Below are 57,671 nucleotides of genomic sequence, written 5' to 3'. Positions count from 1 at the left end.
ATGTATTTGAAGGCCAGTATGCACCCTTTGGTGTATCAAACTTAAGATATAAGGGTCAGCATCTTCTGGACCATTACGTTTCCATGGATGAGTTTAAGGCCAACAGGGAAGCGAACGAGAAATAAACGGCAGGTATATGCGCCGGGCCATTGGCGGTAAAGCTTATGGTCCGGCGGAAAAATACCGTCTGAAACGGATGTGCCGTAGGGCCCGTCTTGTTCAGAGAGTATTTTTAAAAGAAAACACAAAGGAGCCGAGAAACTGATGTTAAAGTATTTAGGTAAAAGAATCGCACGTTCATTTCTTACGCTGATCATCATTCTGACCGTGGTGTTCTGTTTGCTTCGCCTTATGCCCATTGAGGGATATTTCCAGAACTTTGACAAGATGACGCCTCAGCAGATCCAGGTGGGCTTAAAGGAAATGGGACTTACGGATCCTCTTCCGGTCCAGGTGATCCATTTTTTTAAAGACCTTCTTCACGGGGATTTAGGCGTGTCCAGGATTTATCGTTCCAATGTTCCCGTATCTGATATTCTGGCGGACAAGGTGCCTGTTTCCGTGAAGCTGGGTGCCTGGTCCATGGCCGTATCTCTTCTTGTGGGACTTCCTATGGGAGCCTTGATGGCGCGGTATAAATACAGGTGGTTCGACAGGATCGGAACCTTGTTCATTGTTTGTATCCAGGCAGTTCCTGCAGCGGTTTATTTTCTCTATATTCAGCTTTATGGAACCAGGTTGGTGGGAGTCGGGTTGCTTTTCCAGATCGATGATCCCAAATACTGGATTCTTCCGGTCGTGTCCATGTCCCTTGGAAATATGGCCTTTTACGGCATGTGGCTGAGACGGTATATGGTGGATGAAAGCAATAAGGATTATGTGAAGTTAGCCAAAGCAAAGGGGATGTCAGAGGGAGGAGTTATGTTCAAACATATCTTCCGCAATGCATTTGTTCCATTGGCTCAGTATATCCCCACCGCATTTTTAAACACAGTGATCGGCTCCATTTATATTGAATCCCTGTACAGCATCCCGGGAATGGGAGGGCTTCTGGTTACGGTGATCAAAAAGCATGATAATACCATGGTTCAGGGCATTGTTCTGCTCTATGCCTGTGTAGGCGTTCTGGGACTTTTGCTGGGTGACTTGCTGATGGTAATGCTGGATCCAAGGATCAGTCTGGGAAAGAAGGAAGGTGACAGATGATGAAACAGTTTTCTTACCGCCATACAAAGGAATCGGAATTCATGGAAAATATGGAGGAAGCAGAGCTGTTTTCCTTTGCAGGCTTTAACCAGGAGGAAGCGGAGAAAACCGGGTACAGCAATTATTCCTACTGGTACAGCACCTTCCGCGCCTTTTTAAAGAACAGGGGGGCCTTTGTCCTTCTGGTGCTTTTGATCCTTCTACTGGCATTCACCTTTTTACAGCCCTATCTGCCGGGGCAGTATGATCCAAACATGATCATCAACGATGCAAACGGGATGCAGTTTCGCAACATTCCTCCTGGAAAAGAATTTATTCTGGGGACCAATTCTATTGGACAGGATTTATGGGCGAGGATCTGGGCAGGGACAAGGACTTCTCTGATCATCGGATTGTCTGTGGCTCTTGCGGAAGCGGTCATAGGCATATCTGTTGGGGTGATCTGGGGATATGTGAGAAAAGCAGATTTCATCCTTACAGAAATTTACAATATCATTGACAACATTCCCAATACCATTGTTCTGATCCTTATTTCTTATATATTAAAGCCCAGTGTGAAAACTCTGGTATTTGCCATGTGCCTGACCGGATGGATCCAGATGGCCAGGTTTATCAGGAACCAGATTCTCATTATCAGGGACAGGGATTATAATGTTGCCAGCCGCTGTCTTGGTACACCTGTCAGCAGGATCATTGTAAAGAATCTTCTTCCTTATCTGGTGTCAGTGATCATGCTTCGCATGGCACTTACCATTCCGGCTGCCATCGGCAACGAGGTATTCATTACTTACATTGGTTTGGGGCTTCCGGTAAATATTCCAAGCTTAGGCAATTTAATCAACGAAGGGCGGGCGTTGATTACCAGCCCGGCTTTGCGCTATCAGCTGGTTTACCCCACAATCATCCTTTCCTTTGTTACCATATCGTTTTATATCATCGGCAATGCCTTTTCGGATGCCGCTGATCCCAAGAATCACATGTAAGGAGAGACAGCATGAACCAGGAAAAGATTTTAGAGGTAAACGATCTGGACATCAAATTTGAACTGAGGGGAAAAGTCCTTCATGCCATACGCGGGATTTCCCTTGATTTATATAAGGGAGAGATTCTGGCTATTGTAGGGGAATCGGGAAGCGGAAAGTCTGTTTTTACCAAATCCTTTATGGGACTTTTGGAGAAAAATGGGTATGTAGATGGCGGAAGTGTTGTTTATTCCGGGGCAGATGACCGGGAGAACGTTGAATTAACAGCCGTTAAGAGAGAGAAGGACTGGCTTAAGATACGGGGGCATGAGATTGCGATGATCATGCAGGATCCCATGACCAGCTTAAGCCCCTTAAAAACCATTGGAGTTCAGATCATGGAAGCAGTGCTGCTTCATCAGAAGGTGGGGCATTCAGAAGCAAAGAAGCGGACGCTAAAATATTTAATGGATGTGGGAATTCAGGATCCGGAAAAAAGGTTTGACCAGTATCCTCATGAGTTTTCCGGGGGGATGCGCCAACGGGTGGTGATCGCCATTGCCATAGCCTGTAATCCCCAGATCCTTATTTGTGATGAGCCGACTACGGCTCTTGATGTGACCATACAGGCCCAGATCCTGGACTTAATTAAGGAACTGCGGCATAAATACAGGCTTTCAGTAATTTTGATCACCCATGACTTAGGAGTGGTGGCTAACATCGCAGACAGGGTGGCGGTTATGTATGCAGGGGATATTGTGGAGATCGGCACCTGTGAAGATATTTTTTATGATGCAAGGCATCCTTATACCTGGGCTTTGCTTTCTTCCCTGCCTCAGGTGGGGGTAAAGGGGACGGATCTGTTTTCCATTCCAGGCACGCCTCCCAATCTTTATGCGGAGATAAAGGGGGATGCCTTTGCTCCCCGCAATCCTCAGGCTCTTAAAATCGATTTTGTGAAAAGACCTCCTTATTTTGAGGTATCGCCTACCCATAAAGCGAAGACCTGGCTGTTAGATCCCAGGGCACCTAAGGTGGACCCGCCGCCTGTGGTCAGCAAAATCAGGAATGGAGGGCTGCTTTGATGGAACGTGAAGTACTGTTAGATGTAAGAGATCTGGATGTGACCTTTGGAGAGCGCAGAAAGAAATATGAGGCGGTAAAGAAGGTAAGCTTTAAAATATACAAAGGAGAAACCTTTGGGCTGGTGGGGGAGTCCGGGTCAGGGAAAACCACCATTGGCCGTGCGATCATGAGGATCGTTCCTAGCTGCGGAGGAGATATTCTTTATAAAGGTGATAAGATCAATGGGAGAATCCCTGTGGAGCTGGACCGGAAGGTCATTAAGGAAATACAGATGATCTTTCAGGATCCCCAGGCTTCCTTAAATGAAAGGGCCAAGGTGGATTATATCATCAGCGAAGGACTGATGAACATGGAAAAGGGACTGGGGGAAAGGGAACGGAAAAAACGGGTAGACCAGGCCCTTCTTGATGTGGGACTTCTTCCGGAATTTGCAAGCCGTTTCCCTCATGAGTTTTCCGGGGGTCAGAGGCAGAGAATCGGAATTGCCAGATCCCTTATTATGAATCCGGATTTTATCATTGCCGATGAACCGATATCTGCTCTTGATGTGTCCGTCCGGGCCCAGGTACTAAATCTCCTTGGAGATATGAAGAAGAAACGACAGATCACTTATCTTTTTATTGCCCACGACTTATCGGTCATGAGATTTATCACGGACCGGATCGCTGTGATCCGTAAAGGTGAGATTGTGGAAATGGCGGAAACAGAGGAACTGATCACCCATGCCCTTCATCCCTATACAAGGGCGCTGCTCTCCGCAATACCCATGCCGGATCCAAAGCATGAAAAGGAGAAAAAGCTTTTGGTTTATGATCCTTCGGCCCACGATTATTCATGGGAAAAGCCTTCCTGGAGGGAAATAAGGCCAGAACATTTTGTATTGGCAAACCGGAAGGAAGCGGAAGAATATAAAAGATTGTATAAAGAGTGAGTGATAAAAGCTGCCTGTTAGCGGGCGGCGGCATAAGAAAAAACATCGGAAACTTCATTTTATTGAGGTGACGGTGTTTTTTTAATCAAAAGTGTAATAGCGAGCATAGGAAGTGTTTCTACATTTCCATAGAATTGTCAATTAGGAACCTCTGACTCTAGTTTCCTTTCTAAGATGCAGCTGCAAAAAGCCCGATTTTTCACTTCAATGGCTGGAAGAATGCTGCATGGACTTTGAGACCTTTATATCGGAACGCGTGGAGGGTGGACAAAAGCAGCTTGATCTTTTAGCGCCGATAAAGCACAAATGACACAGTATACAATATAAGTATAATATGCAGGAGCGGTGGAGCGAGTCTTCACCGCTCTATTTGCCTTCTTATGTCAGCAATCTTTACGGGTAGGAGTTTTAATTTTTTGGTATCATTGACATTCCGGATATCTGACCATATAATAATGAAAAATACAGTGTCCGGCGGTTTGATGAAAACAGGAAAACCGTTTGAATTGTCATGAAGCGGTATAAAAAGTGCCGGAAGGAATATAGCAGGAAGAACAGGAGGAGATGGCAATGGAATCTTATGGGATTATAAAGATACCGGTGGCTACTATTTGGGAAGGCAGGTCGGAGATAAAAGAGAACAGCCTTGGAGAGACAGTGTCGGCCATTTCGGATGAAGGGCTGTATGGAATGGGGCTTACGATAACCGGGGCGGAGGAGCGGGGATTTTACCCGGTGAGGACATTTTACGGCTATTTCGGCTTTATCAGGAAAGAGGAAATGGAGCTGGTGAGTCTGGATGAGCTGAAATGCTGGGAAGAGTGCGGACTTATGGTTACAGATGGAATTTACGTGGACATTCTTTCTCTCCCAATGGTTCAGGGAGTGCGCCTTTTAAGCCTGTTCCGTGGTTCTCTTATCAGGGTACTTTCCTTTGACTCAGAAACTGAAGGCTGGGCCAAGGTTGAGCTTCTCGATGGGCGAGTGGGCTATATGAGAAACCAGTTTTTAAGGAAAAAGGAATTTTCCCAGTCAGGTCTGTGGACGGGGAAGCTTCCACAAAAGGAAATTGTGGATGAAGCATCATTCCGTAAGTCGGTGGTAGAAACGGCAAAGCAGTATCTGGAGACCCAGTATCGCTGGGGAGGAAGATCTAGCGCAGGCATCGACTGTTCCGGGCTTACTTCGGAAAGCTATCTTTTAAACGGAATTTTTATCTACCGGGATGCCAGGATAGAACCGGGATTTCCGGTACATGAGATTCCAAAGGATGAGATGCTTCCCGGGGACCTTATGTATTTTCCGGGACATATCGGCATGTATATGGGAAATGGTGCTTATATCCATTCTACGGGAAAAATCGGCAGCGGCGGTGTGGTGATCAACAGCCTAAATCCTCAGGCAGAGGACTATCGGGCAGATCTTGCAGAAAGCTGGTATGCGTCAGGGAGTATTTTTGGCACAGCCACATTGATGTAAACTCATTATTTTATAAGTTAAGAGAAAGGCCGGATAAAATGGATTCCAGATTGACATTAGAGAAAAGAATTGAAGCGGAGATCATGAGCTATGACGGGAAAATGGGGATTTATCTGGATGATTTCCATGGTAATGTAATTGCCATTCACGCAGATGAGGCATTTGAGACAGCAAGCACCATAAAGACCTATATACTGGCATGTCTGTTTGATGAGGTGGAAAAGGGAAACAAAAGCCTTGAGGACATGATCGAGTACAAGGAAGAACATGTGGTGGACGGAAGCGGTGTGCTTCCGGCTCTGGAGCCGGGTGCAATGCTCAGGGTAAAGGATGCGGCAACCCTTATGATCATTGTAAGTGATAATATTGCGACCAATATGATGATAGACTACCTGGGGCTGGATAGGATTAACCAATGCATCAAAGCCCTTGGCTGCAAGGATACGGTGCTGTACAATCCCATTCACTTTGAGCAGTACGACAGGCTTGGGTCCAGTACGCCGGGAGATTATGCCAGCATTTTTATCCGGCTGGCAAAGGGAGAGCTTATCAGTCCTTGGGCGGATGAAAAGATGCTGGATATCTTAAAAAAGCAGCATTACAACAGCATGATCACTAAGGATTTCCCCCCGTTCTATATGGACAGCGATAATACGGATGACATCCTGATTTCCGTTGCCTCTAAAAGCGGAAGCATGGATGCCTGCAGAAATGACGGCGGCCTGGTGTTTACTCCCTATGGGCCTTATGCCATCGTCATGTTCCACAAGGAATTTTCTGATGCCATGTATTATCCGGCCCACCCGGCCACTGTGTTCGGGGCCAGGGTCAGCCGGATGATCCTGGATCAGTTTTTAGCGTTGGAAGGAAGATTTTTAAAATAAAGAATCAGTGTGTATTTTTACTAAAAAAGGTTTGGATAAGTTCAAAAATCACGACATTATTACTGATTTTTCGGTATCTGCTTTTGGATTTTTTTGTTAATATAAGGTAACAGAAAAAAACGGAGGGATATCTATTATGAAAAAAAGAACGGCATTTTTGCTGGCGCTTACAGCGGCTCTCAGTCTGACCGCATGCGGTTCCAAACAGGAGGCGGCAGCTACAAAAGCAGAGACAGCAGCGGAGACACAGACAACGGCTGAAGGAGCAACGGCTGCTGCAGGAGAAGAGAAAAAGGATTCAGGGGAAGATGGAGATTTATCGGAACTGATCAAGGCAGCTCAGGCGGAAGGGGAATTAACTGTCTATGGCTCCTGCGAAGAGGAGCATTTGGCTGCGGTATGCCAGTATTTTGAAAAGACCTATGGCATTAAGACAAAGTTCCAGAGACTTTCAACCTCAGAGGTTTATACCAAGGTTTCTGAGGAGGGAGGAAAGCCTTCTGCTGATGTATGGTTCGGCGGAACGACTGACCCCTATAATGAAGCGGTTGCAGCTGGGATTTTAATGCCTTATGATGCGATGAATGCCAAGAATCTTATAGGTGACCAGTATAAGGATCCTACGAATAGCTGGTATGGTATTTATAAGGGTATTCTGGGCTTCATGGTGAACACGGAAGAATTAAACAGACTTGGATTAGAGGCTCCCAAAACCTGGGATGATCTGACAAAAGAAGAGTATAAGGGACTTATCATGCTTTCCAATCCTAATACAGCAGGTACGGCTAAGCTGGTGATCAATACCATGGTACAGATGAAGGGCCATGATGCTGCTATGGAGTATTTTAAAAAGCTGGACAAGAACATTGCACAGTATACAAAATCAGGTTCCGGCCCATCTAAGATGGTTGGACCTGGGGAATGTGTCATTGGTGTCGGTTTCCTTCATGACGGGATTTATCAGATTCTTCAGGGATATGATAACATTCAGCTGATTGTTCCTGAGGACGGAACATCCTTTGAGGTAGGAGCAACTGCGATCTTTAAGGGTGCTTCCCATCCAAATGCAGCGAAGCTGTGGATCGAATATGCCCTGTCACCAGAGTGTGTGGATCTTGCAAAGGAAAACGGTGCTTACCAGTTCCTGGTATTAAAGAACGCAACACAGCCGGAAGAGGCTGTACGCTTTGGCCTGGATATGAACAATACCATTGATTATGATTTTGAAGATGCAAAAGAAAACAGTGCGAAATATGTGGAAGATTTCTTTGAAGCCTTGGGAAGCTCTGCGGACAAGGCAGATGCCGACCGTTTCCTGACACAGTAAGGAGACTGAGGCAGGAAATAAACGTCCGGCTGTAGGAAGGAAGATGCTGCGTAATGCGTAAAAGGCCATTACGCAGCATTTTTACATCATTGGAGTCAGGACTCCTGCCTGGAATGACGAAAGGAGGACTATTATGGCCAGCTTGCAGAGTAACCAGCTGGAGCGCAAAAAATTCTTTTCTGACCCGATTTTGGTCAGCATGATTGCAGTTTTGCTTATTTTTCTTGCGCTGTTTATTCTTTATCCTCTGTTTATGCTGTTGATAGACAGCTTTTATGCGGAGGGTTCTGTCACACTTCAAGTGTTTCGGAGGGTTTTAAATCTGGAACGTTTCCAGAATGCTTTTAAGAATACCCTGGTTCTTGGATTTATCACAGGGACCGCTTCTACGGCCATCGGATTGCTGTTTGCTTATGTCGAGGTCTATGTGAAGCTGAAAACTAAGGTCTTGGAAAAGCTCTTTGGGCTTGTTTCCATGCTTCCGGTGGTATCACCGCCATTTGTTCTGTCTTTGTCCATGATCATGCTTTTTGGAAGGAGCGGCCTGATCAGCAGGTCCCTGCTTCACATATATGATTCTAATGTCTATGGGCTTAAGGGAATTGCCATTGTCCAGACTCTGACCTTTTTTCCGGTATGCTACTTAATGCTAAAAGGGCTTTTGAAAAATATAGATCCTTCTCTGGAGGAGGCAACCAGGGATATGGGGGCCTCCAGGTGGAAGGTGTTTTCCAGTGTTACTTTTCCACTTTTGCTTCCGGGACTTGGCAATGCGTTTCTGGTGACCTTTATCGAGTCTGTAGCGGATTTTGCAAATCCCATGCTGATCGGCGGGTCTTATGATACTTTGGCTACCACCATTTACTTACAGGTGACAGGAGCTTATGACTCCACAGGCGCGGCAGCCATGTCAGTTGTTCTGTTGTCCCTGACGGTTGTGCTGTTCCTGATACAGAAGTATTATCTGGAAAAGAAAACAGCAGCTACTTTGACGGGAAAGGCTTCCCGCATGAGAATGCTCATTGAGGATAAGAGTGTGACCGTCCCTCTGACTTGTTTCTGCGGAATTGTTGCGGCTTTTGTCCTGCTGATGTACATCATGGTTCCCTTTGGAGCCCTGTTTACCCTCTGGGGAAGGGACTACAGTTTAAGCCTTAAGTGGTTTCAATATATGTTTAAAACCAGCGGAATCAAGGCATTTAAGGACTCCTTTGTGCTGTCTTTAATCGCTGCGCCTCTCACGGCATTTCTTTCCATGGTCATTTCTTATCTTGTGGTCAAGAAGCGGTTTAAGGCAAAGGGATTTATTGAGTTTGTTTCCATGCTTGCCATGGCTGTACCGGGAACGGTTCTTGGTATTGGATATATCAGGGGCTATGCAAACGGATTGTTCCGTTCCGGATTTATGAGCGGCCTTTATGGGACTGGGCTTATTCTGATCATTGTATTTATCGTCCGCAGCCTTCCCACCGGAACCAGAAGCGGGATATCTGCCCTGCGCCAGATTGATAAATCCATAGAGGAATCTGCTTATGACATGGGAGCCAATTCTGCCAGGGTGTTTATGTCCGTGACCCTTCCTCTTATCAAGGATTCTTTTTTCAGCGGTCTGGTAACGGCCTTTGTCCGCAGCATTACCGCCATTTCCGCCATTATCCTGCTGGTGACGCCAGATTTTCTGCTAATCACCTGCCAGATCAATGAGCAGGCGGAAAAGGGAAATTACGGTGTGGCCTGTGCTTATGCAACCGTATTGATTCTCATTACTTATGGTGCGGTTCTCATTATGAATGCTATGATGAAGTTCTTCGGTGTCAGCAGAGCCGTGAAAGAAGTACAGGATTAAGTTTTAATACCCTGCGGGTATACCTTTATGTCAAAAAGCGTGGGCAGGAAAGAAGAAACAGGAGGAATATAACATGGAAAAACAGAAAAAAGGCGTACGGTTGGAACGCATTTCAAAAATATACATGGATCCAAAGACAGGCAAGGAGTTTTATGCAGTAAAGGATACCTCTCTGGATATTGAGCCGGGAACCTTTGTTACCCTGTTGGGACCGTCGGGCTGCGGCAAGACGACGACCCTTCGTATGATCGCGGGCTTTGAAAGTCCGGATGAAGGGGAAATCTATCTGGGAGGAGAGGCAATCAACCATTTGACTCCCAATAAAAGGGATACGGCTATGGTGTTCCAGAGCTATGCCCTTCTGCCTCATTATAACGTGTTTGACAACGTGGCCTACGGTCTTAAGATCAGGAAGGTTCCAAAGGAGGAGATCAGGGAACGGGTCATGAATATATTAAAGTTGGTGGAAATGGAAGGGATGGAGACCCGCATGACAAACCAGCTCTCCGGCGGGCAGCAGCAGCGGGTGGCATTAGCCAGAGCCCTGGTCATTGAACCGGGAGTCCTTCTTTTTGACGAACCTTTAAGCAACTTAGATGCAAAGCTGAGGGTGACCATGAGGACTGAGATCCGAAAGATACAGCAGAAGGTGGGAATTACGGCAATCTATGTGACCCACGACCAGTCCGAGGCCATGAGCATTTCCGATAAGATCATCATCATGAGCAAAGGCAAGGTGGAGCAGATTGGAAGCCCAAGGGAGATCTATTATCATCCCGCCTCCAGGTTTGTGGCTGATTTTATCGGAGAAGCCAACTTCTTAAAGGCAAAGGTTTTGTCGGAAGAAGGAGAAAAAGCCATGATTTCGGTGGCAGGCAAAGAGTTTGAAGTAAACAATTTTGCAGGGGCCCATTCCGGAGATGAAGCGACTTTGGTGATCCGGCCGGAGGGAGCGATCCTGGCGGAGCAGGGGATTTTAGAGGGACTGGTCACCTTATCCACCTTCATGGGGTCTTATCAGTACTATCAGATCATGGTGGGAGACATGGAAATCCAGATTACGGATTATAATCCGGTCAACCGGAGAATCTATGAAGTGGGTGAAAAAGCTTATCTGGATTTTGATCCAAAGGGTGTTTACATCCTGTAGCACTGTGTTAGAATAATAATAATAAGTTTGAAGGGCAGGAAACAGGGACGATGAAAGGCTGGATGGTATGTGCTGCGGCCCTTCTGTGCATTGGCTGTCTGGCAGGCTGCGACCGCAGTTCCCGGATGGTGCCCGCAGAGTTTCATAAGGATGAGGAACTGGTGGTGTACTGTCCTCATCCGCTGGAATTTATCAATCCCATTGTATCGGAATTTGAGGAACAGACAGGGATTAAGGTGGAGGTATGTACGGGAGGGACAGGAGAACTGTTAAACATGGTGGAGAACAGGAAGGAACCCAGATGTGATATCTTCTGGGGGGGCTCCCTGTCTACCACCATGGCTAAAAGTGAGCTGTTTGAGCCTTATATCAGCAAAAATGAATCCATGATCCAGGAAGATTTCAGGAATAGGGAAGGAAACATGACCCGGTTTACTGATGTTCCAAGCCTTCTTATGGTGAATGCCAATCTGGCCGGAGATATTGCCATTGAAGGGTATGGGGACCTTCTTAAGCCTGAGCTTTTCGGAAAGATTGCCATGTGCGATCCTTCTACCTCTTCCTCAGCATTTGAGCATCTGATCAATATGCTTTATGCGATGGGAGGAGGAGAACCGGAGGCCGGCTGGGATTATGTGGAAGCCTTTTGTAAAAACCTGGATGGAAAGCTTCTGCAAAGCTCCTCTGAAGTATATCAGGGAGTGGCTGAGGGGCGCTATACAGTGGGACTTACCTTTGAAGAGGGGGCAGCCCACTACATTGCCTCCGGATATCCGGTCAGTGTGGTGTATATGAAGGAGGGTGTTATATCCAAGCCGGATGTGGTATGCATCATCAAGGGGTCCGGCCACATGGAGTCAGCAAAACAATTTGTGGATTTTGTAACGGGTAAGGATGCCCAGACGGTTATTTCTGAAAGTCTTGGAAGGCGTTCCGTGAGGACGGATGTAAATGAACCGGAGTATCTGCTGGATAAACAGGCGATCCACATCATTTATGACGAGGAAGGCGTGGTAAAGGAGAACAAAATAGAATGGCTGAGACGCTTTTCAGAGGTTTTTCAAAGCACCCTGAATTAGAATAGGGAGGGAGCATGAAAAAGGGACGATATTTCAAAGATGAGCTGCGCCGCCTGATCATGGGATATGCCATCATTCCGGCAGTAGGTTTTACCCTGATCTGTACCCTGGTTTTTCTTGCGGTCCTGCTCTATGGGAAAAAAAGCGGGAATGAGTCCCACAATGCTTTCGTGGCGGAGGAACTGGAAAAAGTTCTTACAGGGTATGAGGAGAAGCTTGATGTGCTTTCGGTTTCTGACCTGCTTTTTGACAGGGATTCCGGTGCAGCCGGACGGATGGCCGTGTTTGAGCAATTTTACGGGATGTCCGACCAGTTGGGATATAAGGCGGATCTGTATGTTTTTGACGGTGAGAAGCGGGTGCTGTTATCCACAAGAAAGGATATCCCGGATTACTTATCAGGCAGGGAGGATATCCGCTGGGGCTTGTTTGGAGCCATGGATGAGAATCCGGGGGAGACCAGAGTTCGCTTAATGGAAGCCTGGAAAGGCCCGGACCGGGATATTGCCATGGGCATGGCAGTGATGCGGGGAGATAAAAAGGCGGGATACTTAATCTTCACCATTAACAGCAGCCAGTTTAAGCCGGCGCTTGACCGGTCAGAAAGCCAAACCATCATTGCAGACCGGTTTGGCTGGGTTTATTTAAGCAGCAATTATTATTTGGTGAGCAGCAGCAGCCAGGTGTTAAAGGTGCTTGAGACGGCAGGTGAGTATCTGCCTTATGAAAAGAAGATGTTTCTCATATCCGTTCATCCGGCATACCGTAACATGTTTTTAATTTATTCTGTGACGGATATCCAGAATATCGTGTTTTCCCTGGGGCTTAGCAGTGCGCTCATCATTACGGCTCTTGTGCTGATGACCATATGGGTGCTGATCAGTACGAAGAAGGTGACGGAACGGAAGACCAGGGATTTTTACCGTCTTCTTCATGTCATGGAAAAAGCCAGAGATGGGAATTTAGACGCTTCCATAGAGATAGAAAGTGAAAATGAATTCCGGATCATAGCTGATGCCTACCGGGAAACCATTGCCAGTTTAAAGCTGCAGATGGAGAATAACAGAAAGATGACGGAGCTGGTGGCAGCTTCCCAGAATAAGCAGCTGGAAACCCAGTTTAATCCCCATTTTTTATTTAATACTCTGGAAAATATCCGGTATATGTGCATTATCCAGCCGGAGACAGCCGGGAAGATGGTGTTCAGCCTGTCTAACCTGCTTCGTTACAGCCTGGATGGCAGCAGGACGGAAGTTACCCTGGAAGAGGATTTAGAGCACCTGGAGAATTATTTAACAATCTTAAAATACCGGTTCAACCGCCGGTTTACCTATGTGATTGACGTGGAGGAAGAGGTTCTATCCTGCCGGATCCCCAGGCTGGTGCTGCAGCCCATGATCGAAAATTCCGTTAAATACGGGTTTGGCAACCAGGAAAATTTAAGGGTGGAGCTTAAGGCCTATATTCACGAAGACCGGCTGATCATGATCTGCAGGGATGACGGGATCGGGATGACTCCAGGGGTTTTAAGTGACATTCAGGCCTTATTGGAGCAGGAAGAAAACAACAAACGGCATTCCGGGCTTTATAATATCCACAGACGGTGCAGGATCCTTTACGGAAGGCCTTATGGAGTGGAGATACGCAGTGCAGAAGGGCTTGGCACAACGCTGGTGGTGACCCTTCCGGCACAAAGGGAGGAAGTATATAATGTTACGGGTGATGATAGCGGAAGATGAGGATATTATCCGCAAGGGACTGATCTATACCATGGATTGGATGGGTATGGACTGTGTGGTGGTGGCTGAGGCGGCAAATGGACAGGAGGGGCTTTTAAAGATCCTTGAGCACAAGCCGGATGTGGTCGTTGCAGATATCTGCATGCCGTTTATGGACGGGATTGAAATGATAAAGGAAGCCTCTAAGAGCGTGAAGTTTAAAAGCATCCTTCTGACAAGCTATGCGGAATTTGAATATGCAAGAAGGGCCATATCCGCCGGGGTCAGTGAATACCTGCTAAAGCCGGTGGATGAAGAAAAGCTTGCGGTCCTTATGAAAAGGCTGGGAGAGGAAATCGCAAACAGCCGCCAGGTGGAGTATGTGATGGAGCAGGCGGAATCAGACGCAGGGATCATGAACCTGGAATATTATATGCAGCTGGATCTTTCAGAAAACAAGTATGTATCAAAGGCGATCCAGGAGATCAAGTCAGGGTATGGGGATAAGCTGAGCGTGGAATCCATATCAGATAAGCTGGGAGTAAGCGCCAGCTATTTAAGCAGGAAGTTCAAAGAGGTGACCGGACAGACCTTCCTGGATTTTTTAAACAAGTACCGGATTTCCCAGGCCATTGTTCTGTTAAATACCGAGCAATACCGGATCGGCGAGGTTTCCGATGCAACGGGATTTACGGATTATAAACATTTTTGTGCGGTATTTAAGAAGTACACCTTGAAATCGCCGTCAAAGTTCATGAAAGGGATTTAGAATATCCGATTGACCAGAAAGCCCGGCAGCGGAAGCTGCCGGGCAATGATGGAATAGAAAAAGTTAAAAGTTTAACAATTCGGTAATATCATGAATGGTATGGGTTGCTGCTGTTGGCAGGGGCTCTGGGGAGGGGCTGAAAAGACAGGAATCAATGCTTGCACCTACTGCACCCTGAATGTCAGAGGATAAGCTGTCTCCTACCATGATGGTCTTATCCTTTTCAAAGTTTGGGATATTTTTAAAACAGTGCTGGAAAAAATGAAGGGATGGCTTTTCATAACCCACTTTTTCCGATATGAACATTCCTTCGAAAAGATGAAAGATGCCGGCGTTTTTAAGACGCTGGATCTGGGTGGAATAAACACCGTTTGATGCGGTGTATAAATGTTTCCCCCGCTCATTTAACTTGATCAGGGTTTCCTTGGCGCCAGGGATTAAATCGGAGTTGCTGCCAAGATGCCCACGGTAACGCCCTTCCGCCTCTTCTCCGTTAATTTCCATGTCATAAAGGCGGAAGAATTCATGAAAGCGGGTATTAAGAAGCTCTTCTCTTCCTATCTTTCCCTGCTCTAATAAATCCCATAAATGCCGGTTCATTTTCTTATAATGGGACAGCATTTCATCATGGTATTCCAAATCATAGGATTGGATCATCTTTATAAAGCCCTGCTTTTCGGCAGCATCAAAATCCAGCAGGGTATTGTCTATATCCAGTAAATAAATCTGGTACATGTATTTATTCCTCCTTAGTTAAATGTTTTTTGAAAAAATCATAACAGATCCCCAGCAGCGGTGCCAGGAGAAGAATGCTGATAACGGTTCCTTCCCTTATTTGCAGAGGGGTATGTGAAAATAAGGTCAGGCATAAAGTGATGATTAAGAATATCACATCAAAGCTCATACGGACAGCGGTGAACTTTTTTTTATATGCTTCACTAATGATAAGGCACATACTTTCCAGAGGGAATTTTACGATTCCGATTGCAAGAACGGCCCCCAGGCTGATGGAAGCAATTATAATACCGATTAAATAAAGCAGGACTCTGTAAAAATAGCTTTCCACGGTAAAAATAGAAAGTAAGTGATACAGAAACAGGTTGATGATGTATCCGTTTGCAATGGTTGCTATAATCTGTATCCCATCCTTGTAGTCTAAACGGGTACGTCTTAAAAGTAAATAGGAAATGAAGAACAGCGTATTGATCCCATTGAGTATGGTACCAACCTTCATTTGAATGGTGTAAGATAATGTTACTGCCAATGCATTTAAGACGCTTTGCCCGATAGCTGCCTTTAGCTGCAGCGATATCCCGAAGCCAAAAAACAAAAAGGATATCACGGTTATGGCCAGGTCGTTTATTTTTTTTCTGCTCATTGTTTTCACCTCGGGAATATGATACCATAAATATAGATTGATGACTATGAGAATTATCATTTAGGGAATAAAGGTTGATGGAAAAAATATGGAAAAAGACAATATGTATGAAATACCAGACAGCCTTGCTGCGGCCGGGAAGGAAAGGCTTTTTCCTGCGGGGAAGAATATCTTTCATGTGGATGAGAGGATCACCCATTGCTATCTGATTCTTTCGGGAATGGTGAAAATCTATATTGACCATGAAAACGGACGCCGGTCCATTCTCGATTTCGCGGGAAAGGGCGACTGGCTGGGGGAACTTTCCTTATTCCGCCAGGAAGATTATATCAAAGAAAATAAAGTAATAGAGGAGGTGATCTGTCTGGAATTTGAACTGGATCGGTTAAGGCAGATCTGCAAAGAGAAGGCAGAAGTATCCTTTTATTTTGCGTCCTCTATTTCCAATAAGCTGATGGTTAGGAGCTACCGGCTGAGTGAATACTTAAATTATTCATTGGAAAAGAGACTCGCTTCCTTTATTCTTAAATATCAGCAGAATGGAAAATACACCATATCTCATACGGATGTTTCGGAGTATATGAATATCAGTTACCGTCACGTACTCTTTGTCATGAAGAAATTTTGTGATGACGGAATTCTAAAAAAGGATAAGGGGTACCGGATTGCAGATCAAAAAAGACTGGAAGAAATCTCTGATGGTTTCATATCATAAGGAAAATGATATGTAGGAAGACAGTTATAAGGGAACCTGCCTGCCGGGTTCTCTTATTTTGCATTTCAGACCTTTAAGTTATGTATTGTTTCTTTTCCATTTATTCGATATAATTGGGAATACGAGTTTAAGCAGAGAAAAGAGAAAAGAGGAAGAAAAAGGGTTGGGAATCAGATATTTGGAAGCAAAAGGTCATGACAGCAGAGAAGAAACAGGTGTGATTTCCTTTGTTGATGGAAGCGCATGTTCTTACAGGATCATAAAATCGGACAGGCGTACCATGGCCCTGCAGGTCACGAAAGCGGGAGAGGTTTTCGTTAGGCTTCCCAGGCGCCTTCCCTTTAAGGCAGGGCATGAGCTGGTGCTAAAGAACAGAGACTGGGTCTTTGCGCAGGTGGAAAAGATCCGGATAGCGTCAGAGAAAAAGTCGGCTTTTCACTGGACGGAAGGGGCATCTGTGCTTCTTTACGGAGACTGCCGGCTCCTTCATATAAAGTCCGATCCTAAGAAGAAAGCTTTTTGTGTACAGGATACAAAGGAGGGGCTGGTGGTTTCCGGTCCGGTTTCGTCCTATGAGGAGAACGAACTGGAAGCAGCCGTTAAAGAGGCGGTGAAGCTTTGGTACAGGCGGGAAGCCAGAGGATATTTAGAGTCAAAAGCAGCCAGCTGGTCTGCATTCATGAAAGTGGACTATGGGAAAATTGCAATACGGGATCAGGCGACCCGGTGGGGAAGCTGCAGTGCCAGGGGGAATTTAAACTTCAACTGGAGGCTTGTGCTTCTTCCGGAAGAACTGGCTGATTATGTGGTGGTGCATGAACTGGCACACCGCCTTCAAATGAACCATTCCCCTGCATTTTGGGAGATTGTGGAAAGAGAATTACCGGATTACCGGTTAAGGAGGAGAGAACTAAGGCGTTATGAAGGTGAAGTTTATCAGAAATATTAAAATTAAAACCAAGCTCCTGTTTTTAGGTGGAATCAGCATAATGGGACTTATTTTTATGGGATCGGATTCTATAATAACAGCCAGGCGGATCAACGAAGCAAGTACTGAAATTTCCCAGTCCTGGGTACCTGCCATCATCATTGCCGAGGAACTGAATACCAGGACATCAGACTATCGCATTAAGGAATATAACCACGTTATCACAAGCGACAGCAGGGATATGGACCGGCTGGAGGAAGACATGGCTCAGATCCGGGAAGACATCGCCCGTGGTTTTACGGATTATGGTTTTTATATCGCCAATGAAACGGACCGGAAGCTCATAGAGGAGGCGGAAAGGGAATGGAATAAGTACCTGGAGTACAGCGGCCGCCTGCTTGTCATAAGCCGCCAAAACCATACACAGGAAGCGTTTGATATGATCATAGGGGATTCCGGACAGTTATTTGATAATGCCAGCAACGGACTATTAAAGGTGGCGGATTTTAACCGCAAAGGGTCCGAGGCGGCCAGCATTCAAGGTGATAATCTTTATGATCAGCTTACGAAAATAAAAATCATAACCATCTGCCTGATCAGCGGGATCGTTTCTCTCCTGATCATTTATATCATAATTGCCATTGATAAACCAGTGAAAGCCCTTGTAGAAGGGACCGGAAGAGTTGCCAACGGAGATCTGGAGGTATATCTTCCCTACCGTTCCAAAGACGAGATCGGAGTTCTGACCAATTCCGTCAACCAGCTGATCAAGCGGCTTAAACACATTATCGATGATGAGAAATATCTGTTCCAGGAGATTGGAAGTGAGAATTTTGAAGTGAAGTCTACCTGTGAGCATGCTTACCGCGGCGATTTTGCGCCCATCCTCTATTCCATTACCAGCTTAATGAGCCGGCTTGATGCGGCGAAAAAGCGAAAGGAAAGGGGAACAGAAGACTTACCAGCAGAAAACGAAAAGGAAGAACTGGCCAAAAGAGCCGTTTGCAGGGAGATAACGAAACATGGCAGAAGAGAAATGGATGCTTCAGACAAAAAGGGCTGATTTTGAAGAAATGGCAAGATGCTACCGCATCACCCCGGTGACTGCGAGAATCATAAGAAACCGGAATGTGATGGGGCATGAAGCGGTGGAGAAATACTTGTACGGCGGGTTAAAGGACCTCTATAGCCCTCACCTTCTTAAGGATATGGACCGGACCGTGGCGATCCTTAAGGAAAAGACAGAACAGTTAAAGCCTATAAGGATCGTAGGGGATTATGATATAGACGGAGTTTGCTCCACTTATCTTTTGTACCAGGCGCTGTCCCAGGTGGGAGCTGTGGTGGACTATGAGATCCCGGACCGGTTAAAGGATGGCTATGGAATCAATGAATCCATTATCCGGGCAGCAGCAGCAGATGGCATTGATACCATACTCACCTGTGACAACGGAATCGCCGCAGTGGGGCAGATCAGGCTTGCAAAGGAGCTGGGACTTACGGTTCTTATCACGGATCACCATGATATTATGAAGGAGGACGGCAAGGAGATTCTGCCTCCCGCAGACGCGGTGGTAAACCCAAAACAGGAGGAGTGCCAATATCCTTTTCCAGATATTTGCGGAGGATTGGTGGCCTATAAGCTGGTTCAGGCTCTTTATGAGGAATTTCATGTGCCTTTGGAGAAGTGGCTTGAGATGGTGGAGTTCGCTGCCATCGCAACTGTGGGCGATGTGATGAAGCTTCAGGATGAGAACCGGATCATTGTTAAGGAAGGGCTTAAAAGGATCGGGCAGACAAAGAGCCTGGGGCTCTTAAAGCTTATTGAGAGGAACGATCTGGACAAGGATCAGATCACTGCCTATCAGATCGGATTTGTAATCGGACCCTGCTTAAATGCGGGAGGCCGCCTTCAGACGGCCAAGCTGGCCTTATCCCTGCTTCTTTGCCGGGAGGAGGAGGAAGCGGATCAGATGGCTCTGGAATTAAAAGCGTTAAATGACCAGCGAAAGACCATGACAAAACAGGGGACCATCGAGGCCGTGGAACAGGTGGAAGCCCTCTATAGTGAGGATAAAGTTCTGGTGGTATATTTACCGGAGTGTCATGAATCCCTGGCAGGGATCATTGCGGGACGGCTGCGGGAGCAATTCCAGAAACCTGCTTTTGTCCTGACGGATGGGGAAGAGTGTGTCAAAGGCTCCGGCCGTTCCATTGAAACTTACCATATGTTTGACGCCCTGGTTGAGGTGAAAGATCTGCTGTTAAAATTCGGCGGTCATCCCATGGCAGCCGGCTTATCCCTTCTGAAAGAGCATGTGGATGAATTCAGGAAATGCCTAAATGAACAGGCAGGGCTGACGGAAGAGGATTTCATACGAAAGGTATGGATCGATGTTCCCATGCCCCTGGAGTACATAGATGAGCCTTTGATCGAAGAGCTGGAGCTTTTAGAGCCATTTGGCCAGGGCAATGAAAAGCCTTTGTTCGCCCAAAAGGGCCTTAATATCCGAAGTGTCCGCGTTTTGGGGAAAAACAGAAATGCCGTGAAGTTTTCTCTTGCCACGGACCAGGGGACGCCAATGGATGCCATGCTGTTTGCTGACGGAGACTCCTTTTTGGAAGAGCTGGGAGACAGCCGGGTCCTTGATGTAATCTATTATCCTGCTGTGAATGAGTATAATGGGAATAAGAATCTGCAGATTGTAATAAGGAATTATAAAATTCCAAAGAGTCTGTAACGAAGAAAGTATAGATGAAATACCTTGCAAAAAGATTCACTATGAATTAAACTTGTGACAGGAAGCGTAACATACAGCCGCAGTTTTCTAATATGAAACTGTGGTGATTAAATAAACATAAGGAAAGGCTAGGGAATGGACATGGTAAATGAGGTTATGAAATTTATCACCGGCTATGATAAGGAAGTGGGAGAAGCCATTGAAAAGGAGTGTGCAAGACAGAGAAGAAATCTGGAATTGATTGCATCGGAAAATATTGTTTCAGAACCGGTTATGATGGCAATGGGAACAGTGCTTACCAATAAGTATGCAGAAGGTTATCCGGGAAAGCGTTATTATGGCGGCTGCGAGGATGTGGATATTGTTGAGACCATTGCCATAGAGCGTGCAAAAAAGATATTCGGCTGTGATTATGCCAACGTCCAGCCTCATTCCGGGGCTCAGGCCAACATGGCGGTTTTTCTTGCCATGCTGCAGCCAGGAGATACGGTCATGGGCATGAATTTAAACCATGGCGGCCACTTAACTCATGGAAGCCCTGTTAATTTTTCCGGTTTGTATTTTAATATAATCCCTTACGGCGTAGATGATGATGGCTTTCTTGATTATGATGAGATGGAAAGGCTTGCCATTTTGCACAAACCGAAATTAATTGTTGCAGGTGCCAGTGCCTACGGAAGAGCCATTGACTTTAAGAGATTCCGGGAGGCTGCTGACAAAGCCGGCGCTTATCTTATGGTAGATATGGCACATATTGCAGGTCTTGTTGCGGCAGGAATTCATGAGAGTCCTATTCCTTATGCAGATGTAGTGACAACGACCACTCATAAGACTCTCCGTGGACCGAGAGGCGGAATGATTTTAGCAAACCAGGAAGCCGCGGATAAATTCAATTTCAATAAGGCTATTTTCCCCGGAACCCAGGGTGGTCCTTTGGAGCATGTAATCGCCGGTAAGGCCGTCTGCTTTGGTGAAGCCTTAAAGCCTGAGTTTAAGACCTATCAGGAGCAGGTGGTAAAAAACGCAAAGGCCCTGGCTGCCGCCCTGATCAAGCAGGGATTCAACATCCTGACAGGCGGTACAGATAATCATCTGATGCTGATCGACTTAAGAGGGATGGAGGTAACCGGAAAGGAACTGCAGAACCGCTGTGATGAGGTTTATATTACTCTGAACAAAAATGCAGTGCCAAACGATCCAAGAAGCCCATTTGTGACTTCCGGTGTCCGCGTGGGAACTCCGGCTGTTACCTCAAGAGGTTTAAAGGAAGAGGATATGGAAACGATCGCAGAGTGCATCTGGCTGGCTGCTACGGATTTTGAAAGTAAAGCTGATTACATTAGATCTGAGGTAACAAAGATCTGTGATAAATATCCGCTGTATGAATAAAGGAATATAAAAAAGAGGCTGCCATGAAAGAATTTACATCGGATTTTGTGCAAGAAGTGGATTATTATGCTCAGTATCTGATAAGAAATCTTTCATGGCAGCCTTTTTGTATTTTTAACGATTATTTAATACTCCATCAGCGACAAATATATTATACTATAACGGGCTGTGCGCGTTGGTCTTGCTCAGCCTGATAAATAGAAGCACTACTAATTCGGATTACACAAAGGAGAAACTATGGAAATAACCACCATCCTGGGAGTTATAATAGGCGTTGTCGCCGTTGTCGGCGCTATGATTTTTAAGCACATTGAATTTTCAGTCCTTATTAACCCCGCAGCTTTTTTTGTTATTATTGTCGGAACTGTAGCCACAATTTTGAATTCATTTCCAATGCAGAATATTAAATCCATCGGATCGCTGTTCAGAGTTCTTTTTACAAAACAAAAAGGATCCTCTGAGGCCGAAATGATTGAATTAATGTATAATCTATCAAAACAAGCCCGCTCAGAGGGGCTTTTGTCCCTGGAAGCCAAGGCAGAAGAACTTCAAGACCCTTTTTTAAAAAAGGGCATTCGTTTGCTTGTTGACGGAGCCGGGGAAGAATTGATCGAAGAGATATTAGAAACTGAAATTTCTGCAATGGAAAAGAGACATGAAATCAATGCCAGCATTTTTTCATCGGCAGGTACATATGCTCCTACTCTGGGTGTTTTGGGTGCAGTGTTTGGTTTGATCGCTGCGATGTCATCAATTAACGATACAGAACGAATGGCCGAAGCAATCGCTGCGGCGTTTATTGCAACGATTCTTGGTATTTTCACCGGCTACGTGCTATGGAACCCATTTGCAAAAAAGCTTAAAGTAAAAAGCCAGCAGGAAGTAATGGCGAAAGAAATTATTATAAAGGGTGTACTATCCATGCAGCATGGTGATTCCCCCTTTATACTCAGGGAAAAGTTACTTGCTGCTCTCCCGAAATCCAAGCAGAAAAAAATATCTGAGCAGGACCCAACATCTGATCAGGGCAAAAAGGGATAAGGTGATCACGTATGTCAAAAGAGAGAGAGCATGTACACCAGGAAGAAGAAGCAGGCGAAGCATGGCTTCTGCCATATTCGGATTTAATGACCCTGCTGCTGGCAGTTTTTATTGTACTTTTTGCTGTCAGTAAGATCGACTCCGAAAAAGCACAGAAGATTTCCGAACAGTTTGCAGGAACTATGATGGATAAAAACTATGCTGCCGGAGTGGCATCGGGAACTGGTTCCGGTGGAACCGGAGCATCGTCAGGCGGTCCGTTAAATATTGAAACACAAAGCGAGCTGGAGAGCTTTTTGGGAGAGTACGAGCTAAAAAAGCTGGAAGTTATAAAGACCGAGCTTGATACAAAGCTGCATAATCAAGGCATGGATCAATCGGTATCAACCATGATTGATATGCGCGGTCTTGTAATCAGACTAAATAATGCCATATTCTTTGACTCTGGAAGTGCGGAAGTTAAGAAACAAAGTGAGGAAACTTTGGTTGAAGTTGCAGGCATTCTGAATACGATTGATAATTATATACGTGTTGAGGGCCATACCGACAACGTTCCCATCAGACGCAGCAATTATCCTTCCAACTGGGAATTATCTACTGCAAGAGCTGTCAATGTTGTAAAGATTTTTATTAATAAATGTAATTTTTCGCCTGATAAGCTAATTGCTGTCGGTTATGGAGAGTTTAAACCTGTGGCAGACAATGATACACCGGAAGGAAGGGCGAAAAACAGGCGTATTGATGTCATTGTCCTAAGTTCAAAATACGACAATCTGGAAGAACAGCTGGTGAAATAAGGATGGAATTTATGATCCATAATATGAAAAACTGCGCGGCATTTATGCCGCGCAGTTTTTTTAGGAGGAAATTAAATTTTGCTGTTATGCCTGGTTCTTGAAAGATTCGCAGTCAGTGCATTCCTTCTTTGTAGGATTCTGTTCATGAGTTCCCACTTTAATTCTCTCCAGTGTGCAATAATCTTCGCTTTTTGCATGATAAGCGCAATTATCGATGGAGCATTCGATACATTCATTCTTTCCGTTTACTAACATGGGTAAACCCTCCTTGATTGATTATTACGTCTATATTGTGTTCAGAATCAGCTGAATTATTATGGCAATTTTTTCTTAAGAAGGCCTGTGTTATAGTTCTGTTAAACTAAAAGTTTTTTTGTTGACCAAAAAAATTTTTTGTGTTATTCTTTTTTTCGTCAAAACAGCACAAAATTCGCTGACAACTAACTATGGAGGTGTAGTAATGGGCAATTCAAAACAATATGATCTTATTTACCAACTGGACGGCAGACCACCGTTAAAAATTGCGGTTCCTCTTGGTCTTCAGCATGTTATGGCAATGTTTGTTGGTAATCTGGCTCCAATTTTTATCCTGACCGGCGCTATGAGCACACAGGATGCACCATTTCCTCCGGAATTACGGATTATGATGATTCAGTGCGCCATGTTTGTATCCGGACTTGCCACCCTTCTTCAGCTCTACCCGCTGAAATTGGGAATCATTCAGGTAGGTGCACGCCTTCCCATCGTTATGGGAACAGCATTTGCATTCGTACCAACCATGCAGGGGCTTGGGGCAAAGCTGTTGGCTGAACAGGTCGCTCCGGTTGAAGCCATGGGTTACGTATTGGGTGGTGTGATCGCAGGAAGCGTGATCGAGCTGCTTATGGGTATTTTCTTAAAGCCTCTGAAAAAATTCTTTCCGCCGCTTGTAATCGGTGCAGTTCTCATTACCATTGGTATCAAACTGCTTACGACTGGTGCTACCTATTTTGTAGGCGGTGCAGGTGCAAAGGATATCGGCGCAGGAAAGTACTGGCTGGTTGGCGGCATCGTGCTGCTGGTCATTGTTCTCCTTAACCATTTTGCAACCGGTATGTTAAAAGCTACTGCTATTTTAATTGGTATCGTCGTTGGCTATATTGTGGCGGCCCTTACAGGAATGGTGGATTTTGGAACTGTTTCCAGTGCAGCATGGTTCAGCGTTCCCATGCCATTGGTGATTAAGCCTCTGTTCCGTTCAGACATCATTTTCCCGTTCTTTGCGGTATACGTGGTTGCAGGTCTTGAGACCATGGGGAATGCAAACGGCATCACCATTTCTGCTTTTGGACGTGAAGCCACTGCAGAGGAGATTTCCGGCGGAATTATATCTGATGCTGTCAGCTGTGCATTTGCAGGTATCTTCAACGTTCTTCCAAACACGGCGTTCGGCCAGAACGTGGGTATCATTGCAATGACTAAGGTTATCAACCGGTTCTGTATCGCCATCGGCGCCATCGTTTTAATCATTGCAGGTCTGTTCCCTAAAATCGGTGCCATTTTCAATGCAATGCCTAACTGTGTTATGGGTGGTGCGGTAATTACTGTTTTTGCCATGATTTTCTTAAATGGTGTGAAGATGCTGTTAAAGGAAGGTCTGGATGACACAAACAGCCTGATCCTTGCCATCACGCTTGGTCTTGGATTTGGTGTGGGAAACTTAGCCGATTCGGTTAAGGAAAACTTTCCTGCTGCTCTCCGTTTTATCTTTGCGGAGCCAGTGGCTGCAGTCTGTATTGTAAGTGTTCTGGCTTGTATCTTTTTAAGGCCGCAACAAAAAAACACAGAGAAATAAGCTGCATTACAGCAATTATTATATATAGAAAGAACCCTGTCCGGCTGATAAGCCGGCCGGGGTTTTTCGGTTTATAGATCATATAGACTGTTGGAGCCGGGAGGGGGATGTGATATACTGTTAAAAAAGGGAGGGATAAGGATGAAGAAAAAAATCATGATCACAGGATCCGGGGGCTTCCTTGGAGGAAGAATTTCCGCATATTATGAAAGAGATTATGATGTGATCCGTGTGGGTCACAGGAACTTAGATATTACGGATGAAGAGGCAGCAGGGAAATATATAAAGGATCATAATCCTGATGTGGTGATCCATTGCGCTGCAATATCAAACACCAGGGTATGCGAAGAGAACCGGTTGCTTTCTGAGGCGGTGAACGTAAGGGGATCCGTCAACATGGCCAAAGCATGCAGGGAAAATGGCAGCAGGCTGCTTTTTATGAGCTCGGATCAGATTTATGGGGGCAGCAGACAAAAAGGAGCGAATAAGGAAACGGATGAAGTTCCTCTTATTAATGTTTATGGAGCCCACAAAAAGCAGGCAGAGGATGAGATTCTGGAGATTTTGCCTGAGGGAATCTGTCTTCGCCTTTCATGGATGTATGATTTCCCGGTCAGGGGCCTTAAAAGCAATTCAAACCTCTTAACCAATCTGTTGAGATCCATGGTACAGAACCGCCCCATAAAGCTTTCAGATTCCGATTACCGCGGCATCACCTGGGCACAGGAGGTTGTGAAAAATATAGAGCCGGCCATGGACCTGCCTGGCGGAATTTATAATTTTGGCAGTGAAAGCACCCTTTCCGCTTATGAAATAGGAAGCAGAGTCTTCCGGATGGTTGATAAAAACGGGAACAGAGGAAACTTTGTGATCCCGGATGAAACAGGGGCCGGGGACAATCCCAGAAACTTAACCATGGATATAGGAAAGCTTAAGGCCCATGGGATCAGTTTTTTTGAAACAGTGGAAGGATTTTCCAGGTGCCTTGAAGCCAGTCCTGAATATGTTCATGCCTTGATCGGAGAGTCTATTGTCGAATTTTGACGAATTTAATAAATAACCTATAAAGCCATTGTCAAAACCGGAAGGAGTATGATATACTCTTTTCGGTTTTTCTAATATGTAACATACATTTTATAAGTTATAATAATAAATGAAATAATGCTTTACTGATAGGTAAGGGAATAACGGCTAGCGGACAACGATGAGAGCTTGGGAGCCAGGAGGACAGTTCTAATGATTCGATTTAAAAATTATGTAAAAGCAGATAACCTGGAGGAAGCCTTTGCGCTGAATCAGAAAAAGAGCAGTGTCATAGGCGGAGGCATGATGTGGCTGAAGGTACAGAGCCGGGTGAGGATGACTCTGGTGGACTTATCCGGGCTGGGGCTTGATAGGATTGAGGAAAGGGAAGACGGGTTTTCGATAGGTGCCATGTGTACCCTGCGCCAGCTGGAAACCCATGAAGGACTGAACGCAGGCTTTAACGGCATTTTTAAAGAGTGCACCCGCTCGATTGTAGGAGTCCAGTTCCGCAATGGTGCGACCATAGGTGGAAGCGTGTTCGGCCGGTTTGGATTCTCCGATATCATTACCTGCCTTCTGGCCCTTGATACCTATGTGGAGCTTTACAAGGGAGGCCTGGTTCCCTTGGAAGAGTTTTGCCGGATGAAGAGTGACAGGGATATCCTGGTCCGTATCCATATAAAAAAGGATGGAAGAAGAGCTGCCTATGCTTCCCAGCGCATATCAAAGACGGATTTTCCTGTGATCGCCTGCTGTGCGGCCAGAAAGGCTGGAAAGCTCTATGTCTCGGTAGGAGCAAGACCGGCAAAGGCGGAGCTGGTTGTGCTTGATGAAGCTCAGGATTGTCTCAGAGAAGAACTTGCCAGAAAGGCATCAGAAGGCTTTACCTACGGGACCAATATGAGGGGAAGCGGAGCTTATCGGAAGCACTTGGCTGAAATATATATAAAAAGACTTTTAGAAGCGCTGGATCAGGAGGAACGGTAAATGGAGATCGAATTTACACTGAATGGAAAAATGACGTATGAGGAAACCGCAGATGATACCACCTTATTCCAGCTTCTTAGAAGGAAGGGCTGCCACAGCGTGAAATGTGGATGTGAAACGGAAAACTGCGGGCTTTGTACGGTATTAGTCAATGGAAAATCAAGACTATCCTGCTCCTTATTAGCTGCCAGGGCAAATGGCTGTGAGGTGGTGACCTTAGAAGGCGTTGAAGAGGAAGCGAAAGCGTTTGGATCCTTTCTGGCGGCAGAAGGAGCGGAACAGTGCGGTTTCTGCAGCCCAGGACTTATTATGAATGTGCTGGCAATGGAAAGGGAAGAAGTCCTTGATGATCAGGGGATAAAAGAGTACCTGGCCGGGAACTTATGCCGGTGCAGCGGATATATGGGACAGCTTCGGGCAATAAAGAATTATTTGAGCAGAGGAGAAAAAAGGGATGAATTATAAAATGCGTACGGTAAATACTTCTGTGAAAAAGAAGGATGCCATGGCCCTTGTGACCGGAAAGCCTGTATATACTGATGACCTGGCTCCCGGAGACTGCCTCATCGTTAAGGTCTTAAGAAGTCCTCATGCCCATGCGCTGATCAAGGAGATCCACAAGGAAAAGGCAGAAAAGGCAGCTGGAATCGCCTGTATCCTGACCTATAAGGATGTTCCACAGAAGAGATTTACCATGGCGGGGCAGTCCTATCCGGAGCCAAGTCCCTATGACAGGCTGATCCTGGATAAGAGGATGCGCTTTGTAGGGGATGCGGCAGCCATAGTAGCCGGTGAGACGGAAGATGCAGTGGACCATGCCCTGCGGCTTTTAAAGGTGGAATATGAGGTCTTGGAACCGGTACTGGATTTTAAGCAGGCAAAGGATCATCCGGTGTTAATCCATCCGGAGGAGGACTGGCTGAGCCTCTGCCCGGTAGGTGCGGATAATAAAAGAAATTTATGTGCTGCCGGTGGGGAAGAGCATGGAGACGTTGATGAGGTATTAAAGCAGTGTGATTATGTGGTGGAACAGGTTTACCATACAAAGGCGAACCAGCAGGCAATGATGGAGACCTTCCGGGCCTATTCTTATCTGGACACTTATGGGCGTCTTAATATGGTGGCCTCCACTCAGGTCACCTTTCACGTAAGGAGGATCCTGGCTCATGCCCTGGATATTCCCAAATCCCGGATCCGCGTGATCAAGCCCCGGATCGGCGGCGGTTTCGGCGCAAAGCAGACGGTGGTGGCTGAGGTATATCCGGCAATCGTGACAATGAAAACCGGCAGACCTGCGAAGATGATCTACAGCCGGTATGAGTCTCAGATCGCCTCTTCTCCCCGCCATGAGATGGAAGTCCATGTACGGGTGGGAGCGGATAAGAACGGAATCCTTCAGGCAATCGATGTATATACGCTGTCAAATACAGGAGCTTACGGGGAACACGGCCCTACTACAGTAGGCTTATCCGGACATAAATCCATTCCCCTGTACCGTACGCCGAAAGCTTTCCGATTTGCATATGATGTTGTTTATACAAACTGCATGTCTTCAGGCGCTTACAGGGGATACGGAGCGACCCAGGGAATATTTGCGGTGGAATCTGCAGTAAATGAGCTGGCGGAAAAGATAGGAATGGATTCTGTGAAATTAAGGGAATTAAACATGGTAAGGGAAGGCGATATCATGCCTGCCTACTATGGGGAAACCTTAAACAGCTGTGCCCTGGACCGGTGTATGGCCCGTGCCAAGGAGATGATCCGCTGGGATGAGAAGTATCCCAGAGTTGACATGGGAAATGGAAAGGTGCGGGGCGTAGGGGCAGCCATGGCCATGCAGGGATCCGGCATTTCCGGCGTTGATGTGGCGTCTGTGGAGCTTCGCCTTAATGATGATGGTTTTTATACCCTTATGATCGGTGCTTCCGACATGGGAACGGGCTGTGATACCACCCTGGCCCAAGTGGCGGCTGATTGCCTGGAATGTGATCTTGATGAAATCGTGGTCCATGGAACGGATACGGATGTTTCCCCTTATGATTCCGGTTCTTATGCTTCCAGCACCATGTACTTAACCGGAATGGCTGTGGTAAAGGCCTGTGGAGAAATGCGGGAAAAGATCTTAAGAAAAGGTGCACAGTATCTTAACTGCCCGGAGGATTCCCTGGAATTTGACGGAAAAAGGGTCTGCCAGCCCTCGGGAGAGCTGGAAATATCCTTAAAAGAGATAGGAAACAAGGTCATGTGCTTTAATGAAGATATGCTCACTGCCGGCGCCTGTCATACTTCTCCTGTATCGCCGCCTCCTTTTATGGTGGGAATGGCTGAGGTTGAAGTGGATCAGGAGACCGGTGAGGTAGAGCTTTTGGACTATGTGGCGGTTGTGGACTGCGGAACAACCATTAATCCCAATCTGGCCAGGATCCAGACCGAGGGCGGTATCGCTCAGGGCATAGGCATGGCCATGTATGAAGATATTACCTATTCTTCCAAGGGACAGATGCTTCAGAATTCGTTTATGCAGTACAAGCTTCCCACCAGGCAGGACGTGGGCGATATCCGGGTGGAATTTGAGAGCAGCTATGAGCCTACAGGGCCTTTTGGGGCCAAGTCCATTGGAGAGATCGTAATCAATACGCCTTCTCCTGCCATTGCAGATGCAGTCGCCAATGCGGTAGGAGTGAGAGTAAGGGAATTGCCAGTTACAGCAGAAAAGGTGTACTGGGGAATGAACAGTCATAGTAAATGATCAGCGCCTGGCCTTGTCCGGGGCTTGAAAGAAACGGAATAAAAGAAAGAGCGCCGGATGTTTGAATTCCGGCGCCTTTTTTGTTTCCTTCTTTCATCTGAACATATCAATGATATTTGTTGATAAAAACAATCATGTTGTGATATAAACAGGTGATTGCATTGATAATAACATGGGTGTATGATTGGGAAAGAGAAAGGAGGGAGGGATTTATGGAAGCTTTGATTAGGGCGGAAAAAATCTGCAAGGATTATGATGCAGGTGAGGTCAAGGTTCAAGCTTTAAAGCATGTGTCGTTTGAGATTCTCCGAGGGGAATTTATCGTGATCCTGGGACCCAGCGGGTCTGGGAAAAGCACACTTTTGAATATATTGGGAGGAATTGAAACGGTTACCAGCGGAGCTGTTTATTACGATGGTAATCCTCTTTCCTGGGGAGATTTAAAGAGTCTTACGGCCTATCGCCGGGCTCATGCCGGGTTTATCTTTCAGTTTTATAATTTGATGCCGGGACTGACTGCACTTGAAAATGTGCAGCTGGCGGCAGAACTTTCCGAGGATCCTCTGGATCCGGAAATGCTGCTTGGGCAGGTGGGACTTTTAGACAGGGCAAGCCATTTTCCAAGCAGGCTGTCAGGAGGACAGCAGCAAAGGGTAGCCATTGCCAGGGCCTTGTGCAAGAATCCTGATATCCTTCTCTGCGACGAGCCTACGGGGGCTTTGGACAGCAGCACAGGAAGTCAGATATTAAAGCTGTTATCGGATTTTAACAGACAGTATGAAAAGACGGTGCTTCTGATCACCCATAATGAGAACATTGCGGGGATCGCAGACCGGGTTTTTTATTTTAAGGATGGATGTCTGGAAAAGATCCGTGTCAATGAAAGACCCTTAAAGCCGGAGGAGGTGGTCTGGTAGTGAAAAGCTTCCGCAAGAACGTAGTCCGGTGTGCAAGGCAAAATCCAGGATCTTTTCTGGGGGCGGTTTTCATCATTGCCATCGGCATATTTGTCTATGTTGCCATGATGGACACATTGAGAAACTTAGGGGACCAGGTGCAGCGTTATTATGACAGCAGCGCCATTGCAGACGTATTTGCCCAGGTTTCAGGAATCTCTGAGGTGGATCTGGAACGGTTAAAGGAGATTCCGGGGATCGAGGAGGTTTCCGGGAAAATGGCCATTGATGTAAGGCTGTTTGCTCCTTCCCAGACGGAAATCGTAACGGTGCATCTGCTGTCTTACGATCCCTCGGATTCTTTAAACCGGCTGATGTTAAAAGGGACGGGGGCGGGAAAAGACAGCATTTATCTGGGTAGCCGGATGGCCGGATTGTATGGATACGGAAACGGAACACCTCTCACCCTCATGATTGATGGAAAAAGCGTGAGATGTGAGCTGGCCGGAACCTGTTACGGGCCGGAATATATATATGCCATTCCTCCCGGAGGAGCCATGGTCCCCGATGGAGAGATTTACGACATTGCCTGCATAGAAAAAAACAGGATGGAAGAATTAACAGGGAAAAAGGATTCCATGAATGAGCTTGGATTCCGGCTGGCAAAAGGATATACCTATGAGGACGTACGATATCAGCTGATGGACCGTCTTTCCGGGTATGGCCTGATTTCTCTTTCTTCTAAGGATAATCAGGCCAGCTATAACATGGTAGAAGGAGAGATCCATGAGCTATACTCCATGGGAACGGTGCTTCCCATCCTGTTTATGTCTATTTCAGTGTTTATGCTTTATGTAGTGTTAAAAAAGATGATAGACAGGGATCAAAGCCTGATCGGCACCATGAAATCCTTTGGAATGAGAGATGGGGAACTGATTTTGGCATACCTTTATCAGGGAGCTGAGGTGGGGGTCTTAGGTGCTCTGGCCGGAAGTGTCCTGGCGGTTCCCTTTGGCCGTTATATGTTTCTGATGTATGTGGACTTTTTTAACCTGCCGGACACGGTTTATCACAGCTACATAAATACTAGGATAAGCGGTATGGGAATTGCGGTGGGAACCGGGCTTCTGGCGGTTTACTTAGGGGTCAGGGGTATCTTAAAGATCACTCCGGCCCAGGCCATGAGGGCAAAGGCTCCTGCTTCCGCAGGGAATTTAAGGCTGCCCGGTTTTTTGGCCTCCAGGCTTGGCGCTATGGAAAAAATGGGCTTGCGTTCAGTGGTGAGGAACCCTTTTCGCGGCTTTTTAATTATTTTGGCCATTGCATTTCCTTTTTCCATGTCTTCCGTGCTCTTATCATTTAAAGGGGTGGCGGATCAGATGTATTTTGACCAGTTCAGCAAGGTGCAAACCTATGATATACAGATTTCCCTGGACCGCTTTGTGTCCCCCATCCGCGGGGAATCGGCAGGGGAAGGAATCAGAGGAGTAGAAAAAAGCGAAGCAGTCATCCAGAAGGCAGTGGAATTAAAGCATGAAAATCTATCTGAATTTGCCTTGATTTATGGTCTGAACCGGGGATCTGACATGTGGAGGATTATGGATCTCTACGGCCGGTTTTATGATCCGCCGGAGGATGGGATTATCATAAACAGCCGGATTGCAGAAAAGCTTCATCTGGAGGTAGGGGATGTTATGGAAGTATCTGTTCCCGGTCTGACGGCGGAAGCGGTAAAGGTTCCGGTAAAAGCTGTGATAAAAGAGAGCCTGGGAGGCGGCTGCTATCTATCGGCAAAGGGCTTTTCCCGCTTTTTTGATTCTGTCCCAATGGCTGGAACCGTTCTTTTAAAGGTGGAAAAGGGCAGGCTTAACGAGGTCCGGGAAGAGCTTTTAAAAACCAGCCGGGTGACTTGGATGGTGGATACCGGACGCATCACCCAAAGCTATCGGGACATCATGGGCAGCATGATGGCAATGGTCCAGATGTTTTCCTTTATGGCTGTGGCGGCGGGAGGGATCCTCATTTATAATATTTCCATGATCAATATCAGGGAACGGATCTCAGAGCTTGGAACACTTATCATCATGGGAGGAACGGATAAGGAGATCGGAAGGATTCTCCTGTTTGAACAGGTAGTCTACTTCATTCTGGGAATTGCATTAGGAGTGTTTGGGAGCCTTGGGGTCAAATACCTTGTGGAGCATCTGGTCATATCGGATTCCTATACCATTGAGCTGGCTATACGGCCATCCTGCTATGGGATAGCATTTCTTACCTGTCTTGCAATGGCAGGGGCTTCTTTGCTGGCCCAGACGCGGTTTGTAAGAAGGATAAGACTCACGGATATTTTAAAGGAAAGGGAGTAAGCTTATGAAGATCCGAATGGATGGCAGGAAAAAGAAATTATGCTTTTTAGCTGCAGGGATTGTCCTGGCACTGATCATAGGGAATACTGCAATGAAAAGCTTTAAAGGGGCCCCGGTTCAAACTGTGGCAGCTTCTTATGAAGCGGTAGAAGACCGTTATACGGAGGAAGGTACCATTACGGCAGGAGGGGAGTACCGCCTGGTTTCAGAGGCATCAGGGCCAGTGAAAGAGGTAAGGGTCAGGGAAAACGATGGTGTGAAGGCAGGTGATATCTTATTTACCGTTGATGACAGGGATTTATTACAAGAAAAATCCCTTTGTGAAAGCGCACTGGCAGGATATAAGGCCAAACTGGAGCAGAGCCGGATCGGGCAGGTGATGACGTCATCGCCTCAGGAATATCTGGATTCCATAAGAGCGGAAGTGTCGGCAAAGGAGGCAGATTATCAGGCCGCAAAAACTCTTGTTGACGCTTCCCAGTCCCTGTATTCGTCTGGCAGCATTTCCAGGATCGAATGGGAGAAAGACAGGGCTTCTTATGAAAACGCCTCTCTGGCATGGGAGCAGGCAAAGAGCCGATATGAGGAGAGCCGCCGGTTTTTAGAGAGCTTAAAAGCAGGAGGCATTGATGAAACAACCATTAACGGAAGGTTTTATGATAGTGTGGAGGAACAGCTAAGGGCTCAGATCAAATCCCAGGAAACAACCATGGAACAATTGGAAGACAGGTTAAAAAAGTGTGTGGTAACTGCAGACAGAGATGGAGTCATCACATCCCTTCCGGTTAAGGATATGTCTTACATACAGGCAGGGGAAACTGCCGTAACCATTAGCGGGCGTGGAAAGATCCAGGCAGAGTCTGACGTGCTTACCAGCATTGCGCCCTATCTTTCCCCGGGAGATAAGGTGACGGTGATCCTGCAGCTTAGGAATCAGGATCAAATGTACGGCGGAACCATAAGCCAGGTCTATGACTATGCGGCCAAAGGGACCTCTGCCCTGGGAATGGATGAATACAGGGTGCATGTGAAGATTGATCTTGATGAGAACACGGATCTGGAAGGAAAGGAAGGGTATGGGGCCAACATCCGTTTCACCCTGTATCAGGGAGATAATAAGCTGGTCATCCCTTCAAGCGCTGTTTTCCAGCTGGATGACCAAAATTATGTGTTTGTGATCAAAAACGGAAAAGCGGAAAAACTTCCGGTGGAAGTGGAATACAAAACCTCATCCCAGGCGGTTATAAAGGAAGGCCTGGCCGAGGGGGAGAAGGTCATTGATCATGTGGATTCAGAAGAAATCTATGAAGGGGCAAAGGTATATGCCGGTTCATAGATTCTAAAGAATAAAGGGGCGGCAGCATGGAGTTTCCAATGCTGCCGCCCTTTTTATATGGATTTATTTAATCTTTTCGTAGCTGGATTCTTTGATGGTTCCGTCGCTGTTGGTCTTGTAGTATTTACCGTCGCCATCCTGAATGTTTGTCTTGCTCTTTGCAAGCTTTCCGCTTGTTCCGACTAAGTACTCTTTCTCATTGTATTCCACTACTTTATATTTTTCATCTTTGTCAGCTTTGATGAGTCTTCCCTGTACGTAGATGCTGTCATCTGTGATGGAATTGTAGCCGGCACCCTTGTTGCTTCCAGCCTTGCGGAAGTTGTAGGTGTATTTCTCGCCGTCAATATCAATGGTTGTCTTGCCGGTTGACATAGCGCCTTCCTTAGGAGATGTACCGAAGTAGTAAACCTCTGCGGCATCATCTGCTGCAGGGAAATCGCTTTCAGTTTCGATCTCGTCGTAGGTCGCGATGGTCTTACCTGATTCAAAAGTCAGCTTATAAAGGCCCTGAAGCATTTCGCCCTTTTCGTTGAACGCATAGCTTAAACCGTTAATGGACTTGATCTGGCTTGTTGTCAGCTGTCCGCTGGTGGAAGCGTAGAACCAGTATTCTGTATCGTCATCATAAGCTTCCTGATCAAGCTCTGGTCCTGGAACGGTCTTGAACCAGCCTTTTGCAAGCCAGCACTGTTCTGGGAGATTGTAATATTGGTTTGCAGAGCTTGCTGTTGAAGCGGATGCCATTTCATACCATTCGGATTCAGCGGCTCCGTTTTCATTGAAGCGGTACTTTTGGCCGTTGATGGTCTTGGTGGTATCCTTTACCTTCTTGCCGTTGGTACCGAAATAGAACCAGTAGGCTCCGTTAAAGTTATCTTTTTCATTATCTGAATCTTCTACTTCGATGGATTTCCAGCCGTTTGCCTGAGCGCCGTCAGAGGAATCGCCTAAGTAATAGGTTCCGTCCTTCCAGGCGTCGTCACCGGTCTGGCGTGTGGATTCATCATTGACCCAGCCAAACAGCATTCTGCCCTCTGAATCAAAGGAATAGTTATGGGACTCTCCGTTAGCAACCTTTATGGATTTAAAGGAGGTCTTTCCTGAAGTAGGAGCTTTAAAGGCTTTTCCGTTACTTCCAAAGTAGTACCAATAAGTATCGGGAGCATCTTCTTCATCCTGGTCGGCAGTAATTTCACGCCATTCATTTGTAACCATGGCTCCTGATGAATTTACATAATAGTAATTGTCATCGGATTCGATTAAGCTGCTGGTAGCCATCTCGCCATCTTCATTCAGATAGAACCAGTTGTCACCGGACTTGCGCCAGGATTCGGTAGATACGTCTCCATTGGAATCGTAGTATACCCAGGTGTCATTTTCCTGTGCCCAACCCTGTGCGGCAAAGGAGGTCATGGATGCACCTATGGTAAAAATCGCTGCAGCGCAGGGAATAAGCCATCTAAGTTTCTGTTTTCTCATGTTTGTTCTCCTTTCATAAGAACCCTTTTTGTTACTTTGTCAGCAGGTCTTGCTGATGGAATGACTTTAAACCATGGAGTAGGTCTAAGGTCAAGTGATGTAAAAAAGGCGTAAGAATGCGTAAGAAAAGCCGGAGAATTTAAGAAAACCGTAATCTCACCATATTCTGGAAGCTATTCCTGGAGCTGGAAATAGAGAATTGGAATCAGAGACAGCCTGGGCCAAAAAGAGCAGAAAAATAGAAAAAAAGAGACAGGAATTCCTATCTCTTATGCAATAATCATACCACAAAATTGACTTTTTTTCAAGTCTTGTTATTTTGCCCAGTCTGGAGTAGACTTTGTATCTATCAGAAGATTGGAGGGTTTTTTATGGATGATGGGAAGTGGCTACAGACTGCGAATGACGGATTTCAGATTGCCAGGGTAAAAGCGGCCAATGATTATACAAAAAAGTTTGGCCTTGTTTTAACGGATGAGGAGGCATCTCTGCTGATTGGGGAGAGGAAAAGTGCATTAAAGGAGCAGGAACGGGTGGAATTCGGGGAGGGGATCCTTCCGAAACTGATTTTTGCATTTTGTGATTCCCCGTATATTTATCAGGATAATTACGTGGATTCCCTGGGAAGGCTTCAGGATATGTTCTACCTATATAAAAATGAATCAATGGATGAAATTACCGATGATGAACTGATCGAATTTATGAAGGACCAGTTTGACGGACCATGCCAGGGCTCTCTTGATCATCTGGAGGACACCGGATTGGAGGCTTTTGCCAGACGGGTCCGCTTAGGATTAGATCTGTATGAGGAAGAAGACGATGAGTTTTGAGACGGAAGAGTTAATGCCAATCGTGGCGGAATTAGCAGATAAATATACGGGAAAGGAAAGTACTTCCATTACCTATGAAAAAGCAAGGCAGCTCATGGAAGCTGTTTTGTACTGTATCCATGAGTACGAAGCAGATGCGGAAAAAAGGCAGGAGCTTCTTACGATTGATGAGAAGGCGGCGGCAAAAATGGTTTATGGCCTGGGATATGAGACGGTGCTAAGGAACGTGAAGGAAACCCAGATTCTGTATAACAAAATAATACCGGATTTTAAGTATTATGAAAACCGGTGTTATTACGATACATTTGTCAAAGGGATCCCCTCTTTCTTTTTGTATTATGATCCCCGTTTCCAGCCTCAGAATCACATGCTTACGCTGGATTATCCGGTTTTGTATCCAGTGTATTCTTTGCAGGGGATTGATGTCATAAGCGCTTTTGTGAAATGTGTCAGTCTGGAACAGGTTTTCCTTGGAAAATTACCAGATGAGTATGTTCTCCATGTGCTGAGAGCCTATTCCCCAGATCAGGGGGAATTGCTCATCAACCTTGCAGGCATTGTGCTGCGGAATATTCTGGGCTGCCGGATGGCAGGTAAGAGGGTTAATATAGAGGGATATTCCCCAGGGGAACTGGATCGGTTGATAAATTATGTAAACCAAAACAATGCAGCTTCCTTGGAACAGGAGATGAAAGGACTGGTTGATGAACTGGTTCAGTCCGGGTATGATGGACTGGAAGAATTGGGTGATTATCTAAAGGCCGATCTGCATGATTATTGCTTTGAACTGAAAAATGCTGTGAAGAACCAGTGCGTGGATTCCATTCTCGCCATATGATGAAAACCAGGGGAAAACTTTTGATTTTCCGGATACCTTAGAAGTACATTCACACATTTATCGGCAAAAGGGCAGACTTGTATTTTTCTTTCAGATCATTTTTTATCCGAAAGAAAAATACAAGCCTGTCCTTAACATTTTCAAACATGGATTCAAGGGAGGTAATCCATCACACCTTTATTTTAAAGATTATCCGACAAAAACTCTTCCATGGTGGCTGCAGCTTCCGCCTCATCCTCCCCCTCAAATGTGACGGTGATTTCTTCACCCTGCCTGATACCCAGGCTCATAATGCCGATAATGTTGGAAGCCTCCACCATTTTTTCGGGTTTTCCAATCATGGCTTTGCTTTTAAAATTCTTTGCCAGCTTTGTAAGTAACCCTGCCGGCCGGGCATGTATGCCTAATTCATCCTTGATCGTGTAGACGATGGTTCTCATATTGACTAGACCTCCTCGGTTTTTTCGCGGTACAGCTTACCAGCTCATTTTCGCCAGCCGTTCCAGATATCTGGGATTTGTTTTTCCGGTTTCCGGATCAACCAGTGATGTATAAAGATGGGGAATAATGGTCGTAGCGCCGCCATCAATACAGGCACGTACAATTTCGTGCACATTTTCCATATCGATTCCGCCCGTTGGCTCAAATATGGTTATGCCCTGGTTTACTGCGGCACGAACCATGGCTTTCAGCTCATCAAGACGTTTTAATCCGCCGATGGGATAGAATTTAACCGATGGCAAGCCGATATCAGCCATAAGCTTAGCGGCAAGCTCAGCACTTACAGGCTCTTTCTTCTGGGAGCTTATGGCTCCGGTAGCCATGTAAACCATGCCAGGCTCACCGGCAGGTTCGATCAATGAGTTTACAATGAACTCACTTTTATGAATCTCCTGCAGGCGTCCCATTGTGTAGCCCGCGGCAGGGTAGACCTGATTGATATGGAACGGACATGTGCGGACCGAAACATCGGCCACACGCTTCCACATAGCGGGATCTCCCCCGCCTAAGCCAACCGAAGCACGTACGCCGCATGCCTTAAATTCTTCTACTCTTGCAACGGCTTCGTCGTCGGTGGCAAAGTTTTTAACCATCACTCCAACCAACGTGCGTTCCGGAGCAAAACGGCTGATTTCTACGGCGTTCTCCAAATCTTTTGCTAAAACGTTATAATAGATATTGATTGACATGCGTTACCCCTCCAAAAGACAGCTCTTTATGCGGTCAATAATAATTTCCTCCTGTCCGTCAAACAGCGGACGGGGGTCAACGGACAGAATGCCCTGATTTACATAGTAGTCGCGAACATAAATCGCGGGGTCTCCTTGTTTTAACAGTTCATTGAGCTTTGCAGCATTCATGCCCGTTTCGGAACCCACATGGATTTCAGTGCGGTAAATTTCCCGTCCAGCTTCATCCTGCGCTACCCGGCACTTAAGTCCTTTTACCTGTGTAAGCTCGTCGCACATACGCTGCATGCGCTTTTTCTGGCCCTCCGGATTGCTCTGGGCCGGGTCATACATTTCAAGGGCTGTAATGAGGCCCATCATAGCTTCTTTTGAAACCTTCATTGCACGGCCGACACCTTTATACTGCATTTTACATGCTGCAATATAAGAGGATTTGCCGGCAATCAGACCGGACGTCGGTCCGGACAAAGCCTTACCTCCGCTGTATAATACCAAATCTGCGCCCATAGAAACATATTTGCAAAGATCTTCTTCCGCAGCAGCATCGATGATAAGCGGCAGTTGATATTTTATTGCAAGCTCTAGCATAGATTCGATGCTCTGCATGCCTTTTTGCACTGCATGGTGGCTTTTTACATAGAGTAAAGCCGCGGTGTTCTCGTTAATCGCTGATTCTATGTTGTCACGTTCCACCTTATTTGAACAGCCGGCTTCCACCGGAACTCCACCGCCTAAATGCAGCATCTGTGTTATGCTGCCTCCAAAGTTTATGGATTGGCCCTTTTGGAGTATGATCTCATTTTTAAGGCCCACGGTGTCAGGAATACGCTCGATAAGTCCCAGATTGCTGCCTGCAATGCAGGCTGCCGTGGCAATTACCAGGCCGCTGGCTGCCCCGCAGGTGGGGCAGCCGTCCTCAGCTCCGGTTTTCTGAGCGATAACTCTGCCGGCGTGGTCCATTAGCTCTTCAATGACAACAAAATTCCGGAGCGCACTCCCCACGCTCTTTACAACGGACTCGCTCACTGCACTGGCACCGAGTATGGTCATCTTACCGTTGGCATTTATGACCTCCCGAAGCCCAGACTTGGTGTAAATGTTCATATCATCGCTCCTTTTCTTCATTTCTGCGGGCAACGAGCCAAGCGGACATGCAGGCATGTCCATTTGGCGACTGCTGCAAGAGTCAGAAGTCCCGCTGTCAGCGGGGATTCCGACTAAGCCGGTGGCAGCGGGAAGAAGATCCCCATAATCATGGCACCGATAATCGCGCCGCCGGCGATTGGTTTTTTAAGGGCGTAAAGAACTCCGGCGCCTATGATGGAACCGATGCCGATGGGTACTGATGCACTGCACGCTGAGATAACAAGCAAAGGCCCAAGGAAACGTCCCGATGCATTCCCGGCGCCCATCATTACATCTGCGCCAAAGGTAGAATTTGCCCGGCCAACCGTAAGCTTTTTAATAAGTACGACTACTGTGCCCACAATAACCCCCAAAACCCCGCCGATGATCAGTGAGAGCGGGAAGCTGTTTAACGGAGCAGTTATGCCCGATGCCAGCATAATGGCCGGAACACCGATTCCAATACCGGTCTGCAAAGCTCCGCCGATATCAAGGATGCCTACCAGCGAACCTTCCAGTACCCGGGCGAATAAAAAGCTTGCTCCAAAAGCCGCAGCCGCACCCAGGGCAGTGCTGTCTTCCAGTCCTGCTTTCAGCATAGCAACAACTGATACATCGTTAAATGCGCCTACGCCATAGGTCACATACATATGTGTTCCGGCAAAGATAGCTGCTGCAAGAAGACCTACAAAGATCGGAAATGACCAGTCAGCATACCAGAAGTTTTCAAGGCCAAAAAGTCCTTTTTTACCATCTGCTTTCTTGTTTGTTTCAGACATTTAAATACTCCCTCCCTATTTCGTCATTCCAAATACGCCGTGTAAGTTTGTCAGCCAGCCCGGAACTTCAAGATTCATCTGTGTAATGAGCTTCAAATCCACGCCGCGGAAGAATGCGCTAAGTGCAAACAGAATAAAGACTGCCGCAAGCAAAGCCTTTGTCACCTTGTTCCATCCACTGTCATCCACTCCCTTGCCTATAAGAATACCAAGTACTACGCCCGGAACTGCGTTGCCCATGATGACCTGTGCAAGTCCGCCAAGGACAGTACCCCAGATACCAGAACGCCTGCCTGCATCCAAAGCAGCCAGCCAGAAAATTACCGGCATGACAGGATTTATAAGCAGGTTGGCAGCAGGAACTAAAACCGCAACTGCGATGGTCTGTACTGAGGCCGGAACCGCAACTGCTGTGGTATTTAAAAATGCAACGATAACTGCGCCGATGACTCCGCCTGCCAGTGCCATTTTACGAGGGTCGTGAAGGGTTTCCTCCACATTTTTGTTTTTAATCATCAGGGCTGCGGCTGCCCAGTTCGGTATAATGCGGTGATCAATGTCCTGTGTAAGAGCACCTGCGCCTACGACGGATGCCCATGAATTGAAGAAAAATCCCAAACCAAACGAAAAGTGGGAGATAGGGTCGCCTTCGCAGGCATTTAGCTCTCCCAGGGTACGGAACGCTCCCATACCCTGCACGGACGGCGCATGGAACATACGCGCGGCACCGGCTCCTATACCGATTCCAGCCAAACCACCGATGATAAGTGATTTGAATAGTATTATCATTAACATAACATTCCTCCTGACTTTAAAGATCTTACCGGAAAATTGATTTGTTCGTTTTTAGCTTAAAGGGTATGCTTTCCATTTTTATACATACCACCCGTACCCGTACGCTCAGCCGCAAAAAGTATTCGAATCGGGTTCTCCTAAAAAACAGGAACAGAAAACGCTCTGTATACTGTATTTCTTCGGCCTCCAAAACCTCTACATCAAGCGGTTCTATGCGCAGCGGGGTGCCGCCAACCTCTTTTTTTAAGTTAGAAAACGCTGCGCTTAAGGCTTGCTCCTTAGTCTGGCCTCTGCCTTCGATTTGCAAAAGTCTTTCCCTTTCTTCGGTTATTGGCTTTGTCACAATGATCTACCCCTTTATTTTTGTCATTTCTTCTGTCAGCCTGCGTCCCAGTTCTTCGATATCCATGAACCCAAAGCCTAAAACACGCTTTCCGTTCCTAAGGGCCGTTACGCCCTCATCGACCGAGCGCATTCCGTGCTCTGCCGGATATCCGTACTTCGATTGGGCTGTGATCGCTCCGGCGCCTCCGCTTCCGCAGAAGGATATGCCGATATCCGCATTTTCCTTTTTCATTACGTCGCCAAGCCTCATGTCAGCGCCCACACCGGGAATAACCACGGCGCGGCCACCCGCCGATTCAACACCCTTTGCCACGTTCTGTCCCTTGCCCAGGCGGTCTCCGATAACTACTACAATTTGTTCCATAATCCTTTACCTCCTTTTTATGCTATATGCTTTCTTTGACTCCTTCAAAATGGATGGACAGCAGGTATTTTTCCTCGTCCGCAATTCCCCCGACAACATCCACAATATTCTTAGACAGCATGATGGAATCGGCAGATACATCCCGAAACAACTCGGGGTCGATGTCGAGAATCTCGCCCGTTAAGCTGCGGTCAATCATTGCACATACATGGTTTACCAGTGACTTCCATCTGTAATCTTCAAACGGAATACCGTCTGTCCGGCATCTTTCTGCCAGCCATTCAATGATCGCCTGAGCTTTTTCGGGTTTTTTGCAAGCCTGTATGATTTGACGGATGTCATCATCCATTTTAAAACCAAAACCCATTGCCCCACACCTTCTTTCCCTTCATAATTGCAGCAACCGGCTCAAAATACCGGGTTACGCTTATCGCCTTGCCTTCGGAGTCCACAAGTCCCTTTGCCCCCTGATTGATTCTAAAAATTGTTAAGTCTGCAGGTTCTCCCACCTTAACAGCGGCGGGAGAGAGCCCTAAGAATTTACGGGGCAAATCTGTTACCCGGCGTACCAGATCCTCTACCGTAAAGCCATAGGGCAGGAATTTTGTCATTGTGTCCATAAGGCTGCCGACCGGGCTTTCAAAATTTCTGCTGTATAGATCTGTGGATATTGTAAAATCAACCGGATATATGCCCATGACCCGTAAAACCGTATCGGAAGAGAAGCTTGCCGAGCCGTGGCCCACGTCAAACCTTACTCCCCTGCTTGCGGCTGAAACAAATTCTCTGGGGTAATCCGGTACACCGCCTGCCTTACCATGGAAGCAGTGGGTTACGATATCTCCCTGGCGGAGCAAATCAAGAACTTCATTAAGCTTTGGCGGCTGGTTTCCTATATGTATCATAAGCGGCAGACCCGATTTGTCGGAAAGCTCACGGGCATAGACGAGGGGCTGGATTTCATTTTCCTTTACCACGGAACCGCTCATCCGGACCTTAAGACCCAATATATGACTTCCATGCTGCTTCTGAAAGCGCGAAAGCTCCTCCGGTGTCATTAAGTCATCCATGTCGGCAAGCTCGCTTAGTCCGCCGCAAAGACCGCTGCGGGCAATGTTTAAAAAGAATCGGACATCAGTGCTGTTTTTGTTTATGATTTCCTTTTCAAAAAAGTCGTAATCCCTCACACCTGTGCTTCCTGCGTCAACGACCGTGTGTACGCCTTGACGTATGCCGATTTGATCCGCAGGAATGGAAATAGGGGCATGGTTTTCAAAAACATGGACGTGGCTGTCTACAAAACCCGGCGCAGCATAGCAGCCGGCGGCATCAAATACAGGAATATCCTCGATCCTGTCCGGCATCTCAGCAAAGCGTCCGTCTAAGATGCATAAATCCCTCTTTTGGGTTTTACCAGCTGAAGGATCGATTACCCCTGCATGTTTGATAATCATGGTATTTGTCATATGATCTCTCCTTGTTCCTTAAAGTAATAAGTGAGCGCCTGAATTTCATCAAGGGTTAAGAAGATGCCAATTTCAGACAACCTGCTTTTGATAAGGCAGTCTAAAGGCCGTTCCACTTTGGATTTGGCGGTAAACTGCTTGTCGAATACATAGCGGTTTGCAAGCAGCATGACGTGTGCAAGAAAAGCGAGTTCCAGACCTTGCTTTACTACGTAAACGGGATTTTCTTGAAGTGCAGCATATATTTTTAAGCCCACCAAAATAACTTCCTGGGAAACCTCCTCCTGCTTGTTGCTGTCCATGCTCAGGGCAACGGGCTGGCTGCTGTTGAGAATCTCATTATCTTCCGTCCGGTCGTCAATAAGCTTACGGATGGACTCAATATCCGCCTTTGTTGGAAGGGGTTCCACAACTATCACAGGCACCGTTGCTTCAATGGGAAATATGCTTATGATAAAGTCAGGCTTCGCGTGCTCCACCACTTCATTTACCTCCGAAAGAGAGCAGTGCTTTACGACTTCCAGGCGCCGGATCTCAGCTTCCAGCATTCTCTCTATAAGCTTTGCCGCTCCCCGTCCCGTAGCACACACGAACACGACCCTCATTTTCCGCCCGACACCCAAATTTTTCTGTGCCACCAGAAAATGCAGCGCAAGATATGAAATAAAAGATTCATTGGGAAACAGATACGCATCATCAATATGATGCCTGCATACGGTCCTTATGCTCTTATAGAGCTGGTAGTGGTTTTTGATAATCAGGTCATGAAAGGGGTTACGATCAGTATCAATTTTTTCGGTTGAAAACATATGGGAAAGATCATGGCGCAGATGGTTTAAAAGTCTAGAATACAGCGTATTGTCTTCATAATACGGAAAACTCTCCATGATACTGACCTTTTGTATCAGGTCCACACTTAACCCAGCAATATCTACCTGCATTTGCGTTTTCTGGTAACGTCCCTGTACATAATCGAATTCATCCTGCAATGCGGGAAGACCGTTTTTTTCATAGACCTCGTGCCAAAAAAGATCAAGCCGGCTCTCATCCTTTGAAGCCTCTTGCATGGAATCCCCGATGTATCTTTTTATGCGGACTCTGGACAGGCTGACCAACAGGCGGGTCACCATGATTACGATATTTTCCTCCAAAAGCAACGAACCATGGTCGCGGAATGCATGGATCATTACATCCTCAACTACCTGATAATCACCGGCAGCGACTCCGTCTAACTGTAAGGGCGGCGTATCCTTTGAGATACCGTCCTTTATCCTTCCTATCATTTTGTAGATATCATAAACTGACATGCTGTCGCGCAAAAGCTTTTCCGCCAGGGAGCGCAGGGCGATTTCCGAGCCGTCTAAACGGTAGCCGAGACGCACCTGCCTTTTAAATAACAGTCCGCTGCCCTCAAGAAAAACATTCACATAGTCCATGTCGCTTAAGATTGTACCGCGGCTTATGTTAAGCTCCTCCGCAAGTCCGCCTGCTGTAATATAACCTTCGCTGAACAGAAGCTGCAGCAAAATATGCCTGACCCGGGTTTCCTGGCTCAGATGGATGTTTATTTTCTGCTGCTGTGAAAGTTCGGCAAGGGCATGCTCTCTCTGCTGTTTCATACAATTCACCCAAATGCCTTTGCCGGGGCTTGAACAATATTCAATGCCTTGTTTCTTAAAAAATAACTTTATATTTTCTAAATCGTATTGGACGGTCCGGGGGCTTACCTGGAACTCGTCAGCTAAATCCTTGATTCGAATGCTGCCTTTGGCGGACAGTATTTTGCCTGCTATTTGAATTTCCCTGCTTGTGAACACCAGCATCCCCCTTTTCCCGTAATGCTTCCTTACTCCAGGTACCATGCAAAACGACCGATTAATCTGAATAATTTCATGAATTAACCGTAAATATCACAATGTATTGCTTATGTTATGTAGTATAACAACATTACTGGGCAAAATAAAGAACAATTTGCTTCACTCTACTTAGTGCAGAGATTTGACAATTAGTACAAAATGCATATTTTATACAGAAGTTTTTTGTATAAGTTGCCGTTAGGATATCGTAAAGTTATTTTATCCGGGTTGAATAGATCCGGAGGTTATGCAGCTCCATAGGAATCACCCATTTCTTTGGTGGCCGCATCCAGGATATTGGCATACAGGAGCTGTCTGTCCAGGAGATTAAAGATTTAGAAGATATAAAGATATGAATCAAAGAATGTACTCAGGTGAAGGGAAATAAAAAAATACCGGGAAGATCGTTCGTCTCTTCCCGGTATCTTTAAATTACTCCGTTTCTGATGGATTTTCCCCTCTGCGCATATTTTTCTGGGCAGTGGAGAGCATCAGCTTGATGCGGTTTAACTGGTTTACCTCGCTTGCGCCGGGATCATAATCCACGGCAATGATATTGGAATCAGGATAAGCTTTCCGCAGCTCTTTAATGACGCCCTTTCCAACGATGTGGTTGGGGAGGCAGCCAAAGGGCTGGGTGCACACGATATTGTTGGTGCCGCTGTGGATCAGCTCCAGCATTTCTCCGGTCAAAAACCAACCTTCGCCGGTCTGGTTTCCGATGGATACAAAATCCTTTGCCATATCCGCCAGATTTCCGATATGGGCCGGGGCTGTGAAGTGTTTGCTCTTTAACAGCTCCTTCTTTGCAGTCCTGCGGAAATATTCCAACAGGGAGATTCCCATATTGGATAAGACTGCGGTGGTTTTTTTGCCGCCTAAATTCTGGGCCTTAAAGTTATTGTTGTAGAAGCAGTATAAAAGGAAGTCCATCAGATCCGGCATAACAGCTTCCGCACCTTCTGATTCCAGAAGCTCTACAATGTTATTGTTAGCCAGAGGAGAAAACTTAACAAGGATTTCTCCTACGATTCCTACCTTGGGCTTCTGAACGACGTTTCTTGGAAGATTGTCAAAATCTCTGATGATTCCCTTGATGTTACGGGAGAAGGCCATCATGTCCGGGGATTTCCTGGACAGGGATTCGATGCACAGCTCTTTCCATTTGTCATGAAGGGAATTGGCGGAACCGGGCACCTTCTCATAGGGACGTGTCGCATATAAAACTCTCATAAAGACGTCGCCGTATACCACTGCCTGCATGGCTTTTGTCAGCAGGGGCAAAGTGATGGTGAATCCCGGGTTCGTCTCCATGTTGTTTGCATTGACGGAAATGACCGGGATATGGCCCATACCAGCTTTCTCCAGGGCACGCCTGATGAAGCCGATATAATTGGAAGCCCGGCATCCGCCTCCGGTCTGGCTCATGAACACCGCAGTGCGGTCCAAGTCGTATTTACCGGAAAGAAGTGCATCCATGATCTGGCCCACCACGATTAGGGACGGGTAGCAGGCATCGTTGTTTACGTATTTTAACCCGGTGTCAACGGCAGAGCGGTTGTCGTTTTGAAGGACTTCCACCCGGTAGCCAAAGGAGCGGATGGCAGGTTCTATTAAATCAAAATGAAGGGGGGACATCTGAGGGCACAGGATGGTATAATCCTTCTTCATCTCTTTGGTAAACATAATCCTATGATAAGCGCTGGAAACTACCTTCTGCTCGTAGTGGCGTTTGTCCCGCACCCGAAGTGCCGCAATCAGGGAACGGATGCGGATCCTGGCAGCACCCAGGTTATTGACCTCATCGATCTTTAAAACTGTATAGATCTTGCCGGAGCCGGTTAAGATGTCATTAACCTGGTCCGTGGTAACTGCATCCAGACCGCAGCCAAAGGAATTCAGCTGGATCAAGTCCAGGCGGCTCTCTTTTTTTACAAGAGCGGCGGCCCGGTAAAGTCTGGTGTGGTACATCCACTGGTCAGTAACCACCAGAGGGCGTTCAATTTCAGCCAGATGGGATATGGAATCCTCCGTAAGCACTGCAAATCCATAGGAGGTGATAAGCTCCGGGATGCCATGGTTGATTTCCGGATCCACATGATAGGGGCGGCCAGCCAGCACGATACCATGTCGGTCGTTGTCCTCCAGCCACTTTAAAGTTTCCTCGCCCTTTTTCTCCATATCGGACCTGGAAGCCATAAGTTCGGCCCAGCCCTTCCCAGCGGCGGCGGCAACTTCAGACGCCGGAATCTGGAATTCCTTTGCAAATACCTCTGTCAGGCGTCCGGTTAGTATTTCTTCGTTGGTAAAAGCCATGAACGGGTTCAAAAAGCGGATGTTTTCCGATTTAATACCTTCCACGTTGTTCTTGATGTTCTCTGCGTAAGAGGTGACAATGGGGCAGTTAAAATGGTTTCCGGCACCAGGAGTTTCATTCCGTTCATAGGGAATGCAGGGATAAAATATGGTTTTAATTCCCTGCTTGATCAGCCATTCAATGTGTCCGTGGGCGATTTTTGCCGGATAGCATTCCGATTCGCTTGGTATGGATTCAATGCCCAGCTCATAGATCTTTCTGGTAGACTGAGGGGAGAGCACGGTCCGGAATTTCAGTTCCTTAAAGAAAACAGCCCAGAAGGGGTAGTTTTCATACATGTTTAGGACCCTGGGAATGCCGACGGTGCCCCGCTCTGCAAGATCCGGGCTAAGGGGCTCGTAATCAAACATACGGCGGTTTTTATAATCAAAGAGGTTTGGTATTTCCCTCTTTGCTTTTTCTTTACCAAGACCTCGTTCACAGCGGTTTCCCGTGATAAACTGACGACCTCCGTCAAAACGGTTAACGGTAAGTACACAGTTGTTGGTACAGCCCTTGCAGCGGGACATAGAGGTTTCGTAATGCAGCCCCAGAATTTTATCCAGGCTCAGCATGGTGGTCGTTTTGGATTCCTCATAGCGTTCTCTTGCGATAAGAGCAGCGCCAAAGGCTCCCATGATGCCCGCAATATCAGGCCTGATGGCTTCACAGCCTGCAATCTTTTCAAAGCTTCTTAAAACGGCATTGTTATAGAATGTACCGCCCTGGACCACCACATGCTGGCCAAGATCAGAAGCATTTGTAATTTTTATTACTTTAAACAGGGCGTTTTTAATGACTGAATAAGCAAGCCCTGCAGAAATATCGGATACCTCGGCCCCTTCCTTTTGGGCCTGCTTTACGTTGGAATTCATGAATACCGTGCATCTGGTCCCTAAGTCGGTGGGGTTCTTGGCAAATATGGCTTCCTTTGCAAAATTCTCTACCTGGTAGTTTAGAGAGTTGGCAAAGGTTTCAATAAAGGAGCCGCAGCCCGAGGAGCATGCCTCGTTTAGCTGAACGCTGTCCACGGTGCCGTTTTTAATGCGGATGCATTTCATGTCCTGACCGCCGATATCCAGGATGCAGTCAACCTTTGGTTCAAAGAAGGCTGCCGCATAGTAGTGGGAGATTGTCTCCACCTCTCCTTCATCAAGCAGGAACGCTGATTTTAAGAGGGCTTCTCCGTATCCAGTCGAACAGGACCATACGATCTGGCTGTCCTTTGGCAATTGTTCCTTGATTTCGCCCATGGCCCGGATCGCTGTTGCAAGCGGGCTTCCGTTGTTGCTGCTGTAAAATTTATATAACAGGGTACCGTCTTCGCCTACAAGAGCCACCTTTGTGGTGGTGGAGCCTGCATCGATTCCTAAAAAGCATTTTCCATGGTAGGAGGATAAATCACCCGTTTTTACGCAGTGGCTGTTGTGACGGTCTATGAATGCGTCAAAATCAGCCTGATCCGCAAACAGGGGTTCCATGCGTTTTACTTCGAATTCCATCCGGATGCCGGAAGATAAGCGTCCGATCATTTCCTCCAGTGAGACATCTCCTCCCTGTGTTTCCTCTGCATTCATGGCCGCACCGATGGCAGCAAATAAGTGGGAATGCTCCGGAGCGATGATCTCATCCCCGGATAAATGGAGGGTGCGGACAAATGCCTTCTGAAGCTCCGGAAGGAAATGGAGCGGGCCGCCTAAGAAGGCCACATGGCCCCTGATGGGCTTTCCGCATGCCAGTCCGCTGATGGTCTGATTTACCACTGCCTGAAAAATGGAAGCAGCAAGATCTTCCCTGGTGGCCCCTTCATTGATGAGCGGCTGGATGTCCGTTTTAGCAAATACGCCGCAGCGCGCGGCAATGGGGTAAATGGCTTTATAATTGGCAGCATATTCATTTAATCCGGAGGCATCGGTCTGTAAAAGCGCTGCCATCTGATCGATAAAGGATCCGGTGCCGCCGGCACAGATCCCGTTCATACGCTGGTCAATGCCGCCGGTGAAGTAAATAATTTTTGCATCTTCTCCGCCGAGTTCGATTGCCACGTCGGTCTGCGGGGCATAATCCTTAAGAGAGGTTGCGACCGATACTACCTCCTGGACAAAGGGAACCTTTAAATGTTTGGACAGAGTTAATCCACCAGAGCCTGTGATGGCAGGGCGTAATTCCATAGGGCCCAACTTATCAAAGGCCTTCTTTAAAAGGCCTGCCAGTGTTTCCTGTATGTTTGCAAAATGCCGCTCATAATCAGCGAACAAGATCTCATGGTCTTCGTTTAATACAGCGATTTTAACCGTTGTTGAACCGATATCGATTCCTAATGTGTTATATGTAATCATATGTGCGGGGTATCCCCTGCCTCCTTTTGTGTAAAAGTAAGTTGCTGACTCACCGAACATCAGTTTAACATAAAATAAGAAATAATACAATTGCCATAACATGCTAAAAAAATGTTAATTCTAGTAAAATTTGTTTAAGTTAACGAAAAGGGGTTCCATTTCATTTGACAAAAATGGCCTGGGAAATTATAATGTATAAGTCAAAGTCTGCCAACGTTTTTATTTAGATTTTTCAGTGAAAGAGAGAAATGCTATGATTCAGATTTATAAAACAGAAGACGGCCTGATTCAGCAAAAGGATGAGCTTTCTCCCGGTTCCTGGATCGCCCTTACAAATCCTACTGCCACAGAGATCCTGGAAATCGCTAACACCTGTAAAATCGATCCCGATGACTTAAGGGCTCCTCTTGATGAGGAAGAACGTTCCCGTATCCAGACGGAGGATCATTACACGCTTATCCTGGTAGACGTTCCCACCATAGAGGAACGCGGCGGCAAGGACTGGTATGTTACCATACCAATGGGTATCATAACGACTGAAGATGCAATCATTACAGTCTGTCTGGAAGAAACCACAGTTCTTAATGCATTTATGGACGGCAGGGTGAGGGATTTCCACACTTATATGAAAACCCGGTTTATCCTGCAGATTCTTTATAAGAATGCATCTTTGTATCTGCAATATTTAAGGATTATTGATAAAAAGAGCGGGGAGGTGGAAGAGAAGCTTCATAAATCCACTAAGAACCGTGAACTTATCGAGCTTTTGGAACTGGAAAAGAGCCTTGTATACTTTACCACATCTTTACGCTCCAATGAGATGGTGCTTGAAAAACTGATGAGAAATGAAAAAATCAAGAAGTACCCTGAGGATACGGAGCTTTTGGAGGATGTCATTGTAGAAAACAAGCAGGCGATCGAGATGGCAAACATCTACAGCGGGATTTTAAGCGGGACCATGGATGCCTTTGCTTCCGTCATATCCAATAACCTAAATATTGTAATGAAGTTTCTGGCAACCATCACCATTGTTATGTCCATACCAACTATGGTGGCAAGCTTTTACGGAATGAATGTTAATTCCCTTGGCATGCCTTTTGCGGATAATCCTCATGGCTTTATCATCGTTTTAGGTCTGACCCTGGCCCTGACGCTGATTGTAGCGTGGATTTTTTCTAAAAAGGATCTGTTTTAGCTTTAGCAGAAAAGAGGAAACACCCTTCGGGTATACCTTTATGCCCAAAAGGCGTGGGCAGAAATGAGGAAAGCATGAATTTTTTTAATAATTTTGAACACAGATTCAGAAAGTATGCGATTCCGAATCTGATGTACTATATCATCGGCATGTATGGTGTAGGACTCTTAATGGAGATGCTTGCACCGGGATTTTACTGGCAGTACCTGTCCCTTGACGCCGGGAAGATACTTAGCGGCCAGGTGTGGAGAATCGCCACTTTTATGATTTACCCGCCGGGAGGCGGCACTTTCTTAAGCCTGATCAGCATGTATTTGTATTACATGCTGGGAGTAAATTTAGAGAGGATCTGGGGAGCATTCCGTTTTAATGTCTATTTCTTCATGGGAGTCATCGGTCATGTGGCGGCGGCGCTGATCGTGTATATTTTCATGGGAAAGACGGTTTATCTGACAACGGAATTTCTCAATTATTCCCTGTTCTTTGCCTTTGCCGCCACATTTCCGGATTTGGAATTCCTTTTGTTTTTCGTGATTCCCATAAAAGCCAAATGGCTGGCCATCTTTAACGGAATCTATTTCCTGTATGGCTTTATCACTGGCAATATAGCGACCAGAGTCACGATATTCATGTCCTTATTGAACTTTATCATCTTTTTTATTTTGACGAGGAATTTAAGCCGGTTCAATCCGAAAGAGATCAAGAGAAAGCAAAATTTTAATAAGCAGACGAAAATAAAGCCCCAGGGATGGACACACCACCGGTGTGCCGTTTGCGGGCGGACAGAAAAGGACTCCCCAAACCTGGAATTCCGTTATTGTTCAAAATGCGAAGGCAGTTATGAATACTGTTCTGAGCATTTATATACACATAAACATGTAACACCGTCCAACCCCACAACCGGTGATACGACCAACTAGCTACGGAGGATAACGATGAAGAGAACCAAGATTATTTGCACCATGGGACCTAATACCAACGATTACGCAATGATGAAGGCACTTGCCGAGCACGGCATGGATGTTGCCAGATTCAACTTCTCACACGGTGATTACGAGGAGCAGAAGATGCGCCTTAATTTACTGAAGAGCATTCGTGAGGAACTTGATCTTCCGATTGCAGCACTTCTTGATACAAAAGGACCGGAGATCCGTACCGGACTTTTGAAGGACGGAAAAAAAGTGATTTTAAAAGAGGGAGAAATCTATATCCTGACAACAGAGGAAATCGTTGGAGATGAAACAAAAGGACATATTAATTATGATGGCCTGAATGAAGATGTAATCCCAGGAAACCGTATCCTCATTGACGATGGTCTGATTGAACTGGAAGTCATCGAGGTAAAGGGTAAGGAAATAACCTGCAAGATCATTAACGGCGGCGAGCTGGGAGAGAGAAAAGGCGTCAATGTTCCTAATGTTAAGGTAAAGCTTCCAGCGCTTACCGATAAGGATAAAATGGACATAAAATTTGGTATCGAGCAGGGCTTTGATTTCATTGCGGCTTCTTTTGTACGTACCGCTGATGCCATTTGCGAAATCAAGAAAATCCTGGATGAGCATGGTTCCAACATGGCCGTTATTGCCAAGATCGAAAATGCAGAAGGTATTGAAAATCTGGATGATATCATCGAAGCCAGCGACGGCATCATGGTTGCCCGCGGCGACATGGGAGTTGAGATCCCGGCCCAGGAGGTTCCGTTCATTCAGAAGAGTATTATCGAAAAATGCAACGAAGCCTGCAAACCTGTTATTACGGCAACCCAGATGTTGGATTCCATGATCCGCAATCCCCGCCCAACCAGAGCAGAGGTAACGGACGTGGCAAATGCAGTTTATGACGGAACAGATGCAGTAATGCTTTCCGGCGAGACCGCTATGGGTAAATATCCGGTTGAAGCTCTTTCCATGATGGCTTCCATCGTAGAGGAGACAGAAAAGCATCTGGATTACAGCGCATACAGAGAGCGCAAGGTTTCTGCTGTTAATGTGCATAATGTATCCAATGCAGTATGTTATTCTTCCGTTTCCACGGCTCATGATCTGGGAGCCAGTGTGATCGTTGCGCCAAGCATCACTGGCTTCACTACAAGGATGTTATCCAAATGGAGACCGGAAAGCCTGATCATCGGTCTGTCTCCAAGTGCTTCCGCCCTTCGCCAGATGCAGCTATACTGGGGCGTAAAGCCACTCCATGGAAAACGTGCGGAATCCACTGACGTTTTGATTTATTCCTCCATGGAACTGTTAAAGTCAAAAGGTATTGTAAAGGAAAATGAAACGGTAGTGGTTACTGCCGGTGTGGTGAATCCGGTGAGAAAAAATGAGCCGGCAGCTCATACCAACATCATGAGGGTCGTAACCGTAGATTAAGGGATGCCCGTGAGCGGGTAAAACCGCAGATTTTGCAAGCGTACACTGCGGATTACCCCCTGCTATGAATAATTATACAAGAAAAGTGTAGACAAAGGAGTCTATCCCCGGTACAATGTAGCTTACAGCAGATGTGCCGGAGACAGGCTCTTTTTGCATATGGTAAGCTACGAGAGGAGAGGAAAGCTATGGACAAGAGACCATTTGTTACTAGGGAAAAGTTAGAAGAAATCGCGAGAGAATATCCAACGCCTTTTCATTTATACGATGAAAAGGGAATCAGGGAGAATGCCCAGAAGTTAAAGGAGGCGTTTTCCTGGAATAAAGGGTACCGGGAGTATTTTGCGGTAAAGGCCACGCCCAATCCATTTATCCTGAATATTTTAAAGGATTATGGGTGCGGAGCCGACTGTTCATCCATGACAGAGCTTATGATGTCTGATTGCCTTGGCTTTACCGGTTCTGATATCATGTTTTCATCCAATGACACGCCTGCCGAGGAATTCCAGTATGCGGACAAAATCGGCGGCATCATCAATCTGGACGACATTACCCATATTGACTTTCTTAAAAAAGCCATCGGGCATATTCCGGAGACCATTAGCTGCCGTTATAATCCGGGCGGCATATTTAAGATCAGCAATGACATTATGGATAATCCGGGAGACTCCAAATATGGGATGACGACCGAGCAGATGTTTGAGGCCTTCCGCATATTGAAAAGCAATGGAGCCAAAAACTTCGGAATTCATGCATTTCTAGCAAGCAACACGGTAACCAATGAATATTATCCTCTTCTTGCAAAGGTGCTTTTCGAGCTTGCGGTAAAGCTTAAAAAGGAGACGGGAGCCCATATCTCTTTCATTAACCTGTCAGGAGGAATCGGAATTCCTTACCGTCCGGGGGAGGAGTCCAATGACATCAAGGCCATCGGTGAAGGAGTCAGAGCGGTATATGAAGAAGTTCTGGTACCGGAAGGAATGGGAGATGTGGCAATTTACACAGAGCTTGGACGCTTCATGCTTGGGCCTTACGGCGGACTGGTAACAAGGGCCATTCATGAGAAGCATACCCACAAGGAATACATCGGCGTGGATGCCTGTGCGGTCAATTTGATGAGACCGGCCATGTATGGGGCTTACCATCATATCACTGTTATGGGAAAAGAGGGTGAGGTGTGCGGCCATAAATATGATGTGGTGGGCTCTCTCTGTGAAAATAATGACAAATTCGCCATTGACCGGAACCTGCCTGAGATATCCGTGGGTGATCTGCTTTTCATTCACGATACAGGAGCTCATGGCTTTGCCATGGGATATAATTATAACGGGAAATTGAAGTCTGCGGAGCTTCTCTTAAAAGAAGATGGATCTGTTCAGATGATTCGCAGGGCCGAGACTCCCAAGGATTATTTTGCCACCTTTGATTTTTGCGACGTGCTGAAGGATATGAAATATTAATATTTTCGTAAGAAATTAAAAATGAAGGAGAGACAGTTTCCTGGGATTCAGGAAATTTCTCTCCTGTTTTTTACTCACAACCGTGTTTTTTCTTAATTTGGGCAGAAAAATCCCTGTGCCACATGACACAGGGGAGATTTTTCTTAGGATTTTCGGATTTCAAAAAGGGTGAAAGGATATTTGATACATTGTGCATTTCTTATGGTATTAGTATAACACACCGACTCTAGAAAAGTTTGTATATTGTTTGAATAGATTATGAAGATTTTCTTAATTCAATCTTTTGCGTAGAAAAATCAGGTGTAGTTACAATTGCAAAAAAATCTGGACTCGCCCTCATGAACTATTTGAAAAATAATAGTTATTACATAACGAGTGACATAAATTTGACCAATTAGGAGAATTATTCAGAGGAGTCCATGCCAATTAATTTGAAAAGAGTTTGTCTGCATTGTGAGTTCCATATTTTTCATCGTTTAAACGCTCTTTAACAGGTATCCATGTTTCCAGATCAATATCATATATGTTAGCGATAGCAAGAGTATAGTACAGGACATCATAGAGTTCTTCTTCAATGCTGCCCTTAAAAGAAGTTTCCTTGGCAGGAGTTGTGTTCTTGCGTATTGCTTGGGCGAGCTCTCCAACTTCTTCTGATAGCTTTAGAAAATAATCTTTTTTAAGGTCTGGGTGATGATCTTTATCCTTGATGTATTCTTGTAATTTTGATATTGTAATATGTTTCATTGTGGACCTCCGGGCGGGGACTTAGAAGGGGGCAAGCCTCTTCTGACAAACTGCGTTAGAAGCTATGAGGTTATGCCCGGTGAAGCCGGGCGCGCTGTGAGCTAGTAGCGAAGCGGATTACAAATACCCGATTGACTTTATTATTTCATATATAACACAAAATAACAAGTGAAAGAAAGGATGACCTGTAGAAGAATTCTATTAATGAGAAAAAAATATCGAAATTTGTAGGTAATATATTCTTTCTTTCGGCAATTCTTAGTATATAATATTAATATGGAGGTGAAAGATATAATGGGTAGAACTTGGCATTTATTTCCTGGTACTTACAGAAATAAGAGTATAAGGAATTGTTTAAGAGGACTAGAGAGCAATGAGGATTATACAATATTTTATGATGATGGAGTTTTCCAGTTTGAACGGAAAAGAGGAAGTAAAAAAATTGTTTGTGAGATTAGTGTAAGTGCGTTTTATGATATTTGTAATGGCTTATATGATAAAACGGAGATTAATAATCGAATAAATGATTTTATTCTGCAGCAATTATATCTAAAAGGTGTTGAATTAGAGTAGCTGTTGGTCGATGGGTGTTTATTTCCCGTTCCTATTCTTTTACATAAAATGAACCCTCCATGTTGGTTTTTTGACATGTTGGGTTCATTTCAGTTCCGGGCCCGGCAGAAAATAACTAGAAAAGAATGGAGCGTGCCAGTCTGGTGAGCACCTCCTCGCATCTTAAGATATCTTCACAGGGGACAAATTCATCCGGCTTATGGGCCAGTTCCAGATCACCGGGACCATAGGACATGCAGTTGGGATTGTGAAGCTTTCCTGCGATAACAGCGGTGTCGGTGTATCCAGGGAAATAGGAAACAGGGACCGTTTTTCCTGTGGTTTTCTCTGCTGCGGCTTTCAGGGCTTTTAATAAACAGGAGTTTTCATCCTTTTCAATAAAAGGCCTGTCTCCTGTGATTTCATAAGAAGCTGTGATCCCCGGAACAGCGATCGCAGCTTCCCGGATGGCCTGTTCCACAATGGAGATGGCAGCAGCTGTATCTGTGGGAGGTACCAGGCGCATATCGATCCAGACCTTGCATTGGTCAGGAACCACATACGGGCGGTATCCTCCTTGGATCTGGCCGAATGTGACGGTAGATATGCCCAGATCCTCATGAGAGGGGCATTCTCCGATCCGGCGGCGTATGGAAGCTATGATCTCGGCCATAGCGGCAATAGCGTCGGCCCCCTTCCAGGGAGTGCTCGCATGTGCGGTCACTCCGGTAACGGTGACTTCAAACCAGGTACGCCCTTTATGGGCAACCTGGATCTGCCCGTTTGTTGGCTCTGTATCCAGAACAAAGCTTTTTTCCGTCACCCAGCCTTCTTTTATCACATCCTCAACTCCCCGCATGAAATCTTCTTCATCAACAGTACCGATGAAAACAAAAGAATGCCTGGGGATTCTTCCGGAAGCCGCCTCCTCTGCCATGGCGGAAAAGGCGGAGAGGGCGCAGG

General features: G+C 46.2%; 52 protein-coding genes (1 of these 52 running past the window's edge). 35 read left to right on the top strand and 17 right to left on the bottom strand.

Going from position 1 to position 57,671, the window contains the following annotated elements; genetic code table 11:
• The 13 genes from RT269_RS12965 to RT269_RS12905 all read left to right on the top strand — a co-directional run.
• Positions 1-125: the final stretch of a peptide ABC transporter substrate-binding protein gene (locus RT269_RS12965; protein ID WP_313183178.1), read on the top strand. Its footprint begins 1,810 nt before the window's first position; only the last 125 of its 1,935 coding nucleotides appear in the window; its start codon lies off the left edge, out of view; it ends in the stop codon at positions 123-125.
• Positions 126-264: 139 nt separating this feature from the next.
• Positions 265-1,206: an ABC transporter permease gene (locus tag RT269_RS12960; RefSeq protein WP_313183177.1), complete on the top strand. Its 942-nt coding sequence runs from the start codon at positions 265-267 to the stop codon at positions 1,204-1,206.
• Positions 1,203-2,189: an ABC transporter permease gene (locus RT269_RS12955; protein ID WP_313183175.1), complete on the top strand. Its 987-nt coding sequence runs from the start codon at positions 1,203-1,205 to the stop codon at positions 2,187-2,189. The genes RT269_RS12960 and RT269_RS12955 overlap by 4 nt, the downstream gene beginning before the upstream one ends.
• A gap of 11 nt (positions 2,190-2,200) precedes the next feature.
• Complete coding sequence (locus tag RT269_RS12950) at positions 2,201-3,253, top strand: ABC transporter ATP-binding protein (RefSeq protein ID WP_313183173.1); 1,053 nt, start codon at positions 2,201-2,203, stop codon at positions 3,251-3,253.
• Positions 3,253-4,185 (top strand): ATP-binding cassette domain-containing protein, encoded by a 933-nt coding sequence (locus RT269_RS12945; RefSeq protein ID WP_313183171.1) that lies wholly within the window; start codon positions 3,253-3,255, stop codon positions 4,183-4,185. The genes RT269_RS12950 and RT269_RS12945 overlap by 1 nt, the downstream gene beginning before the upstream one ends.
• A 570-nt stretch (positions 4,186-4,755) precedes the next feature.
• Positions 4,756-5,664, top strand: a complete 909-nt coding sequence (locus RT269_RS12940; protein ID WP_313183170.1) for a C40 family peptidase — start codon at positions 4,756-4,758, stop codon at positions 5,662-5,664.
• A gap of 38 nt (positions 5,665-5,702) precedes the next feature.
• Positions 5,703-6,548, top strand: coding sequence for a serine hydrolase (locus RT269_RS12935; protein ID WP_313183168.1), 846 nt, complete (start codon positions 5,703-5,705; stop codon positions 6,546-6,548).
• Between the two features lie 136 nt (positions 6,549-6,684).
• Positions 6,685-7,875 (top strand): ABC transporter substrate-binding protein, encoded by a 1,191-nt coding sequence (locus tag RT269_RS12930; RefSeq protein ID WP_313183167.1) that lies wholly within the window; start codon positions 6,685-6,687, stop codon positions 7,873-7,875.
• A gap of 133 nt (positions 7,876-8,008) precedes the next feature.
• A complete protein-coding gene (locus tag RT269_RS12925) occupies positions 8,009-9,721 on the top strand; it encodes an ABC transporter permease (protein ID WP_313183165.1) in 1,713 nt (570 codons plus the stop codon).
• A gap of 73 nt (positions 9,722-9,794) precedes the next feature.
• Positions 9,795-10,871 (top strand): ABC transporter ATP-binding protein, encoded by a 1,077-nt coding sequence (locus RT269_RS12920; RefSeq protein ID WP_313183163.1) that lies wholly within the window; start codon positions 9,795-9,797, stop codon positions 10,869-10,871.
• Between the two features lie 50 nt (positions 10,872-10,921).
• Complete coding sequence (locus RT269_RS12915) at positions 10,922-11,950, top strand: ABC transporter substrate-binding protein (RefSeq protein ID WP_313183161.1); 1,029 nt, start codon at positions 10,922-10,924, stop codon at positions 11,948-11,950.
• Positions 11,951-11,964: 14 nt separating this feature from the next.
• Positions 11,965-13,689 (top strand): sensor histidine kinase, encoded by a 1,725-nt coding sequence (locus RT269_RS12910; RefSeq protein ID WP_313183159.1) that lies wholly within the window; start codon positions 11,965-11,967, stop codon positions 13,687-13,689.
• A complete protein-coding gene (locus RT269_RS12905) occupies positions 13,661-14,437 on the top strand; it encodes a response regulator transcription factor (RefSeq protein ID WP_313183158.1) in 777 nt (258 codons plus the stop codon). The genes RT269_RS12910 and RT269_RS12905 overlap by 29 nt, the downstream gene beginning before the upstream one ends.
• 63 nt (positions 14,438-14,500) lie before the next feature.
• On the opposite strand, the gene RT269_RS12900 is transcribed toward RT269_RS12905, so the two are convergent.
• Positions 14,501-15,172, bottom strand: a complete 672-nt coding sequence (locus tag RT269_RS12900) for a YjjG family noncanonical pyrimidine nucleotidase (protein WP_313183157.1) — start codon at positions 15,170-15,172, stop codon at positions 14,501-14,503.
• Positions 15,173-15,176: 4 nt separating this feature from the next.
• On the bottom strand, positions 15,177-15,815 hold the full coding sequence (locus RT269_RS12895; RefSeq protein WP_313183155.1) for a YczE/YyaS/YitT family protein: 639 nt from the start codon (positions 15,813-15,815) through the stop codon (positions 15,177-15,179).
• Positions 15,816-15,903: 88 nt separating this feature from the next.
• Between RT269_RS12895 and RT269_RS12890 the strand changes: the two genes are divergently transcribed.
• The 7 genes from RT269_RS12890 to RT269_RS12860 all read left to right on the top strand — a co-directional run bounded on the left by RT269_RS12890 (position 15,904) and on the right by RT269_RS12860 (position 23,426).
• The gene (locus RT269_RS12890; RefSeq protein ID WP_313183154.1) at positions 15,904-16,530 is read left to right on the top strand and encodes a cyclic nucleotide-binding domain-containing protein; all 627 of its coding nucleotides are present in this window, start codon (positions 15,904-15,906) and stop codon (positions 16,528-16,530) included.
• Positions 16,531-16,693: 163 nt separating this feature from the next.
• A complete protein-coding gene (locus tag RT269_RS12885) occupies positions 16,694-17,479 on the top strand; it encodes a M48 family metallopeptidase (protein ID WP_313183153.1) in 786 nt (261 codons plus the stop codon).
• Positions 17,451-18,521 (top strand): MCP four helix bundle domain-containing protein, encoded by a 1,071-nt coding sequence (locus RT269_RS12880; RefSeq protein ID WP_313183152.1) that lies wholly within the window; start codon positions 17,451-17,453, stop codon positions 18,519-18,521. Before RT269_RS12885 ends, RT269_RS12880 begins: the two co-directional genes overlap by 29 nt.
• Complete coding sequence (recJ, locus tag RT269_RS12875) at positions 18,481-20,199, top strand: single-stranded-DNA-specific exonuclease RecJ (RefSeq protein ID WP_313183150.1); 1,719 nt, start codon at positions 18,481-18,483, stop codon at positions 20,197-20,199. The genes RT269_RS12880 and recJ overlap by 41 nt, the downstream gene beginning before the upstream one ends.
• A 141-nt stretch (positions 20,200-20,340) precedes the next feature.
• Positions 20,341-21,588 (top strand): serine hydroxymethyltransferase, encoded by a 1,248-nt coding sequence (gene glyA, locus RT269_RS12870; protein ID WP_313183183.1) that lies wholly within the window; start codon positions 20,341-20,343, stop codon positions 21,586-21,588.
• Positions 21,589-21,825: 237 nt separating this feature from the next.
• Positions 21,826-22,629: a flagellar motor stator protein MotA gene (gene motA, locus RT269_RS12865; RefSeq protein WP_313183149.1), complete on the top strand. Its 804-nt coding sequence runs from the start codon at positions 21,826-21,828 to the stop codon at positions 22,627-22,629.
• 11 nt (positions 22,630-22,640) lie between these two features.
• A complete protein-coding gene (locus tag RT269_RS12860) occupies positions 22,641-23,426 on the top strand; it encodes an OmpA/MotB family protein (RefSeq protein WP_313183147.1) in 786 nt (261 codons plus the stop codon).
• A gap of 84 nt (positions 23,427-23,510) precedes the next feature.
• Here the strand turns inward: RT269_RS12860 and RT269_RS12855 are convergent, their stop codons facing one another.
• Entirely contained in the window at positions 23,511-23,681 is a 171-nt protein-coding gene (locus RT269_RS12855; protein ID WP_100042944.1) for a DUF1540 domain-containing protein, read from the bottom strand.
• A 205-nt stretch (positions 23,682-23,886) separates the two neighbouring features.
• Between RT269_RS12855 and RT269_RS12850 the strand changes: the two genes are divergently transcribed.
• The 8 genes from RT269_RS12850 (at position 23,887) to RT269_RS12815 (ending at position 34,620) form a co-directional block, all read left to right on the top strand.
• On the top strand, positions 23,887-25,260 hold the full coding sequence (locus RT269_RS12850) for a uracil-xanthine permease family protein (RefSeq protein WP_313183145.1): 1,374 nt from the start codon (positions 23,887-23,889) through the stop codon (positions 25,258-25,260).
• Positions 25,261-25,401: 141 nt separating this feature from the next.
• Positions 25,402-26,304 (top strand): SDR family oxidoreductase, encoded by a 903-nt coding sequence (locus tag RT269_RS12845; protein ID WP_313183144.1) that lies wholly within the window; start codon positions 25,402-25,404, stop codon positions 26,302-26,304.
• A 192-nt stretch (positions 26,305-26,496) separates the two neighbouring features.
• Entirely contained in the window at positions 26,497-27,273 is a 777-nt protein-coding gene (locus RT269_RS12840; protein WP_313183143.1) for an FAD binding domain-containing protein, read from the top strand.
• On the top strand, positions 27,274-27,738 hold the full coding sequence (locus RT269_RS12835; protein ID WP_313183142.1) for a (2Fe-2S)-binding protein: 465 nt from the start codon (positions 27,274-27,276) through the stop codon (positions 27,736-27,738).
• Position 27,739: 1 nt separating this feature from the next.
• Positions 27,740-30,022 carry a xanthine dehydrogenase family protein molybdopterin-binding subunit gene (locus RT269_RS12830; protein ID WP_313183182.1) on the top strand — a complete coding sequence of 761 codons (2,283 nt, stop codon included), beginning with the start codon at positions 27,740-27,742 and terminating at the stop codon, positions 30,020-30,022.
• Between the two features lie 212 nt (positions 30,023-30,234).
• The gene (locus tag RT269_RS12825) at positions 30,235-30,939 is read left to right on the top strand and encodes an ABC transporter ATP-binding protein (protein ID WP_313183141.1); all 705 of its coding nucleotides are present in this window, start codon (positions 30,235-30,237) and stop codon (positions 30,937-30,939) included.
• The gene (locus RT269_RS12820; protein ID WP_313183140.1) at positions 30,939-33,284 is read left to right on the top strand and encodes an ABC transporter permease; all 2,346 of its coding nucleotides are present in this window, start codon (positions 30,939-30,941) and stop codon (positions 33,282-33,284) included. The genes RT269_RS12825 and RT269_RS12820 overlap by 1 nt, the downstream gene beginning before the upstream one ends.
• A gap of 4 nt (positions 33,285-33,288) precedes the next feature.
• Entirely contained in the window at positions 33,289-34,620 is a 1,332-nt protein-coding gene (locus tag RT269_RS12815; protein ID WP_313183139.1) for an efflux RND transporter periplasmic adaptor subunit, read from the top strand.
• Between the two features lie 63 nt (positions 34,621-34,683).
• On the opposite strand, the gene RT269_RS12810 is transcribed toward RT269_RS12815, so the two are convergent.
• Entirely contained in the window at positions 34,684-36,102 is a 1,419-nt protein-coding gene (locus RT269_RS12810) for a cell wall-binding protein (RefSeq protein WP_313183137.1), read from the bottom strand.
• A 371-nt stretch (positions 36,103-36,473) separates the two neighbouring features.
• Here RT269_RS12810 and RT269_RS12805 point away from each other — a divergent pair, with 371 nt between their 5' ends.
• Together RT269_RS12805 and RT269_RS12800 are read left to right on the top strand one after the other, a co-directional pair.
• On the top strand, positions 36,474-36,932 hold the full coding sequence (locus RT269_RS12805) for a DUF6323 family protein (protein ID WP_313183135.1): 459 nt from the start codon (positions 36,474-36,476) through the stop codon (positions 36,930-36,932).
• Positions 36,922-37,770, top strand: a complete 849-nt coding sequence (locus RT269_RS12800; RefSeq protein ID WP_313183133.1) for a DUF6179 domain-containing protein — start codon at positions 36,922-36,924, stop codon at positions 37,768-37,770. The genes RT269_RS12805 and RT269_RS12800 overlap by 11 nt, the downstream gene beginning before the upstream one ends.
• Before the next feature lie 182 nt (positions 37,771-37,952).
• On the opposite strand, the gene RT269_RS12795 is transcribed toward RT269_RS12800, so the two are convergent.
• The 11 genes from RT269_RS12795 to RT269_RS12745 form a co-directional block, all read right to left on the bottom strand.
• Positions 37,953-38,210, bottom strand: coding sequence for an HPr family phosphocarrier protein (locus tag RT269_RS12795; RefSeq protein ID WP_313183131.1), 258 nt, complete (start codon positions 38,208-38,210; stop codon positions 37,953-37,955).
• A gap of 36 nt (positions 38,211-38,246) precedes the next feature.
• Positions 38,247-38,960, bottom strand: coding sequence for a KDGP aldolase (locus tag RT269_RS12790; RefSeq protein ID WP_313183130.1), 714 nt, complete (start codon positions 38,958-38,960; stop codon positions 38,247-38,249).
• Between the two features lie 3 nt (positions 38,961-38,963).
• On the bottom strand, positions 38,964-40,064 hold the full coding sequence (locus tag RT269_RS12785; protein ID WP_313183129.1) for a DgaE family pyridoxal phosphate-dependent ammonia lyase: 1,101 nt from the start codon (positions 40,062-40,064) through the stop codon (positions 38,964-38,966).
• A gap of 113 nt (positions 40,065-40,177) precedes the next feature.
• Positions 40,178-40,864: a DUF4310 family protein gene (locus RT269_RS12780; protein ID WP_313183127.1), complete on the bottom strand. Its 687-nt coding sequence runs from the start codon at positions 40,862-40,864 to the stop codon at positions 40,178-40,180.
• Between the two features lie 15 nt (positions 40,865-40,879).
• Positions 40,880-41,659, bottom strand: a complete 780-nt coding sequence (locus RT269_RS12775; RefSeq protein ID WP_054790046.1) for a DUF4311 domain-containing protein — start codon at positions 41,657-41,659, stop codon at positions 40,880-40,882.
• Between the two features lie 25 nt (positions 41,660-41,684).
• Positions 41,685-42,002 carry a DUF4312 family protein gene (locus tag RT269_RS12770; RefSeq protein WP_313183125.1) on the bottom strand — a complete coding sequence of 106 codons (318 nt, stop codon included), beginning with the start codon at positions 42,000-42,002 and terminating at the stop codon, positions 41,685-41,687.
• Positions 42,003-42,008: 6 nt separating this feature from the next.
• Positions 42,009-42,368: a glycine-rich SFCGS family protein gene (locus tag RT269_RS12765; protein ID WP_313183123.1), complete on the bottom strand. Its 360-nt coding sequence runs from the start codon at positions 42,366-42,368 to the stop codon at positions 42,009-42,011.
• A 22-nt stretch (positions 42,369-42,390) separates the two neighbouring features.
• Positions 42,391-42,735 carry a hypothetical protein gene (locus RT269_RS12760; RefSeq protein WP_313183122.1) on the bottom strand — a complete coding sequence of 115 codons (345 nt, stop codon included), beginning with the start codon at positions 42,733-42,735 and terminating at the stop codon, positions 42,391-42,393.
• Positions 42,719-43,834, bottom strand: a complete 1,116-nt coding sequence (locus tag RT269_RS12755; protein WP_313183120.1) for an amidohydrolase/deacetylase family metallohydrolase — start codon at positions 43,832-43,834, stop codon at positions 42,719-42,721. The genes RT269_RS12760 and RT269_RS12755 overlap by 17 nt, the downstream gene beginning before the upstream one ends.
• Positions 43,831-45,651 (bottom strand): BglG family transcription antiterminator, encoded by a 1,821-nt coding sequence (locus tag RT269_RS12750; protein ID WP_313183118.1) that lies wholly within the window; start codon positions 45,649-45,651, stop codon positions 43,831-43,833. Before RT269_RS12750 ends, RT269_RS12755 begins: the two co-directional genes overlap by 4 nt.
• A gap of 471 nt (positions 45,652-46,122) precedes the next feature.
• A complete protein-coding gene (locus tag RT269_RS12745) occupies positions 46,123-50,385 on the bottom strand; it encodes an acyl-CoA dehydratase activase-related protein (RefSeq protein ID WP_313183117.1) in 4,263 nt (1,420 codons plus the stop codon).
• A 253-nt stretch (positions 50,386-50,638) separates the two neighbouring features.
• Between RT269_RS12745 and RT269_RS12740 the strand changes: the two genes are divergently transcribed.
• From RT269_RS12740 to RT269_RS12725, 4 genes are all read left to right on the top strand, one after another.
• Positions 50,639-51,580, top strand: coding sequence for a magnesium transporter CorA family protein (locus RT269_RS12740; protein WP_313183115.1), 942 nt, complete (start codon positions 50,639-50,641; stop codon positions 51,578-51,580).
• A 74-nt stretch (positions 51,581-51,654) separates the two neighbouring features.
• Positions 51,655-52,500 carry a hypothetical protein gene (locus RT269_RS12735; RefSeq protein WP_313183113.1) on the top strand — a complete coding sequence of 282 codons (846 nt, stop codon included), beginning with the start codon at positions 51,655-51,657 and terminating at the stop codon, positions 52,498-52,500.
• A gap of 15 nt (positions 52,501-52,515) precedes the next feature.
• On the top strand, positions 52,516-53,952 hold the full coding sequence (gene pyk / locus RT269_RS12730) for a pyruvate kinase (RefSeq protein ID WP_313183111.1): 1,437 nt from the start codon (positions 52,516-52,518) through the stop codon (positions 53,950-53,952).
• Positions 53,953-54,140: 188 nt separating this feature from the next.
• Positions 54,141-55,412 carry a diaminopimelate decarboxylase gene (locus tag RT269_RS12725; protein ID WP_313183109.1) on the top strand — a complete coding sequence of 424 codons (1,272 nt, stop codon included), beginning with the start codon at positions 54,141-54,143 and terminating at the stop codon, positions 55,410-55,412.
• A gap of 426 nt (positions 55,413-55,838) precedes the next feature.
• Here RT269_RS12725 and RT269_RS12720 read toward each other — a convergent pair whose 3' ends face one another.
• Positions 55,839-56,156 (bottom strand): MazG nucleotide pyrophosphohydrolase domain-containing protein, encoded by a 318-nt coding sequence (locus RT269_RS12720; protein ID WP_313183107.1) that lies wholly within the window; start codon positions 56,154-56,156, stop codon positions 55,839-55,841.
• Between the two features lie 294 nt (positions 56,157-56,450).
• Here RT269_RS12720 and RT269_RS12715 point away from each other — a divergent pair, with 294 nt between their 5' ends.
• Positions 56,451-56,729: a hypothetical protein gene (locus RT269_RS12715; protein WP_313183105.1), complete on the top strand. Its 279-nt coding sequence runs from the start codon at positions 56,451-56,453 to the stop codon at positions 56,727-56,729.
• Between the two features lie 115 nt (positions 56,730-56,844).
• Here RT269_RS12715 and RT269_RS12710 read toward each other — a convergent pair.
• A partial coding sequence (locus RT269_RS12710) for a M20/M25/M40 family metallo-hydrolase (protein ID WP_313183104.1) occupies positions 56,845-57,671 on the bottom strand: 827 nt, incomplete at its 5' end.

Origin of the sequence: Lacrimispora sp., assembly GCF_032078915.1 — a bacterium.
Classification (GTDB): Bacteria; Bacillota; Clostridia; order Lachnospirales; family Lachnospiraceae; genus Lacrimispora.
This window is presented reverse-complemented; position numbering and strand designations above follow the sequence as displayed.

Excerpts from the sequence above, each read along its gene's own strand:
- motA (WP_313183149.1), top strand. The coding sequence starts at position 21,826 with ATGGAAATAACCACCATCCTGGGAGTTATAATAGGCGTTGTCGCCGTT.
- RT269_RS12715 (WP_313183105.1), top strand. The coding sequence starts at position 56,451 with ATGGGTAGAACTTGGCATTTATTTCCTGGTACTTACAGAAATAAGAGT.
- RT269_RS12765 (WP_313183123.1), bottom strand. The coding sequence starts at position 42,368 with ATGGAACAAATTGTAGTAGTTATCGGAGACCGCCTGGGCAAGGGACAG.
- RT269_RS12720 (WP_313183107.1), bottom strand. The coding sequence starts at position 56,156 with ATGAAACATATTACAATATCAAAATTACAAGAATACATCAAGGATAAA.
- RT269_RS12855 (WP_100042944.1), bottom strand. The coding sequence starts at position 23,681 with ATGTTAGTAAACGGAAAGAATGAATGTATCGAATGCTCCATCGATAAT.
- RT269_RS12800 (WP_313183133.1), top strand. The coding sequence starts at position 36,922 with ATGAGTTTTGAGACGGAAGAGTTAATGCCAATCGTGGCGGAATTAGCA.
- pyk (WP_313183111.1), top strand. The coding sequence starts at position 52,516 with ATGAAGAGAACCAAGATTATTTGCACCATGGGACCTAATACCAACGAT.
- RT269_RS12745 (WP_313183117.1), bottom strand. The coding sequence starts at position 50,385 with ATGATTACATATAACACATTAGGAATCGATATCGGTTCAACAACGGTT.
- RT269_RS12930 (WP_313183167.1), top strand. The coding sequence starts at position 6,685 with ATGAAAAAAAGAACGGCATTTTTGCTGGCGCTTACAGCGGCTCTCAGT.
- RT269_RS12925 (WP_313183165.1), top strand. The coding sequence starts at position 8,009 with ATGGCCAGCTTGCAGAGTAACCAGCTGGAGCGCAAAAAATTCTTTTCT.
- RT269_RS12815 (WP_313183139.1), top strand. The coding sequence starts at position 33,289 with ATGAAGATCCGAATGGATGGCAGGAAAAAGAAATTATGCTTTTTAGCT.
- RT269_RS12805 (WP_313183135.1), top strand. The coding sequence starts at position 36,474 with ATGGATGATGGGAAGTGGCTACAGACTGCGAATGACGGATTTCAGATT.
- glyA (WP_313183183.1), top strand. The coding sequence starts at position 20,341 with ATGGTAAATGAGGTTATGAAATTTATCACCGGCTATGATAAGGAAGTG.
- RT269_RS12810 (WP_313183137.1), bottom strand. The coding sequence starts at position 36,102 with ATGAGAAAACAGAAACTTAGATGGCTTATTCCCTGCGCTGCAGCGATT.
- RT269_RS12890 (WP_313183154.1), top strand. The coding sequence starts at position 15,904 with ATGGAAAAAGACAATATGTATGAAATACCAGACAGCCTTGCTGCGGCC.
- RT269_RS12795 (WP_313183131.1), bottom strand. The coding sequence starts at position 38,210 with ATGAGAACCATCGTCTACACGATCAAGGATGAATTAGGCATACATGCC.
- RT269_RS12895 (WP_313183155.1), bottom strand. The coding sequence starts at position 15,815 with ATGAGCAGAAAAAAAATAAACGACCTGGCCATAACCGTGATATCCTTT.
- RT269_RS12910 (WP_313183159.1), top strand. The coding sequence starts at position 11,965 with ATGAAAAAGGGACGATATTTCAAAGATGAGCTGCGCCGCCTGATCATG.
- recJ (WP_313183150.1), top strand. The coding sequence starts at position 18,481 with ATGGCAGAAGAGAAATGGATGCTTCAGACAAAAAGGGCTGATTTTGAA.
- RT269_RS12920 (WP_313183163.1), top strand. The coding sequence starts at position 9,795 with ATGGAAAAACAGAAAAAAGGCGTACGGTTGGAACGCATTTCAAAAATA.
- RT269_RS12830 (WP_313183182.1), top strand. The coding sequence starts at position 27,740 with ATGCGTACGGTAAATACTTCTGTGAAAAAGAAGGATGCCATGGCCCTT.
- RT269_RS12845 (WP_313183144.1), top strand. The coding sequence starts at position 25,402 with ATGAAGAAAAAAATCATGATCACAGGATCCGGGGGCTTCCTTGGAGGA.
- RT269_RS12725 (WP_313183109.1), top strand. The coding sequence starts at position 54,141 with ATGGACAAGAGACCATTTGTTACTAGGGAAAAGTTAGAAGAAATCGCG.
- RT269_RS12780 (WP_313183127.1), bottom strand. The coding sequence starts at position 40,864 with ATGTCTGAAACAAACAAGAAAGCAGATGGTAAAAAAGGACTTTTTGGC.
- RT269_RS12840 (WP_313183143.1), top strand. The coding sequence starts at position 26,497 with ATGATTCGATTTAAAAATTATGTAAAAGCAGATAACCTGGAGGAAGCC.
- RT269_RS12905 (WP_313183158.1), top strand. The coding sequence starts at position 13,661 with ATGTTACGGGTGATGATAGCGGAAGATGAGGATATTATCCGCAAGGGA.
- RT269_RS12755 (WP_313183120.1), bottom strand. The coding sequence starts at position 43,834 with ATGACAAATACCATGATTATCAAACATGCAGGGGTAATCGATCCTTCA.
- RT269_RS12900 (WP_313183157.1), bottom strand. The coding sequence starts at position 15,172 with ATGTACCAGATTTATTTACTGGATATAGACAATACCCTGCTGGATTTT.
- RT269_RS12950 (WP_313183173.1), top strand. The coding sequence starts at position 2,201 with ATGAACCAGGAAAAGATTTTAGAGGTAAACGATCTGGACATCAAATTT.
- RT269_RS12835 (WP_313183142.1), top strand. The coding sequence starts at position 27,274 with ATGGAGATCGAATTTACACTGAATGGAAAAATGACGTATGAGGAAACC.
- RT269_RS12790 (WP_313183130.1), bottom strand. The coding sequence starts at position 38,960 with ATGTCAATCAATATCTATTATAACGTTTTAGCAAAAGATTTGGAGAAC.
- RT269_RS12850 (WP_313183145.1), top strand. The coding sequence starts at position 23,887 with ATGGGCAATTCAAAACAATATGATCTTATTTACCAACTGGACGGCAGA.
- RT269_RS12955 (WP_313183175.1), top strand. The coding sequence starts at position 1,203 with ATGATGAAACAGTTTTCTTACCGCCATACAAAGGAATCGGAATTCATG.
- RT269_RS12740 (WP_313183115.1), top strand. The coding sequence starts at position 50,639 with ATGATTCAGATTTATAAAACAGAAGACGGCCTGATTCAGCAAAAGGAT.
- RT269_RS12880 (WP_313183152.1), top strand. The coding sequence starts at position 17,451 with ATGAAGGTGAAGTTTATCAGAAATATTAAAATTAAAACCAAGCTCCTG.
- RT269_RS12735 (WP_313183113.1), top strand. The coding sequence starts at position 51,655 with ATGAATTTTTTTAATAATTTTGAACACAGATTCAGAAAGTATGCGATT.
- RT269_RS12960 (WP_313183177.1), top strand. The coding sequence starts at position 265 with ATGTTAAAGTATTTAGGTAAAAGAATCGCACGTTCATTTCTTACGCTG.
- RT269_RS12785 (WP_313183129.1), bottom strand. The coding sequence starts at position 40,064 with ATGAACATTTACACCAAGTCTGGGCTTCGGGAGGTCATAAATGCCAAC.
- RT269_RS12935 (WP_313183168.1), top strand. The coding sequence starts at position 5,703 with ATGGATTCCAGATTGACATTAGAGAAAAGAATTGAAGCGGAGATCATG.
- RT269_RS12915 (WP_313183161.1), top strand. The coding sequence starts at position 10,922 with ATGAAAGGCTGGATGGTATGTGCTGCGGCCCTTCTGTGCATTGGCTGT.
- RT269_RS12945 (WP_313183171.1), top strand. The coding sequence starts at position 3,253 with ATGGAACGTGAAGTACTGTTAGATGTAAGAGATCTGGATGTGACCTTT.
- RT269_RS12825 (WP_313183141.1), top strand. The coding sequence starts at position 30,235 with ATGGAAGCTTTGATTAGGGCGGAAAAAATCTGCAAGGATTATGATGCA.
- RT269_RS12760 (WP_313183122.1), bottom strand. The coding sequence starts at position 42,735 with ATGGGTTTTGGTTTTAAAATGGATGATGACATCCGTCAAATCATACAG.
- RT269_RS12940 (WP_313183170.1), top strand. The coding sequence starts at position 4,756 with ATGGAATCTTATGGGATTATAAAGATACCGGTGGCTACTATTTGGGAA.
- RT269_RS12860 (WP_313183147.1), top strand. The coding sequence starts at position 22,641 with ATGTCAAAAGAGAGAGAGCATGTACACCAGGAAGAAGAAGCAGGCGAA.
- RT269_RS12775 (WP_054790046.1), bottom strand. The coding sequence starts at position 41,659 with ATGTTAATGATAATACTATTCAAATCACTTATCATCGGTGGTTTGGCT.